The following is a 57,671-nucleotide window of genomic DNA, read 5'->3' as shown; positions in this document are numbered from 1 at the left end:
GAAGATCAATATTGCTGCGTCGCAGCGGGGTTTTCTTATAGCAATTCCATAATTGACACAACCGGCAATTTCCCGGCGGCAGGTTTGCAAGAGGTCAGGAGGCAAAGCCGACATGGTCGGGGAATGGCATTTTATTTGCCCAATCGGTCAGATCCAGCGGCGCTGTTTTGTTTTCGCTGCGGTAGTTCCGCGGAGCGGTACCAATAACCTGTTTGAATGCGGTGCTGAAGGCGCTTTCCGAGGTGTAACCCAAAGACAGGGCAATCGTCGCGATTGTTTCATTGGTGTCGCGTAAAGCTTGTTCAGCGAGGCGCATGCGCCAATTACGCAGATAGCCAAGTGGCGTGACGCCAACCGTTTTGCGAAAACGTTCTGCAAATCCGGTGCGGGACATGCCGACTTTATGAGCGAGTTCTTCGAGTTGCCATTGGTAAGCCGGATCGTCGTGCATCAAGTGCAAGGCAGGTGCGATGTGTTTATCGGCCAAACCCCGCAGCCAGCCCACCGGGATCATGTCACATTGTTCGATATAGGCACGCAAGGATTGTACGAAAACAAGCTGCGCCAGTTGCGTGCTGGCGATCTGGCTGCCGATCTTTTCGTTTGCCATTTCCCGTGCAAGATGCTGAAGCAACCAGGTGATCGTCCCCGCCGCACTGTTGCTCGCCGGGATCAGGAGTTGTTTTGGCAGGGCATTGACGAGGATATCTCGACCGATCTGATTAAAATCAATATGGCCACCGATTAAATAGAAATCGATGTCCTGGCCGATCGTCAAGATATTGTCAGCTTTTTCCCCTGATCGAAAAACGGAACTGATTTCAACAGGGGTCACATCAGGATCGCTGAAGATGGTGAATCCAGTCGCGCCATTTAACAGCAAGACATCACCGCATTCGAGCGTAATGAGACCCGGATCATCGAAGAACCGCAATTGAGCACAACCTTCGACAATGGCGATGAATTTCAACTTGGTTGGCGGTGGAAACGAGAACCCCCAGGCGCCACCAATCTTCAATCCGCCCGAAAGAATGGCAGTTGCATTGACAAGCTTCAGAGAGCTTGAGAGTGGATCACCTATCATTTTGTACGATCTCGAAAGTTTAATGTACCAATTATTATTAATAGTACAATTGAGATGCATTACAAAGGGGCTTGTTCACAAAGGAGATCCCTAGATGACAGAACAGGCACCACTTCAGAGCAAATTTGGCGCAGCTTCGACGGCTGCTGAAATTATCCAAGGTCACAATCTTTACGGAAAAGTCGCGGTGGTGACGGGCGGTTATTCCGGCATCGGTTTAGAAGTTGCCAGACTTATGGCCCAGGCCGGTGCGAAGGTTATTTTGCCCGCCCGCAATCCTGAAAAGGCACAAACTGCAATCGAGCCTTATGCGGATCTGAACATGGAAATTGTTCCGATGAACCTGATGGATCCAGAGTCAATCACGGCATTCAGCCAATGGTTTGCGCAGACGGGTCAGTCCTTGGATATTTTGATCAACAATGCGGCCATCATGGCTTGTCCGTTGATACGTGATGACCGGGGGTTTGAAGCACAGTTTTCAACCAATCATCTTGGACATTTTCAGCTGACTGTCGGTTTGTGGCCTGCGTTGCGAATGGCAGGTACGTCGCGCGTGGTGACGGTTTCTTCACGCGGCCATTTCCGTGGTCAGGTCGATTTTGACGACCCGAACTTCATGTCCCGGGCATATGACCAATGGGAAGCCTATGGACAGTCAAAATCTGCGAATGCGTTGTTTGCGATGGCAGTTGATCGGCGTGGGCAATCAGATGGTATCCGGGCGTTTTCGCTGCATCCGGGCGGAATTGTCAGTACCAATCTGGCACAGTTCATGACGGATGACCAAATCAAGGCAACAGGGTTTGTCGACGATAACGGAATACCCATCATCGATCCGGAAAACGGTAAAAAGAATATATACCAGGGAGCGGCAACCACAATGTGGTGCGCTATCAGCCCTGAGCTTGAAGACAAAGGCGGGGTTTATTGCGAAGATTGCAACATTGCGCCGATAACAATTACGGATCAGGGCGTACGTAAAGGTGTGCGGCCCTGGGCGTGTGACGCCGACATTGCCGAACGTCTTTGGAAGCTTAGTGAAGAATTGACCGGCTTTGGTCTTTCGTAACGCGCTTGTCGATGATGGAAAAGCCCGATGCGCAAGGGCCTGCCCTGTTCGGGGGCCTTTGTCGCATGCGGGACAAAGGCCTTGAATGGCGGGGCCCCTGTTGGGCTTGGTCAAACCGTCGGGACTGTGCCGCCATCAATAACATATTCTGTACCAGTGATCGCGCCTGCGCGATCAGAGGTGACAAAGGCGATCAGGTTGGCGACTTCTTCGGGGCTGGCCGGACGGCCAAGCGGGATCCCGCCCAGCGAGTCCATGATGATCTTTTTGCCGCCTGCATAGTCAGTCCCGGCTTGGGCTGCCAGTCGCTCGGTCAGACGCACGGCGGCTTCTGTTTCAATCCAGCCCGGTGAAACCCGCACGACCCGGACACCTTTGGGCGAGACTTCCTTTGAAAGCGCCTTGCTGTATGTCGACAAGGCGGCCTTTGCCGCCGCATAGGCGGTTGTCGATTCCGGTAGCGGCAGTTGTCGTTGAATGGAGGAGACGTGAACCACCACGCCATGCCCCTGTTTGATCATGTCGGGAACAAGCTGTCGGTCCAGACGCACCGCGGGAAACAGGTTCAAATCAAGTTCCTGATGCCAGTGCATATCTGAAAGGGCGCCAAACCCGCCAGCAGGAGAAGATGACCCGCCGAGCATGTGGACAATAATATCAACCCCGCCAAGCCGTTGCCGTGCCGCTTCGGCGACTGATATGCATCCTTGATCCGTTGTCAGATCGGCGGCGATAAACGCATCTTCGGGAAGGGTTTCGGGGCGGGAACGTGCGGCAGTGATCACGTTTGCGCCAAAGTCGCGGAACAGTTGGAAGGTTGCAGCGCCTGCACCTTTTGTGCCGCCGGTTAGCAGGACGCGTTTTCCGGTAAGTTTCAGAAAATCTGTCATTATTCTACACCCATTTCGGTGATCTTGCCGTCTTTGACGTGGAAGAAATAATCGAGTGTGACCGGACTGTTGGGGAAGGTGCCACTGACCTTGGCGCGGACGGTGACCCTGTCGCCATTTGTGTTTGCCTCGATCGGTTCGGCAACATGGTTGTACTTTGCCTTGGCCGCCAGCCACCAGGTGCGTATTGCGCCCGTGCCGGTATGGTTTTCACCTTCGTCATGAACAATTGCGTCTGATGAGAAAATGTCGGTCAGAAGATCGGCGTTTTGGCCTTGATCAGCACTGAAATAGGTTTTCACGGCATTAGGCATATCCATCATCTGTCTCCGTATTGGTGATTGATTGTTCGACAGATAGTCCTGAAATATTGTATCAACAATAAGGATAATTCTTCATGTAGTGATGAATGGATCGGGATAATGGATCGTGTCGTATTGAACGATCTGGATGCTGTAATGGCAATTTCCAGACGGGGAACGTTTCGGGCGGCGGCGGTTGACATGGGCGTGTCGACGACTGCACTCAGTCATGCCATCGGGAAGCTTGAGGCGGGTCTTGGTGTTAGATTGTTCAATCGTACAACACGCAGTGTTTCGCTTTCGGATGCAGGCAAACTGTTCGTTGAACAGGTGGGCCCGGTTCTTCAGAACATGCATGATGCACTTGAAGTTGTGCGTTCCCAGCGCGAAACGCCATCTGGCACCATTCGGATCAATGCAGCCCCGTTCGCAGCCCGCGAAGTGATTTCGCCACTTGTGTTTGAGTATCTACGGCGGTTTCCGGACATGCATGTTGATGTTGTGACGGAAGGGCGGCTGGTTGACATTGTTGCGGAAGGTTTTGACCTTGGCGTTCGCATCCGGGATCTCATTCCCAGTGATATGATTGCAGTACCGCTTGGCAATGCGCAAAAATACGCCATCGTTGCATCACCCGAATATTTCGCGCATCACGGCAAGCCAATGGTTCCGCCTGATCTTTTGAACCACAAATGTGTTCGTGTTCGCTTGCCGGACGGGTCGGTTTTCCGATGGCGGTTCGAAAAGAATGGGGAAGCCGTTCAGATTGATGTGAACGGACCCGTGACGCTCGATGAGGCAAGTCTGGCGCGGGCTGCAGTCTTGGAAGGTGTCGGGGTCGGATGCTTTATCGAGCGAGACGTATTGGCGGATATCGAATCAGGGAGACTTGTTCGCGTTCTGGAGGACTGGACATTCCCGCTATCCGAGCTGTGTCTTTATTATCCCGGGCGCCGCAACCTATCGGCAGGACACAAAGCTTTCATCGCGCTTGCGCGTGAACTTGGCCGTCGGGGTGCAGGGCAAAGAAACGGTGTGTCGCCAGTCGAACTGTAAGGGCCATCTTGTCCGTCGGGGATTTGTGCGTGTCCATTGAATAAGAAAAGCCCGCCGAAATCTCGGCGGGCTTTCTGTGTGGATCGATCTTGAGGGATCGGACCTTAGCGGTTCTGGCGGTTTTCGATCAGATCGTCGACCACGCCCGGATCGGCAAGGGTCGAGGTATCGCCAAGCTGATCATATTCGTTAGCGGCAATCTTGCGCAGGATACGGCGCATGATTTTGCCCGAACGGGTTTTCGGCAGACCCGGTGACCACTGTATGAAGTCCGGGCTTGCGATCGGGCCGATTTCCTTGCGGACCCATTTGACCAGCTCAAGACGGAGCTCCTCGGTCGGTTCTTCACCGGCATTAAGGGTGACATAGGCATAGATGCCCTGACCCTTGATGTCGTGCGGAACGCCAACCACGGCGGCCTCGGCAACCTTGGAATGGGCGACAAGCGCGCTTTCGACTTCGGCCGTGCCCATACGGTGACCAGATACGTTGATCACGTCATCGACGCGACCGGTGATCCAGTAGTAGCCGTCATCGTCACGACGGGCACCGTCGCCGGTGGTGTAGACATTGGCGAATGTGCTGAAATAGGTCTGGATGAAGCGTTCATGGTCGCCATAGACCGTACGCATCTGACCCGGCCAGCTGTCCTTGATCACAAGGTTGCCATCGGTCGCACCGGTCAGTTCCTTGCCCTCGTTATCAAGAAGGGCAGGCTGAACGCCAAAGAACGGAAGTGTTGCCGAACCCGGTTTAAGGTCGGTTGCGCCTGGAAGCGGGGTAATCAGGATGCCGCCGGTTTCGGTCTGCCACCAGGTATCAACAATCGGGCAATTCCGTTTGCCGACATGCTCGTGATACCATTCCCAGGCTTCGGGGTTGATCGGTTCACCAACCGAACCAAGGATGCGCAAGCTGGACAGATCGGCCTTGTTTACCCACTGTTCGCCTTCGCGCATCAGGGCACGAATGGCGGTTGGTGCGGTATAGAAGATATTGACCTTGTGCTTTTCGCAGACCTGCCAGAAGCGCGATGCGTCCGGATAGCTCGGCACACCTTCGAACATCAGGGTCGTGGCACCATTGGCCAGCGGGCCGTAAACGATATAGCTGTGACCGGTCACCCAGCCCACATCGGCCGTACACCAGTAAACATCGCCTTCGTGGTAATCAAAGACATACTGATGGGTCATGGACGCATAAACAAGGTAGCCACCCGAGGTGTGCAGAACACCTTTCGGCTTGCCGGTCGAGCCCGAGGTATAAAGAACAAACAGCGGGTCTTCGGCATTGACTTCGGTCGGCGGGCAGTCGGCGGATGCCGCTGCGCAGACTTCGTGATACCAGACATCGCGGGTGTCGTTCCAGGCAACGTCCTTGCCGGTGCGTTTGACGACGACCATTTTCTCGACCGATTTCACGCCCGGATGAGAAAGCGCTTCGTCCGCATTGCGCTTGAGCGGAACCGCACGACCGCCCCGCAGGCCTTCGTCAGAGGTAATGACAACCTTCGCACCGCAATCCTCGACGCGACCGGCAAGGGCTTCGGGCGAGAAGCCGCCAAAGACGATGGAATGGATCGCACCGATGCGCGCGCACGCCAGCATGGAGACAGCGGCCTCGGGGATCATCGGCAGATAAATGACAACGCGGTCACCCTTGCCAACACCCATCGATTTCAGCGCATTGGCGAAACGGCAGGTGCGCTCGTACAGATCGCGATAGGTGATATGTTCGGAAACGTTGGGATCATCGCCTTCGAAAATGATGGCGGTCTGATCGCCGCGCTTTTCCAGATGGCGGTCAAGGCAGTTGGCGGCAACGTTCAGCGTGCCGTCTTCATACCACTTGATATAGAGATCCTTGGCGTCATAGCTGACATTTTTGACTTTGCTGTATGGCTTGATCCAGTCAATGCGCTTGCCATGTTCGCCCCAGAAGCCATCCGGGTCCTCGACCGACTGTTTGTACATGGCGTCGTATTTTGTTTTGTCGATCAGGGCATTCTTTGCGATGTCGCCGGGGACGGGATAAACGTTCGCAGACATATGTGGCCTCTTGTTCGTTTCCTGTGGTCTCGTAATGCGCCGGGTGGGGGTTCCTATTTCCGGTGTGTCGGAAAGGAGTCTGTCCCGATGCGGTATTTCGGTGCGGTTCAGGGATCGGTTTTGCCGCGGTGCCTGTTTCGTTACGGAATACAGGGCGGACAAAATGATCCTGTCGCTTGCGCCCTATGCTAGTGCGCAGAAGATATTCAGGGAATACAACTTTAGGACTGCTCAATATGGCGGATTGCCTGCCGAAATTCGGGCGCAAATGACCCGCGTATCGGCGTAGATGAATGAGATCAAGACGTACAGGTTTGGTTGGTGGCGTCGATTGTTCCTGAATATCCCGTTGATATATAGTTGAAATTTCCATTCATGCCAGCAACGGTTTACAGAAATTCGGATCTGTTTTGATCGCATTCATTTTTGTTCGGTTCTGGATTTGATGGAACAAAACAGATACAAAGAGTCCAGGCGATAAACAAATGGTGGGACAATGGATCCGATTTCTTTGGCCGCAGGCGCGGTTGGCGCGGCTGTTCTGGCGCTGGTTTTCTGCATCTTGATGATCAAACGCAGCAAGGATGCCGCCAATGCCGAAACAGAGTCGCGCACCGCATTGCTGGCATCCCAGCTTGAACAGACCGAAGCAACCCGGCGTGATCTGGCAGCAGAACTGGCCGTGACGCGCGACAAGCTCGCGGAAAGTTCGGAAAAGCGGGCCATTGCCGAAACCACAGCCAACCGGGTGCCGATCCTTGAAGCCGAGATGAAGGAACTGCGTGTTGCCCTTGATCACTGGCGCGAAAAGGGATCGGAGCTTGAGACTGCACTTGAGAAAGAGCGCGAGGCGGCGGCTGAAAAACTGGCGATGCTTGAAGATGCCAAGACCAAGCTTCTTGATAGTTTCAAGGCGCTGTCATCCGATGCGCTCAAGATTAATAATGACGAGTTCCTGAAACTTGCACGTGAAAACTTTTCGCGCCTTCAGGAAGGGGCGAAGGGCGATCTGGAAAAACGTCAGCAGGCAATTGATGGCCTTGTGAAACCCATCAAGGAACGTCTTGAGGCCTTTGATACCAAGGTTAACGAACTTGAAAAAAACCGCAAGGAAGCCTATGGCGAGCTGCGCGAGCAGGTTGGAACCCTGGTGCAATCGCAGAACCGGCTTTCGAAGGAAACCCAGACGCTCAGCTCGGCCTTGCGGTCAAGCTCGTCGGTATCGGGCAAGTGGGGCGAGTTGCAGCTTAAGCGCATTGTCGAGCTGGCCGGGATGCTCAAGCATTGTGATTTTGACGAGCAGGTCCATTTCAACACCGACGAGGGCATCCAGAAACCCGATATGGTCATTCACCTGCCGGGTGGGAAAAACATTGTGGTTGATGCCAAGGCCCCGACATCGGCCTATCTCGAGGCGATTGACGAGAAATATGACGATGAACGCCGCGAAGCATTGATGGCGACCTATGTCACCAATGTGCGCAAGGTGATCACGGACCTTTCGAAGAAATCCTATTGGAAGTCGGTCGACAGTCCGGAATTCGTGGTGCTGTTCCTGCCCGGGGAAAGCTTCTTCTCGGCGGCCCTTGAACGCGATCCGCGTTTGATCGAGGACAGTTTCCGCGATGGCGTGATCCTTGCGACCCCGACCACCTTGCTGGGATTGCTCAAGGCGGTGGCATATGGCTGGCGTCAGGAAGCATTGGCTGAAAATGCGCGCGATATCAGCGAGATTGGCCAGCAGCTGTTTGATCGTCTTGGCACGCTTGCCAAGAATTTCAGCACCATGGGCAAGTCGCTTGAAAGCACGGTCAAGAATTACAACAAGACGCTTGGTTCGCTTGAAGGATCGGTTCTGGTGTCGGCCAGGAAGCTTAAGGAAAAGCATATCGTTGCCGATGACCGCATGATCGAGGAACCCGCCCCGTCCGAAACCCATGTACGTGACATTACAAAGATGGAACTTCTGGCCGGGCCGGACGACAATCCCGCCGAGGAATAAGGGTGGATCGGGGTATCAACCGGGTGTGACATGGCTGATACCCGCCATCGATTGGCCCAGCTTTCTTGACTTGGACGTCGGGAAACCTTATCTCGAAGCGCGAAATTCGCTATAATACAGACCAGAATTCAGTTCGAAATCGGATCAGAGACCCATGGCCCTGCGTGAAATCCTTATCGTTCCAGACCCGCGCCTGAAAAAGGAATGCGAACCGGTCACGGACGTGAATGATGAGATCAGAACCCTGCTTGATGACATGCTTGAAACCATGTATGCGGCACCGGGAATTGGTCTTGCGGCACCGCAGATCGGTGTGATGAAGCGCGTTGTCGTCATGGATGTATCCGATGACAAGGACAAGCCCGAGCCGATGAAACTGATCAACCCGGAGATCATCTGGGAGTCCGAAGACACGTCGGTCTATCAGGAAGGCTGTCTGTCGATCCCGGAACAATATGCCGATGTTGAACGCCCGGCCGAGGTCGGCGTGCGTTACCTTGACGAAAATGGCAAGGAACATGAGATCGAGGCAGAAGGCCTGCTTGCGACCTGCATCCAGCATGAGATTGATCATCTCGACGGTGTTTTGTTCACCGATTATCTGAGCGCGCTCAAGCGCAACATGATTCTGAAAAAGGTCCAGAAGCTTCAGAAGACGAAAAAGTCTGCCTGATGACGCTGATTACACTGTGATCTGATGCAAAGGGGCCGGTTATCCGGCCCTTTTTATTTGTCCGGATTTATTTACCCGGGCGTTTGAGTGTGTCGGGATCAAGACCGGCAATCCATCCTTCGCGCTTACGGATGCAGGGATCGTCTGGCAGAAATTCGGGACGCTTGCCATCGGCGATCCGGATCAGTCCCATAACACCAACCAGCGCATCAAACGCATCATCCTTCCCCTGTTCCGGGCCAAATCCCGATTGGATGTCGGCGAGGACGGCAGGGCTTATTTCAATCCCGTTTTCGGGGGCATAGGTGCGCAGATGTTTGATGGCATCTGCACGGCTTTTCTGATTTGATTTAGTTAACTCACTTATGCCCAGCCAGTCATAGATTTCACCGGGATAGGTTTCGATCAATGTGACGCCGGGTTGGGCAGAACAGGTTGCAAGATCACCATCAAACGGCCAGATATGAAAGCCGTTGCGATATCCGGGGATGACCAGATGTTCAAGACCATGGAGCATGCCCTTGCCGACCTGATTGGCCCCCAATGTCCAGAAGGACGGGCACGCGGCGTTGCGTTTGTCGGTCGGGAATTCGCATTGGCGATGCAGATCAGTGAAATCAGACAGCCCAAGCGCCGAAACAAGATGTTCGCGCTTTACACTGCCCTTGATGCCCGATGATTTAGGGTAGAAGGGACGCCGGTGGGAAATCTGGTCGGGGGTTTCACAGACGTCGGAGAATTCGCGCCAATCCTTGGTAAATAGCAGATCTGTGAGTGTCTTGAAGTCGGCTATATTTGCGCCATCATACCAGTAGCGGGCAAAGCCGATGGGCATATCAAGTCCCAGCCAGATGCGCTGGTCCCGGCCACGCTCGTACATGGAATGGCGAAACTGGTTCAGCATCCCGACCGGTTCGATGGCATGTATTTGCCAGCCGCTTGTTGTCCGGCGGGCTTTGGCCACCCAGCGGGCCTTGACCGATATGCTCCAATCGGCATGCCAGATATGATCAACCGGGTATTTGCGCGGCTTGAATAAGGCTTGGCTTGTCATTTCGACAAGATAGCGCCAAATTGCCGCCCTGGAATAGCAAAGACCGCCGGTCTTGCCCCGATTTTGTGATGAATGCCCAATCTTGTGATGAATGGACGTGACGATATGACCAAGCTGCGTATTGCCTTTATGGGAACCCCGGACTTTGCCCTTGTGGCGCTTAAGGATCTGGTTGCAGCCGGGCACGATGTTGTGTGCGTCTATTCCCAGCCGCCGCGTCCGGCCGGCCGTGGTCAAAAGGAAACGCCAAGCCCGGTTCATGGATGGGCCGCCGAGCAGGGCATAGAAGTCCGCCATCCCGTATCGCTTAAGTCCGACGAGGAAAAACAGGCCTTTGCCGATCTTGATCTCGATGTTGCGGTGGTGGCGGCCTATGGGCTTATTCTGCCCAAGGCGATCCTTGATGCGCCGAAATATGGCTGTCTGAACATTCACGCATCACTGTTGCCGCGCTGGCGCGGGGCGGCCCCGATCCAGCGGGCCATTCTGGCAGGCGACGCGGCGACGGGGGTTACCATCATGCAGATGGATGTCGGGCTTGATACCGGCGATATGCTTCTGATCCGCGACATTCCGATTACCCCGGAAACCTATGCCAATGCGCTCCATGATGATCTGGCAGCACTGGGCGGGGAGATGATTGTTGAAGCGCTGGATAAGCTTCCAAAGGGTGAACTGACGGCAACCAGACAGCCCGAGGAGGGCGTGACCTATGCCGCCAAGCTTGAGCGTGCCGAGGCCAAGCTTGATTTTGCCGATGATGCGGCGAGTCTGGAACGGAAAATCCGTGCCTTTACGCCATGGCCGGGAGCCTATTTCGAACTGGGCAAGGAACGGATCAAGGTGCAAGCCGCCGAAGTGATCGACCAGTCCGGTCCGGTCGGCGAGATTCTTGACGATGCCCTGACAATTGGTTGTGGCAGCGGGGCGCTTCGCCCGACCCGCATTCAGCGCCCGGGCAAGGCCGCGATGGATACCGATGCGGTGCTGCGCGGTTATGACAAACTGGCAAAGGGCGTGGTTCTGGGCTGATGGCGGGGGATATTGTACGCCCGGACCGCGCCAATCCGGCTGATCTTGTCATTCGTCCGGCCTTTAACAGCGATGGTGACGCGATCGCGGTCCTGATCGCGGGGGTTTTTGCCGAATATCCCGGCTGCGTCTTTGATCGCGGGCTCGAATTCCCCGAACTTGATGCGATTGCCGATGATTTCAAACAGGCCGACGGGCGGATCTGGGTTGTGGTTGATCCGGCGGCGCGGGTTCTGGGGTGTTTTGGTGTTAAATATGACGCGGCGACCAGGGAAGCAGAACTTCACAAGGTCTATCTGCATCGCGAGACCCGTGGGCAGGGCATGGCCCAGAAACTGATGGCCAAGGCGCTGGCATGGTTGGTGGAGAACCATCCGGATTGCGCAACCGTGATGCTCTGGACCGATACGCGGTTTGAAGCGGGTCATCGCTTCTATGAGAAATGCGGCTTTGCGCGCACAGGCGAAAGCCGCATCCTTGATGATCTTAGTGCCTCGTCGGAATATCAGTTCCGCTTTGACTTTGCGGCCTATCTGAAAGCCCTGTCGTTCTAGGTCCTTATTGATCCGCCGGTTCGGTCGGTCCGCCATCGGCGGGCGCGGCATCAGCGGGGCGACGCACAGAACGGGCATCGCGGAAGCCAAGCTCCCATGGCGGGACCGGGGTGAATTTTTCGGCCAAAAAGTCGACAAAGGCGCGGACCTTGGGCGACAGGTGGCGCTTATGCGGATACACCGCCGAAATCCATGCCTGATCATGGACATATTCGGTCAGAACCGGGGTGAGACGTCCGGTACGGATATCTTCATGAACCAGATATTCAGCCAGACGCGCCATGCCAAGACCGGCCAAAACTGCTTCGTGAAGCACGTCACCGTCATTGGCTGAGAACGACCCCTGTGCGCGGAAGGCCACGTGACCGTCCGGGGTTTCAAAGTGCCAGTCGTTAAAGCTTTCGCGCGATGACAGATGCAAACAGTTATGGTTTTCCAGATCCTGCGGCTTGCGCGGGATGCCGTTCTTTTCGAGATATTCCGGCGAGGCAACAATCATTCGGCGGTTGACCGCATATTTGCGCGCGATCAGTGACGAATCTTCAAGAGCGGACAGTCGAATGGCCAGATCATAACCATCGTTGACCAGATCGGTGAATTTATCATCAAGCGTCAATTCGATCCGGACATCGGGGTAGCGGGCCAGAAATTCCGGGATCAGGGGGACTACCTGCATCTTGGTGAAGGCAACCGATGCGTTGATGCGCAATGTACCGCGCGGAGCGGCATAAAGCTGGGTGACGACTTCTTCGGCTTCCTCGATCTCGTTTAAGATCGTGCGTGCGCGTTCATAAAAGGCACGGCCTTCCTCGGTCAGGCTGAGCTGACGGGTGGTGCGCATCAACAGGCGTGCGCCCAGCCGGTCTTCCAGTCGGGAAATGTATTTCGACACGGCTGACGGGGACAGACGCATAGTCCTTGCAGCGGCTGAGAAGCTTCCTTCCTCAACGGCATGGACAAAGATTTCCATTTCCGCGGCACGATCCATATTTCGGCATTCCTATTTATGACATTCTTTCACAAGTAATGTGCATATTGAGCTAATTCTCTTTCCCGGTAAAGAAAATTAGATTGAGTTCATCGAGAGCGACACGGCGTCGCAACGAACGAAATTTTTAGGAGGTCACCATGGCCACTTACGAAGAAATCACCACCCGTTACATCTCCGCCACCGAAATTGAAGCAGGTGTACGTAAAGGTCAGCAGCTGCGCGCTGAGTTCGTAGGTTCCTTCTTCCGCAACCTGTTCAAAGGTTCGGACAAGGCATCCGACATCAAGCATCCGGCCGGTACCGTTGGCGGTGCTGCCTGATCAGACGATTGCGCGCGGTCGAGCACCGATTGAGTTTCCTCCCCAAGAGGTGCTCCCGCACGCTGGACTACCGATTTCTATCTAGCGTCTTCCTCCCTATTTGACGCTGTTTTCCCGACTGGCCCGGTCACTTTTGTGATCCGGGCCATTTTTTTCGGCAATTGGCAGCACCGGCCTTTGCAAAGGGCAGCGTAAAACAGGCCCGGCAGCATGTGGGGCGGTATCGTATCGACTGCTAAGGGTTACCCCGGGATGTTGTTTGCTTGGCTGCCCGGATCCGCCTGTGTGTCGGGTGATCCTGCCTGTCTTGCGGTCTGCGGAGCGGCTGTTTTGCCAGCCGCCCGGCTATTGCGAATCCTGTGGGCTGATGCCCGGCGGGACGTAGAAGCCTGGACGTTCAGACAGCCAGGACAGGATGCTGATCACGGCCATGACAATCAGGGTGGCCATCAGCATGACCTCGATGGAAATGTCGGCGGCAAACATCCAGCCATAAATCGCCGGTCCCATGGCGGAGGCCAGCACCATCACAGCGGTCAGGGTGCTACGCACCGCCCCGATTTCATCAAGCGGCACCAGTTCGGGAATGATGGCGGTGCGCAGGGTGGTGGCGAAACCGACGGTAATACCGACCAGACCCATATAAATCAGAATGACAAAGGGTTGAGTGGTTGATGCAAGGACAACAATTCCCAGCATCATCGGGATCAGATGCCAGGGAAACAGTCGGCGCGCGGAATGTTTGTCAATCAGCGGACCGCTGCCAAAGGCCCCCATCACCGATGTCACGGCAAAAACGGTAAAGCCCGCCGCAAACCAGCCAAGATCAATATCCTTATGACTTGAAATCGTCCCCTGATGGAAAAACAGGGCGGTCATGATCAGGGGCGGTGCAGCCAGCATCGGCATACAGAACCAGACATAAAGCGATCTGAACAGGCGGGGATGTTCCGGACCGGATGGCGCAGCCTGATCATTGCTGTTATCGGCGTTAAGGGCGGTTTGCGACTCGCCATTGGTTGCGGATGCGGTTTTGGGGGCAGTTTTGTCCTTGCGAGCCGGGGCGGCACGGAATTTCTGATCACCGCGGATCAGCAGAATGGCAACCGGTATCAATACCCCCACGATAAAGGCCGCCGACCCGGCATAGGTATAGCGCCAGCCGACGGTGGCAATCAGTGCGAGAAGTGTCGCCGGAAGGATCGCCTCGGCCAGTGGAAAGCCGAAACTTGCGATCGCAAGGGCGCGCCCGCGATGCTTGCTGAAATAGCGTGCGATGCCGGTCATGCTGACATGGCTCATCAATCCCTGCCCGGCGAGGCGCAAGACAAACAGGGCGGCAATCAGCATCCAGACATTGCTGGCAACCGAAATCATCACACAACCAAGGGCAAGAAGCCCCAAGGTGGCAAGGCTGTAGGACAGGATATCGACCTTGTCGATCCAGCGCCCGACGACCGGCAGACACAGCGCGCTGCCAATCGTGATTCCGGCATAGATATTGGCAAACTCGGTCGCGTTCAGACCGAGGCTTGCGGAAATGAACGGAACAAAAAGCGCAACCAGAAAGGTCTGACCAAAGGAAGAGCCGAAACTGTGTAATACGCCAAAGGCAAGCTGCCTTGGGGCCTGACGCAGCAGAAGAATAAACTGCATGGAAGATGATGTTTCCGGAGTTAAAAGGGGCGCGTTCAGAAGCAGGATTTATTTGTATGAGTAATACTGTATCGATTCAATTCCGGTCGGTCTACTGCCCGGTCGGGTAGGGTGGAACGAATGTTGACCTGAAGGGAACCGCCCCAAAGAAAAAGCCCGCAGGGGTGAGGCTGCGGGCTTTGTTCAAAGGTCTGTCAGGTGGTGCCTAGCTGGTGACAGCGCTTGGCGTTGCGCCGTTCTTTTTGCTTTTCCACCAGTTAAAGCCAAGAACCACAAGCAGGACGACGGTGCCGGCAATTTCAGCTTTGACGTCGGGATAGAACACGCCAATCGTTGCCGGAACGATCACGATGCGCGAAATCACATCCATATGATCAAACAGATAGCCTTCAAGGGCAGCAGCAAAGGCGACCAGACACAGGATGGCGGTAAAGCCGGTCCACAGAACGATCTCGATTGCGCCGCCTTCGATGATTTCCGGATTGAAGACCATGAAGGCCGGGATCAGATACAGGCCCTTGGCGAATTTCCAGGCCTGAATACTGGTCTCCATGGGGCTTGCATTGGCGATTGCCGCCCCCGCGAATCCCGCCAGCGCAATGGGTGGTGTCACGTTACTGTCCTGCGAGTACCAGAAGACCACGAGATGGGCGATCAGTAGCGGGATACCGAACTCGTTCGACAGTGCCGGACCGACCAGAACGATCAGAACGATATAGGATGCCGTCACCGGCAGACCCATGCCGAGGATCAGGCTGGCCAGCAGAACCAGTACAAGGGCCAGAACGATGTTGCCGCCAGAAAACGCGATCATCATCGACGAGAATTTCAGGCCGAGGCCGGTCAGACCGACAACGCCAACGATGATCCCGGCAACCGCACAAGCCATCGAAACGGCAACGGCGTTTTTCGCACCGAGTTCAAGAGCGGCGATGGTAATCGCGATGCCCTTTTTGATGGCCTGTTTCAGCCCGTCATGGGTCGGCTTTTCACCATTTTGCGGGGCGACCACGAAATACCAAAGGGCATAACGCAGGGCTGCAACCGCCATAACCGAAATGATGGCCCAGAAGCCGACGCGCATCGGCGAGATATTGAGCACCAGCAGATAAATCAGAATGCCAAGCGGCAGGATGAACTGCCAGCCTTCCTTGAGAACTTCACGCCAGTCAGGCAGTTCTTCGACCGGCATGCCGCGCATGCCGTTCTTGAGTGCGACGATGTGGACGAACAGATAAACCGTTCCGAGATACAGGATCGCCGGGAAGATCGAGATCATGACGATGTCGAGATAGGGCACCTGGGTATATTCGGAAATCAGGAAGGCACCAGCACCCATCAGGGGCGGGGTGATCTGGCCGCCCGTAGATGCCGCAGCTTCAATACCACCGGCCTGTGCCGGGCGGTAACCGAGTTTCTTCATCAGCGGAATGGTGAAGGCGCCGGTTGTCACAACGTTGGCAATTGCCGATCCACTGATAGATCCCATCCCGGCCGATGCCAGAACCGCAGCCTTGGCCGGGCCGCCGGCCTTTTTACCCGTGGCGGCATAGGCCATGTCGATAAAGAATTTGCCCGCGCCGGTGACTTCAAGGAAGGCACCAAACAGCACGAACATGAAGATATAGGTCGCAGCAACCCCCATCGGCAGGCCATAGATGCCTTCCTGACCAAGGTAGAGCTGACCGACAAGGCGATCAATATCGGCACCGCGATGGGCCAGAATGCCCGGAAGCCATTCGCCAAGCCATGGAAGAGCGCCACGCGGACCCGAAAGGGCATAGATGATGGCGACAATGCCGATCACGGTCATGCCAAGGCCGACTGCACGGCGGCTTGCTTCGAGCACGGTTACGGTTGCAATCACACCGATGATCAGGTCGGTGTTGCTCCAGAAACCGGCGCGATTGATGATCGCATCCAGATAGAAGGATAGATAGAAGCCTGTCGTAAAGGCACCGGCGAGGAAGGCGATATCAATCATCCATCCGAGTGCGCCGCGCTTCTTGTTGCTGCCAAATACCGGGAACATCAGGAAGGCAAGGAACATGACGAAGGCAAGATGGATGCTGCGCTGATAAAACAGACCAAGCGGCTCGATCCCGGCGCCATACATCTGGAACAGGGAGAGTGCGACAGCAACAATCGAAATTGCCAACACAACCATCTTGGGTTGTGGCAGTTTGTCCGTCATGGACGGAAACGGTGCCGGTTCAGACATTAAACTTATTCCCCGGTATCAAGGCGGATGGTGACACGTGTGTGTTCAGCCATCTTTGAAAGATAGATTTCGTCACCATCGGTTGTGACGATACGGTGATTAACTGCAAGAGACCCGACGCGCAGCACATAGGCGTTGCCCGCTACAGGTTCATCAATATCTTCGATCCAGTATCCACCGCCTTCGGCGCTGGTCAGTATCCCACGACCGGGGAAATGTCCCAGTCCTGCCGCGAAGTCGGGTTGATAGGCGCGATGAAGAACCATCTTGCCGAGATCGTCTATGTAACAGTCGATCACGCCATCACCGGTAACAGAATGATTCCAGTAAAGGCACCAGCCGGTCTGTCGTGGAATGTCGGTCCTTGCGAGAACCGAACCATCCGGGCCGATAACTTCAAGATGATCGACGGTGGTGCCGGGTTTGACTTCCTGTTGGCTGGCAGGGCCAGCACAGGCTGTGATCGAGAGAAGAAGGGCGGCCAAAAGAGGCCGCCCAACCTTTTGCGAAATCATGGACGCAGTTTTTCCGGGATCGGGAAACCGGTTTCTTCATAGTAACGAAGGGCGCCCGGATGCATCGGGATCGGGGTCGAACCCAGTGCGAAGTCAATGGTGGTATCGTTGGCTGCCGGATGGATGGCGATCAGTTCGTCGACCTTTTCAAACAGGGTCTTGGTAATCTGATAAGCCAGTTCCTCGTCCATTTCGTCGCTTACGAACAGAACGTTCGGGGTCGAAATGGTGTTAACCGGTGCGGTTACGCCTTCGTAGATGCCTTTGCGCAGGGCATAGGGTGCGAAGGTCGGTTCTGCATCAAGTGCTGCGAGGATTTCATCATCGGTCAGCGCGATCAGCTTGATGTTACGCGTGGTTGCAAGGTTCAGGATCGAGCTTGTGGGCGGGCCGACGCTCCAGAAACCGGCATCGATGTCGCCATCGCGGATTGCATCAGCGGTTTCGTTGAAGTTCAGGCGCTGCTCTTCGATGTCATCATAGGTGATGCCATTGGCTTCGAGCAGGGTTTTGGCCGAAACTTCGGTCCCCGAACCCGGTGCGCCAACAGAAACGCGCTTGCCCTTAAGGTCGGCAAGGCTGTTGATGCCGCTATCGGCAAGGGTAACGAGCTGAACAGCGTTCGGATAGATCGAAGCCAGTGCGCGCACGTTATCAAGGGTGCGGCCTTCGAATTTGCCGGTTCCGGTGTAACCTGCATAAACGGTATCGGCCAGACCGATTGCGATGTCACTGTCGCCACGGGAAACAAGACCCATGTTTTCAACAGATGCACCGGTAACTTCGGCAACGGCACTTGAACCATCAATATATTTCGTGATCAGTTCCGCAAGGCCACCGCCATACGGATAATAAACGCCGCCGGTCCCGCCGGTTGCGATCGAAAGCTGCTGTGCTGAAGCAGAAGTAGCGGTCAGCATCATGGCTGCGGCTGCTGCGGAAAGCAGAGTACGTAGCTTCATGGTAGTCCTCCCTAGGGTTAACACTTCTAATGTCCAATTAATCAAAGATCGCTACAGAATACGGTTCTTCACGTTCTTTACCGGCCAATTGTCATGGCCTGTTATTCTTGGATTTCACGGATGTCCGGTGTGGCTGTCATGATGACATGAAGCCTGGTCGCTTCCGGTTCCGTTCGACGCCAGCTGCGCACAAAGCAATTCTGGCAGGTCGATGAAATCATGTCAGAGAGTTGATATACAAAACAGCCATCTGGAAAACCCGGATCGGGCTGGCTGTCTGAATCTCCTCCCTGTGTTTTTGTCATTTTATCATTTTGGTACTCGAATGTGCAATGAGTATGCCAAAACAGGAATAAAAAATATTATTTAAAATCAAATACTTATTTTGGGCTTAATTGAGAAATCGGCATAATATTGCCGATCTGAGGATTTTGATCGGCGGAATGTTGCCGATATGCCGATCTGATCAGAGTGGCTTGTCGCGCCGGATGTTCAGCTTTTTCATCTTTTCATTCAGGGTCCGGCGCGGGATGTCGAGTTCTTCCATCACCGATTTGACATTGCCGTCATGGCGATCAAGTGCATCACGAATGACGCGTTCCTCGAAGTCACGGACCTGATCGGCAAGCGCAAGGGTCGTTGATGGTTTGCCTGCCGGATCAAACCCGCCCTTGAACAGGCGTTTGAACCGTTCTTCAGCACTTCCGACCAGCAAGACATACCGTTCCGCCATGTTTTTAAGTTCGCGGACATTGCCGGGCCATTCATGGGCCTTGAGTTGCGCGATCAGTGCCGGTGTCAGTCGTTCATAGGGGCGCTCGAACCGTTCGGCCGCACGTTCGGCAAAGATATCAAACAGAAGGGCGATATCATCCTTGCGATCCCGCAAGGATGCGATGGCCAGTTCAAAGGTATTGATGCGAAACAGAAGGTCTTCACGGAAATTGCGCGCGCTGACCGCATCAACCAGATCTTCGTTGGTCGCACAGATCAGCCGGAAGTCAACTTTGACCGGTGCGTTTGAGCCAACACGCACGACTTCGCGCTGTTCGATCACGCGCAGCAATTTGGCCTGAAGGGCCAGCGGCATGCTTGAGATTTCGTCAAGAAACAGCGTACCGCCAATGGCGTGTTCGATCCAGCCGATCCGTTGGCTGGCCGCCCCGGTGAAAGAGCCTTTTTCATGACCGAACAGTTCGCTTTCAGCCGTACTTTCGGGAATGGCAGCACAGTTTACAGCGACGAATTTTTCATCATGCCGGTCACTGAGATCGTGGATGGCGCGTGCGACCAGTTCCTTACCGGTACCGGTTTCACCCGAAATCAGAACCGGGACTTCGGTCGGGGCAATATTGGCGATTTCGTCCTTAAGCGCACGCATCGGCAAAGAATTGCCGATCAGGCGGCTGTCCAAACTGCTGCGGTGGATGATCTGTTGACGAAGCTGGCGGTTTTCGAGAACCAGACGACGCTTTTCAATGGCGCGTTCGAGACTTTCGACAATGTCTTTGGGCTCGAACGGTTTTTCGACGAAATCATATGCGCCGCTTTTCATTGCCTCGACCGCCATCGGGACATCGCCATGGCCGGTCATCAGGATGACGGGAATATCGGAATCCGCCGAAAGGACGGATTTGGTAAATGTGATGCCATCAAGTTTGGGCATTTTCACATCCGTCAGGATGACACCAGCAAAATCGGGACGGATATCGCGCAGCGCCTCGCGCGCGTCCTCATAGACCGTGACATCGAAATCCGAAAGTTCCAGCCATTGCGACAGCGCCATGCGCATCGCGGCATCGTCATCAACAATGATGATGTGCGGTTTGGTGATCGGATCTTGCATCTGGCTGATTGACGTCACTGTTTACTGTTCCTGAGCAGCGGCAAACGAACTTCGAAGCAGGCACCGCCCATTGTGGTGTTATAGGCTTTGATGGTGCCGCCAAAGTCCCGCACAATGCCATAAGTTACTGAAAGTCCCAATCCCACACCTTGTCCCGGATCCTTGGTGGTAAAGAACGGGTCAAACAGAAGTGCCAGCGTTTCGTCATTCATGCCCGGTCCGGTATCGGTGATGTGCATGGTAACATCATCGGCATCGGTGGCCAGGTCGATGCGGATGCGTTTAACCCCGCTATCTTCCATTGCATCAAGCGCATTGCGGATGATGTTGACGCAAATCTGTTCGATCCGGACCAGATCGGCCCGGATGATCAGGGGGTAATCCGGTTCGTTGCGTTCCAGACTGCAATTTTCGGACTCAAGCTGCGGACGCAGAAGTTGCAAGGCGTTCCCGAGAGCAACTTTCAAATCAACCGGTTCAAGCACACCAGTCGATTTGCGTGAAAATGTCTTGAGCTGTCCGGTAATCGCGCCCATGCGTTCGGTCAGGGATGAAATCTGGCTGATATTCTGGTCAAGCTGGTCGGTTTTGCCGCGGTCAAGCATCAGTTTGGCACTGGCACAGAAAGTCCGGATTGCGGTGATCGGCTGATTGATTTCATGGGCGATGGCTGCGGACATCTGACCGAGGGCGGCCAGTTTTCCTGCCTGGACCAGTTCATTCTGGGTGCCGCGCAGCTCGTCTTCGGTCTTGCGGCGTTCGGCAATTTCTTCTTCGAGCCGGGTATTAAGCGCCTGGATGCGTTCAAGTTCGCGGGCTTCACGCTGGGATGCGAGTTTAAGCTCGCGCTCGCGCAAGAACAGGATCAGCAAAACGATCATGCCCCCGCCAATGATGGCGATCAGCATGACAGCGGCCTGACGGTCGGTAACCTGATCCATCGAGGTCAGATAGAAGATGCGCCAGTCACTGCCGCGGATCGGTTTGCTGTCAAACAGGTAACGGTGGGAACTGATGGTGACGATGCCCGAACCTTTTGCCAGTTGTTGCCCGACATTCAACGATGTCAGTTCGCGGCCGGGATATTGGCGGTTCAGGTTGATACGGGTGCGATCAGTATCGGAAAGCGGGGACAGGGTCCGGTATTTCCAGTCGCCGCGACTGGTCAGGGTGATCACACCGTCGGCATCGGCAACGAAAACGGTTTCGCCGCCTTCCTGCCAGTTCATTTCAACTTCATCGAGTTCGAGTTTGACGACGACGACACCGATGATCTCGCCATTCTGGAAAATCGGATTGGAGATGAAAACACCAGCGCGTCCGGTGGTGACGCCGATCCCGAAAAAGAATCCCTCGTTCCCGGCAAGGGCCAGACTGTAATAGGGGCGGAACGAATAGTCTTCGCCAACAAAACTGTCCGGTGTGTTCCAGTTGCTGGATGCGACGGTGACACCGGTTCTATCAAGAACATAAAGGGCTGCTGCACCGGACCGGTTGTTGACCCGTTCCAGATAAAGATTGGCGATCTGGGCTGTTTGCGGGTCAGAGATGGCCTGGATCACCTGATGATGGCGGGCAACCACATAGGGAAGGTAGCGATACCGGTCAATCGCCGCACGCAGGGAGCTGTCATAAAGGGCCAGACGGGCCTGACCGGTTGATTGCAGTTCGCGGATGGTCAGATTGCCGGTCGAACTGACGGCAAGCCAGACCACCAAAGCCGATATCAGCGTGCCGACAAAGGTCAGGCTTGCGCGACTGAAATTGCGTAACCAGTAAAAAATTGCGGCCTCCGATCCCGTTTGGGACCCTTTTTGTGTTTTGCGCGTTTGTACCGGGTCCGCGCTTTTATCCTGATGGGGTGATTGTTATTGGGCAGAATGGCGCAAAGTCAACAAATACAGGCAAGACGTGCCAGAGATGATGCGTGTATTCGATGAGCCTTAATTATGCCGCAAGTGGTTATTTTTTCGCCACATTGGAATGTAAATTGTATAGTCACAAAACTAACGAACGAATTGTATCTGTCCAGATGACGAGGTCCAGGTGAGTAAGATCGCACTTGTTGATGACGACCGTAATATCCTGACGTCTGTTTCCATGGCTTTGGAAGAAGAGGGTTATGAGGTCCTGACATATTCCGATGGTTCGGAGGCATTGCATGCCCTGACCAAGGAAGAGCCGGATCTTGCCGTGCTTGATATCAAGATGCCGCGTATGGATGGACTGGAACTTCTGACCCATCTGCGCAAGAAAACCGAAATGCCGGTGATCTTCCTGACGTCCAAGGATGACGAGGTTGATGAACTGACCGGTCTGCGTCTTGGCGCGGATGACTACATCAAAAAGCCGTTCTCGCAGCGTTTGCTGATTGAACGTATCCGCACATTGCTGCGCCGTTCGGAAATCATGCGGGCCGGTGGTATTCGCCCGAACGGGTCCGATGATGTGTTGCAGCGCGGGGATCTGGTTCTTGATCCGTCACGCCACATGTGCAGCTGGAAAGGGCAGCATGTGAACCTGACCGTGACCGAGTTTCTGTTGATTCAGGCACTGGCAAAACATCCGGGTCATGTGAAGAACCGTGACCAGCTGATTGATGCGGCCTATGGCGAACATATCTATGTCGATGACCGCACCATCGACAGCCACATCAAGCGCCTGCGCAAGAAATTCCGCGAGACTGACAAGGAATTCAAGGAAATCGAAACCCTGTATGGCGTTGGCTACCGCTATCGCGACTCTGCCACGGTGGCAGGATAATCAGATGAATTCTGGTGCCGGAGCATGTCTGTTCCGGCACCTATCGTTTTGCAGGCCCGATCCAAGCGGGCCAGTTACGCAGGTTTGAATGAGCGATCAAAGCGCTGGCGATCATGACCAGACGACAGGCCAGTCCGAAACACGGGCGGCACGCATAGAGGAACGCCACGGGCTGTTTTCCCCTTTGACCTGGCGCATTCTTGCCGTGAATGCGCTGGCTTTGTTTGTGCTGGTTGCAGGTATTCTGTATCTGGGCCGCTACAAGCAGGAACTTATTCATTCCGAACTTGAAGCCATGGCCGTGCAGGCGGAAATGTATGCCGCCGCCCTTTCGACGTCTGCGGTCAGTGCCGAAGATGATGCGACCAACCGGGTGAAGCTTGAAGTCGCGCGCGAGATGGTGCGTCGGCTTGTTGGCATTACCGGCGCACGCACACGGCTTTTTGCCACCAATGGCAAGCTGATGGCTGACAGCCGTAATATCCAGTCCTTTGGCGCGGGCACCATTCAGGCCGAAGAACTTCCGGCACCGGGCGAAGAAGATGCCTTTGCCGATATCATGCGCAAACTGACCGACGGGCTTCTGACCCTGTTTGAAGGCGAGCAGCCCTTGCCGCTTTATGTCGATCCGCCCGTGGCAAGTGCAGCCGATTACCCCGAAGTTCGTGCGGCATTGGCGGGGTATTCGCGCGGTGTTGTGCGTGTGGATAGCCAGGGACGCCGGGTCTTGTCGGTGTCGGTTCCCGTGGCGCGTTTCAAGCAGGTTCTGGCATCGGTGATGCTGACCAAAAGTGGCGACACAATTGAAAGCGCGCTGCATGCGGTGCGGCTTGATATCCTTAAAATCTTTGTTTTTGCCTTTGGCATTACGGTGTTGCTGTCGATCTATCTGGCTGGCGTGATTACCCGGCCGTTAAACCGGCTGGCGCGTGCAGCCGAACGGGTCCGGCGCAGCAAGAACCGCCAGTTCACCATTCCCGATCTGTCGGATCGCCGCGACGAGATCGGTGATCTGTCGACCACGCTGCGCGATATGACCGAGACCCTTTGGGACCGCATGGATGCGATTGAACGGTTTGCCGCCGATGTGGCGCATGAAATCAAAAACCCGCTGACATCGCTGCGCAGTGCGGTGGAAACGGCAACGCGTCTCAAGGACCCGGAACGCCAGCGTCGCCTGATGGAAATCATTGCCGAGGATGTGCAGCGTCTGGATCGTCTGATCAGTGATATTTCCGACTATTCGCGGATGGATGCCGAATTGTCGCGCGCGGAATCCGAAGAAGTTGATCTTCGGGTTCTGCTGCAAACACTGGGCGAACTTTATAATGCCGATCCTTCCGGGCCGCGTATCCGGGTGTCTGTCCCCGAAAACCTGAATGTTCCGGCCCTTGAAAGCCGGTTGACCCAGGTGTTCAGAAACCTGATTTCAAACGCGATTACCTTTAGCCCCGAGGGCGGTGAAGTCCGGGTTCGGGCATGGCGTGACAAGGAACGTGCGATCATCACGATCGAGGATGACGGTCCGGGTATCCCGCCGGGCAAGGAAGAGGCGATCTTTAACCGCTTCTATACCGAGCGCCCCGCAACCGAGAAATTCGGCCAGCATTCGGGACTTGGTCTTTCGATCTCCAAGCGGATCATTTCGGCCCATAATGGTGAACTGAGCGCACAGAATCGCGTGGTCGGGGACGAGGTAAAGGGTGCTATCTTTACCATTCGTCTGCCGCTCGAATAGGGAATCGGCACCAAAAAACCGCGAAACGCTTATGCGGAAGGTCAGGTTTACGCGTTTGGTGTTTGACAACAAACGCGCCGCCCCGCATCGTTTTGCCATTATGTCCCAGCTTCATGCCAATTGTGTCCAGATCGGTGACTATGCGCTTTTGCTGCGCGGTCCGTCCGGTTCCGGGAAATCCAGTATATCTCTGCGTTTGATCGATGCGGGGGGCTTTCTGATCGCAGATGACCGGACAGACCTTGTCGCACGCGACGGGCGCCTGATTGCAACATCGCCCGCAACGATTGCCGGATTGTGTGAAGTACGCGGGCTTGGCATTGTGCGCGGATTGCCACAACGTCCTGAAGGCGATGTCAGGGTGGTGATTGATCTGGTTGATGATCCTGAACTTGTGGAACGAATGCCTCATGGCACATCAGAAGAGATTTGTGGCATATCTGTTGCGCGTTGGACATTATGTGCAACCGATCTGGCACTTGAGGCCAAGATCAGGGTAGCTTTGGCGCTTGCGACCGGTGAATTGCGCTTAGAGTCTTAAGGAAGCTGTTTTGCAGAAAACTCCCGTCAAACCCCGTGCTGACCAGAATGCCGCACCTGACAGCTTTGATGGCAGAAGCGGTCTTGTCCTTGTAACCGGTGTTTCGGGGGCAGGACGGACAACTACCCTTAAAATCCTTGAAGATTTCGGTTTTGATGCGGTTGACAACTTGCCGCTTCGGTTGCTTTCGGCCCTGGTGCCAAGCGATTGCCGCCCGGATCGTCCGATTGCCATCGGGCTTGATATCCGCACACGTGATTTTGGCGTTGACCAGTTTGTCGAGATTGTTGGACGCCTGCGCAAGCAGACCGGCATGGAACCCTTGATGATCTATGTCGATGCCGACACAACGGTGCTACAGCGTCGCTTTACCGAAACGCGCCGTCCCCATCCACTCAGCCATGACCGGCCACTGGTTGACGCGATCGAGCATGAAAAACGTCTGATGGCGCCGATTGCGGCGACGGCGGACATGCGGATCGATACATCGCGGATGAAATCAACCGAGCTCCGCAAGATTCTTCAGGACCAGTTTGATATTGGCGAAAATGAAGGCCTTGCGATCTTTGTCAAAAGCTTTTCATTCCGTCAGGGTGTGCCTGCAGAAGCCGATCTGGTTTTTGACGTTCGCTTTCTGCGCAACCCGCATTATGATCCCGAGCTTCGCCTGCTGACAGGCATGAATGATCGGGTAGGCCAATATATTGAAGAAGACCCGGACTTCTCCGGGTTTGTGACCCGTCTGAAAGCAATGCTGGAGCCGATCCTGCCGCGTTATGCGCAAGAAGGGAAAAGCTATCTGACCATTGCGATCGGGTGTACGGGCGGACAACATCGTTCGGTTTATATCGCACGGATACTCAATGACTGGATTGCCGATCTGGGATATGACACACATCTCGGACATCGAGACAAGCCAGATGAACCGGCATCGGGGGAGTGAATAAAATGGAGAAAACTGCATGATCGGGATGGTGCTGGTCACCCATGGCGATCTCGCGAAAGAGTTCGTATCTGCCTTGCAGCACGTTGTTGGCGAGCAGGAAAATGTCGAATCGGTCTGTATTGGACCCGATGACGACATGGAACAACGCCGCGCGGATATCCTTGCAAGCGTCGAGAAAGTCGACAGCGGCAAGGGTGTTGTCCTGTTGACGGACATGTTTGGCGGGACGCCGTCCAATCTGGCGATTTCCATCATGGAACAGGCAAATGTCGAAGTCATCGCAGGGGTTAATTTACCTTTGTTGATCAAACTGGCATCTGTTCGCATTGACGGGACGCTGGCCGAGACGGTCAATGCGGCTCAGGATGCCGGGCGTAAATATATCAACGTTGCGTCGCGTCTGCTGAGTGGCGAAGAATAAGACGGCAACAAAAATAAGAAGGCCGGATGTATCGCAATCGGACATCCGGCTGGCGGGGACATAGATGGCGCAGAAGGAAAAACGTATCCTTACGATTAGCAACCAGCGTGGTTTGCACGCGCGGGCGGCGGCGAAATTTGTTAAACTGGCTGGTGAATTTGAATCCAGCATCATGGTCCGCAATCGCGGCACCGAAGTTTCGGGTGTATCAATCATGGGGCTTATGATGCTTGCCGCATCCATTGGCACCGAGATCGAGGTTGAAGCAACCGGACCCGATGCGGTCAAGGCGATTGAGGCCCTTAACGAACTTGTCGATGCAAAGTTCGACGAAGAATAAAACGCATAACGACCAAAAGACTTCTGACTTTCGGGAAAACAACAAAAACAGGTTCTGACCCCAGGTTTGCAAGTTCCGCCAAAAGATCAAACCCCATCAGACGACCATGCCACCGGTGCCCGCCGGGTCATTACCGGATTGGGCGCATCAGGCGGGATCGTGATTGGCCGGGCTTTTGTTGTGGACCGCCAATATATCCAGGTCAGCCGCAAACCGATTGCCGATGATGCTGTTCATGCCGAATGCAAACGCCTGCATGACGGTGTTGCGGAAAGCATCGATCAGCTCAAACGTCTGAAATCCCAATCTTCATCAGCCGACAGTGCAGCATCCGAGGAACTTGGCTTCCTGCTTGATGCCTATATCCACATGCTGACCCAGTCGCGGCTGGTGCGCGGTGCGGAAGAACTGATTGTTTCGCGCAAGCTGAATGCCGTCCATGCGGTCAGCGAAGTGATTGATGTGATCGCTACCCAGTTTTCGGGCATGGATGATCGCTATATCGCGGCGCGTGCAAGCGATATCCGTGAAGTCGGCTTGCGCCTGATGCGTTGTCTGATGGGCGAAACCGACCGTGCCGTTGAAAAGGCCCCCAAGGGGGCGATCCTGATTGCCGAGGATGTCAGCCCGGCCGATATGGCCCGGTTTGAACCGGGGCAGCTGACTGCCTTTGTTACCGCCCTTGGCGGGGCCGAGGGCCATACGGCGATTATGGCAAGATCACTCGGTATTCCGGCCGTTCTGGGGGCGACCGACATCATCCGGGGTGTATCGGGTGGTGATCAGATCATTGTCGATGGCGGGCGCGGCGAGGTTATCCTGTCGCCCTCTGATGCCGATATCGAACATTACAGCCAGCGCCGGGCAGACTGGCTGGCCGCACGTGACAAGCTTGCGACATTGCGCGACGTACCATCGGCAACGCGCGACGGGGTCGATATTGATCTTCATGCCAATATCGAATTGCCGATCGAACTTTCCGCAGCCCTTGAAAACGGGGCGACGGGCATCGGGCTTTTGCGCAGTGAATTCATGTTCATGAACAAGGATTACCTGCCAGATGAAGACGAACAATATGCAGAACTTTCTGACATCGTAAAACGGATGGGCGGCAAGCCGGTCACGATTCGCACCCTTGATATCGGTGGTGAAAAGCTCGCGGTGGCGCTTCAGGCCGATATGGGGTCGGGACCAAATCCGGCTTTGGGATTGCGCGGTGTTCGCTTGTCGCTGCGCAAACCCGAACTGCTTGAAGCCCAGTTTGCCGCCATCTTGCGCGCGTCCCTGCATGGGCCGGTCCGGGTGCTGATCCCGATGGTGGTCGGGGTGCATGAAATGACACGTGCGCGCCAGATATACGAGGCAGTCGCCAAGCGCCTGCGCAAGGAAGGGCACGCGATCCCCGAAATATTGCCGCCATTGGGTGCAATGATCGAAATTCCGGCCGCGGCAATTGCCATCGATACATTGTCGCGTGAATGCGATTTCTTTGCCATCGGCACCAATGACCTGACGCAATATACGCTGGCGATTGACCGGACCGATGATCAGGTGGCGGGGCTTTATGATCCGCTTCATCCGGCGGTCTTGCGCCTGATCCGTGATGTGATCCGGGTTGCCGGTGAACGGGGTATCCCGGTCAGTGTTTGCGGCGAAATGGCGGGTGATCCGCGTTATGTGCCGCTGTTTATCGGGTTTGGTTTACGCAATCTGTCGATGTCGCCGGTTAACCTGTTGCTGGTCAAACAGCGCCTGCGCCGGCTTGATACCCGTAATTCCGAACATCAGGCCAACCGGGTCATGGAACAGTGGGATTCGGCACGCATCGCCATGATGCTTGATGATTTCAACGATCTTGCCTGATTGATCGGGCCTTGGCGCAATCTTGGCCGGATCAGTCATCGGCCTTGTCCATTGCAACCATCATCACGACATAGGGAACAGTCCGAAATTTTCCGCCGAAATCAGCAGGATTTCGGGGTGAGAATGGTCGTGGATTGATCCGTCTTTTGCGATTGGGCAAAAAAAGACTTGAAAACGATATAAAGAAATCTTTATATGTGTTCCATCGCGGTCAGGGAAATGACCGCAACAGAATTTCTCGGCGTATCGGCAGGACAGAAGTCCGTGGCGGATGCGCCATTCCTGTTTGATTGGAGACGACATGTCGAACTTTACCGATTACAAGGTCGCAGACATCTCGCTGGCCGCTTGGGGCCGCAAGGAAATCGCGATTGCCGAAACCGAAATGCCGGGCCTGATGGCGCTGCGCGAAGAATATGGCGCAGCACAGCCGCTGGCTGGCGCACGTATCGTCGGTTGCCTGCACATGACCATCCAGACCGCAGTTCTGATCGAAACGCTGACGGCACTTGGTGCGGAAGTTCGCTGGTCTTCGTGCAACATCTTCTCGACCCAGGATCAGGCTGCGGCGGCGATTGCTGCTGCTGAAATCCCGGTATTTGCCTGGAAAGGCGAGACCGAGGAAGAATTCTGGTGGTGCATCGAGCAGACCATTTCCGGCCCGAACGGCTGGAAACCGAACCTGATCCTTGACGATGGCGGCGACGTTACCCAGTTGATCCACGACAAGTATCCGGAACTTCTTGAAGACATCAAAGGTCTGTCGGAAGAAACCACCACCGGTGTTCACCGCCTGTATGAAATGGCGAAAAAAGGCACCCTTAAGGTTCCGGCGATCAACGTCAATGACTCGGTCACCAAGTCGAAATTCGACAACCTGTATGGCTGCCGTGAAAGCCTGGTCGATGGCATCAAGCGCGCAACCGACGTAATGGTTGCCGGTAAAGTTGCCGTTGTTGCCGGCTTTGGTGACGTGGGTAAAGGTTCTGCTGCTTCGATGCGCAGCCAGGGTGCCCGCGTTCTTGTGACCGAAATCGATCCGATCTGTGCTCTGCAGGCCGCGATGGAAGGTTACGAAGTCACCACCATGGAAGATGCTGCACCGGTTGGCGATATCTTTGTCACCACCACGGGTAACATCGACATCATCACGCTTGACCATATGCGTGCGATGAAAGACCGCGCAATTGTTTGCAACATCGGTCACTTCGATTCCGAAATCCAGATCGGTTCGCTGCGTAACTACAAGTGGGACAACGTCAAGCCGCAGGTCGACGAAGTCGAATTCCCGGATGGCAAACGTCTGATCGTTCTGGCCGAAGGCCGTCTGGTCAACCTTGGTTGTGCAACCGGCCACCCGAGCTTTGTCATGTCCGCCTCCTTCACCAACCAGGTGCTGGCACAGATCGAGCTGTGGAAGAACTTTGCCAACTACGAAAACAAGGTTTATGTCCTGCCCAAACACCTTGATGAGAAAGTTGCAGCCCTGCATCTTGACCGTCTGGGCGTAAAACTGACCAAGCTTTCGAGCGAACAGGCCGAATATATCGGTGTTCCGCAGGCTGGTCCGTTCAAGCCGGATCATTACCGTTACTAATCGGTCTTTGCCGATTTGCATCAAAGCCGGTCTGTTCAGTCAGACCGGCTTTTTTGTGTTCAGGGCGGGACTTGCTTGGTAAAAGCAATCAGCCCCACCAAAGAGTTTGGAAACATGCCCCAGCTTGAAATCGAATATTCTGCAAAGCTTCCGATTGCCGACGAATTGCCGAAACTGGCTGTTGATCTGCATTATGTGATTGCCCGCGAAGCCGATGCGGATCTCTCTTCCTTCAAGACGCGGATTTCAGCGCTGCAGAATGTCGTGATTGCCGATGGTGATGACAGTCATGCGATGGTCCATCTTGATATTCGTCTGCTGTCGGGGCGGACCGATCAGATGAAGTTCGCCACGGGCGAGGCAGCCCTTGCGGTGCTGCGTGATCGGCTGGAATGGCTGGTGGGGGATTATGCGGTGCAATTTACGGTCGAGGTCCATGACCTTGATCGGGCGCATTACCACAAGCATGTGACCCTTGCGCCGTAAGGCGGTTTCGATCCTACATCAAAAGCGCTTCGTGGATCGGATGGTCAGGACCATAGCGATCATTAAGCAGTTTGATCAGCTCGCGCGAGAAGTCCTTGCCGGCGTCAAGAAGCGACCGCAATTGCACATTATTGCGATCATGCGGTCCGACCCCGTCAAGACGGGCGCGCACATCGGGATTGGATAGTTCGCGCAGGAAGCGGTCATAAAGATCAAGTGCAGGCAGGCTTTTCTCGCCAAACACGGTTTGCAGTCGAGTGATTGGTGGAAGCTGTAAAAGTTCCGACAGTTTTTCGCGTTTCCCCGCATAATCACGTCCTGCTGTTTCCGCAGCCGCAATAATACCGCCAAAATAAAGCATCTTTCGGGAAAATACGAGTTTGAGGCGGCGGGGTGCCCATGCCTTGCTGGCGTCGCCTTCGCGGGTCTTGATTTCGAAATCTACGCTGATGGTCCGGTAGTAGCGGATCACATCATTGACCAGAAAGCGGGCGATGGAGTCCCGCGTGACCGATGTGGTGACGTAGTTGGCAATCAGATCGTCAAAGAATTTGCGTTTGCCTGCCTCGTTATAAAGCCATTCACATTCGAGCAGGAACAAAAGCCGCCTTGTGGTGATCGAGTTGGTATCACCATCCAGACCGATGCGATTTACCAGCTCCTCGGCCGTGACATAGGATGAAAACGGGCCGTTTACCGCCGGTTTCTTGGTGACCATCTTGCCAAGGATGTCGGCAACTTCCTGATGCGGGGCCTGATCACGTTCGGCTTCGCGGCCGATGATAAAGTAATCAAGGTCGGACTGGTCGGATGCCTCGTGGCGTCCATAAGACCCTGTTACGACAACGCAAAATGTATCGCCCTGCAGGCGTGTTGCCAATGCAGCACGCATTTCCGCCAGACGCCGGGCGGAATAGTCCTGATTGGTTGCGATGGTTGCGGGTAACAAGATCGGGACAGCCTCTTGGTGCGACTCGTTGATTACCAACTATCTGCCTAAAGGTTAAAGATTAATACCGCGTTTATCTGATATGGGGTTTGCCAGATTAAGATTGCGAAGGTGATTGACGGTTTGTTCGCAAAAACCATAGTTAACCGGCGATCTCCGACGACGGAGGATACGCGTCCCACACCTGTCGCCCCACATCTGTTGCGAAAGAACGCCCCTTCATGAATATCACTGATCTGCCCTTTGGCACGACCGACTGGTCTTCTATCGAGCCGACCGAACATCGCGGTGAAACCGGCATGGCGACATGGCGAACACGGCAATTTGGCCCGATCCGGGTCCGCATGGTGCAATATTCACCGGGCTATCTGGCCGATCACTGGTGTTCGAAGGGGCATATTCTGCTGTGTCTGGAAGGCGAACTTGCGACCGAGCTTGAAGATGGCCGGACCTTTGTTCTGAAACCGGGGATGAGCTATCAGGTGGCCGATAACGCAGAGGCACATCGTTCTTCAACCGAGACAGGCGCGACCCTTTTTGTGGTCGATTGATATTATATCAGTTCGTGCCGCCTGGTGTTGGGGAGGCATAAGGCGAGCCAACGTAACAGAGCCGGACTGCTTTTCCGCGTCGTCGTATTTGACGGACCGGTAAAGCAGTCCGGGTTTCCGACATTCTTGATGATGTAATGTCGTGCGGGCTGAATGTCTGGGACCTGTGATACCTACATCACAGCCCCGATTTGCCAGGGGACAAACTCGGCGCTGCCAAAACCAAGGGCCTCGCTTTTGCTTTTGGTGCCCGATGCAATTTCAAGGAACAGGTCGAATATTTCGCGGCCTTTATCCTCAATTGTGATTGCACCATCGACAATTGTTCCGCAATTGACGTCCATATCTTCGGACATGTTTTCATACATCGTGCTGTTTGTGGCGAGCTTGATGCAGGGGCTTGGCACATAGCCCGAAACCGATCCGCGACCTGTGGTAAAGGCAATCAGGGTTGCCCCGCTTGCGATTTGACCGGTGACAGAGCATGGGTCGTAGCCGGGGCTGTCCATGAAGACAAAGCCCTTGTTGGTGATGATCTGACCAAATTCATAGACATCGGTCAGGGGGGCTGTGCCGCCCTTGGCGACAGCACCAAGGGACTTTTCCAGAATGGTGGTCAAGCCGCCCCGTTTGTTGCCCGGCGACGGATTGTTGTTCATTTCGCCGCCGCGCACCGATGTGTAGTTTTCCCACCATAAAATCCGGTCGACCAGTTTCTGGCCGATTTCATCATTGATGGCGCGCCGGGTCAGGAGATGTTCCGCACCATAGATTTCAGGTGTCTCCGAGAGAATTGTGGTGCCGCCGTGACGAACCAGCAAATCGGATGCATATCCCAAGGCCGGATTGGCGGTAATTCCGGAATATCCGTCTGATCCGCCACATTGCAGCCCAACAACCAGTTCGGATGCCGGGACACGCACCCGCTTTGCCTGATTGGCCCGCAATGCAAGATCACGCACAATATCAACGCCGCGTTCAACGGTTTGACGTGTTCCACCGCTATTCTGGATGGTCATATAGTGGAAGTTGCCGTCATGACGCAATTTTTCCTCCCCGACGAGATCTTCGACCTGCATGGCTTCACATCCCAGACCGACAAGCAGGATTCCACCAAAATTCGGGTGTTTGGCATAACCTGCGAGAGTCCTGAACAGGGTGTCATATCCCTCGTCGTGTCGGCCCATGCCACATCCACTTCCGTGAACAATCGGCACGATGCCATCGACATTTTCAAGATCGGCAAACCAGCCGGTTTTTTCCGCCTGTTCGGCAATGAAGCGGGCGACACTGCCCGAGCAATTTACCGATGTCAGAACACCGATATAGTTGCGCGTACCGAACCGCCCGTCACTGCGTGGATAGCCCATAAAGAACCGGGCGTCCGAAATGGGCGGCAAAGGTTTGGCATCTTTGCTGAAATCATAGTTCTGGCGATGGTCGCTCATACCCAGATTGTGGGTGTGAACGTGATCGCCAGGTGCGATGTCTGCAGTGGCGACACCTATGATCTGGCCGTAGCGCAGAACAGGTTCACCCGCGGCAATCGAACGTATCGCGATTTTATGGCCACGTGCGACCGGTGCATTCAGGGTGACAGGGCTTTGTGAAAGTTCCGTCCCTGTTTTCAGGTCAGCCAGCGCAATTTCAACATTGTCGCCGGGATGCAACAGGATGCTGATGGGAGAAGATTGGGTCATTTGCATTTATCTTCGTGCTTTATTGCCGATAGAGAAGTTCGGGCAAGAACAGGGTGATCGAAGGCACATAGGTCAACAGTAGCAGCACAGCGATCAGTGGAACGAGGAACGGCATGGTGGCCTTGGCACAGCGTTCAAATGGAATTGCCGACACCTTAGAGAGCACATAAAGCACCATCCCGATGGGGGGCGTTAAAAGACCGATCATCAGATTGAGGATGACGATGATGCCCAGATGGATCGGATCAATACCAAGCTGCAATGAAACGGGCAGCAAGACAGGGACCAGAATGGAAATTGCCGCGATGGTTTCCATGAACAGACCAATCACAAGCACGATCAGGGTAATGATCAGAAGGATCAGGGCCTTGTTCTGTGTCAGGCCAAGCAGTGTTTCAGAGAACACAACAGCTGCCTGATTGGCGGCAAGGATCCAGGCAAAGACGCTTGCGGTTCCAACAATCAGCAAAATCGATGCGGTGGTTTCGATGGTTTCAATCGAGACCCGGATCAGCTTTTTCCAGCTTAGGGTTCGATAAATCACCATGCCAAGAAGGATGGCATAGCTTGCCGCGCAAACGGCGGCTTCGGTCGGGGTGAACATGCCCGATGCGATGCCGCCAACAATTATGACCGGGGTCAGAAGCGGCAGAAACGCGGTTTTGAACGTTGATCCGACAAGCTTCGGGCTAAAAGCGACATCACGCGGATAGTTGCGTTTGCGTGCCATCCACCAGACCATCACCATCAGGGACGCGGCCATAAGAAGACCCGGGATGATGCCCGCAACAAACAGTTCCCCGATTGAGACCGAGGCCATGACGCCAAAAATAACAAGCGGCAGCGAAGGCGGAATGATCGGGCCGATGGTCGAAGATGCGGCCGTGATGCCGACCGAAAAATCATCATCATATCCCGCATCACGCATCGCCTTGATTTCAATAGATCCAAGGCCACCGGCATCGGCGACGGCGGCACCCGACATACCGGCGAAAACGATGCTGGCGCCGATATTCACATGCCCCAGACCCCCGTGGGCCCAGCCGACAAGTGCCCGCGCAAAGGCAAAAATCCGGCTGGTGATCCCGGCCGAATTCATCAATCCACCGGCAAGAATGAAAAACGGGATGGCCAGAAGTGGAAAACTGTTCATGCCATTGATCATATTGTGCAGCAGAACGACAGGCGGCATGCCTTCGAGCAGGATATAAAGAAGAGAGGAAAGGCCCAGCGCAACTGCAATCGGCAAGCGCAGGGCGATCAGGACGACCAGCGATACCAGAAGAAGAATAAAGCTCATCAGCGCGTTCTCCGCAGCAATAGATAAATCTGGTAAAGATGGACCGCCAAAAGGATGCCAAGAGCAATCAGGACCAATCCATAGAAGTAGTATTTGGGAAGCGGCAGAGAGACCATCTTCTGGTACGAGGTCTTCGTCATAAGTTCATTGAGGGAATAGATGGCAAAGCCGAAGAAGCCCGATGACAGTACCAGCGCGACGAGTTTGAGCTTGGTCAGTCCCCGCCCGGCAAGTTTGTCGATAAATTCAAGGCGGATATGACTATCGACAAGCTGGCATTTTATCGCACCGACAAAGGCCAGAAGAATAAGCAGGTAACGCGCGACTTCCTCGGTCCAGGCCAGCGAGTCATTCAGGACGTAGCGGGTGAAGAATTGCAGGAACACCGTAACGAACAAGGCACAGAAAACCAGCAAAGCCGGAAAGTCGGCCCAGGTGATGTTCAGTCGGAAGTTCGTTTCGGCTTCTTGTCGTTCCTGTTCCTTGAAAAGATCCCCGTTGATGTCAGACATTTTGTCTCTTCCTTGGGCACGGAACATGACGTAACCGGGGGAAATGGCTTCCCCCGGCCGGATTTGGGATGGAAAGGTTAGACAGGATTAACCCTTGATCGCCTGCAGGCGTTCATAAATTTCCGGATCCCAAGGCATGTCGTCGCTTTTCAGGCGCGGGGCAATGACATCAATGAACGGACCACGATCAACCTTGTTGACCGTAACGCCCTGTGTGGTGAACCATTCAGACAGCTCATTTTCACTTTTCACGATTTCATCGGATGCATGAATGCCGGCTTCCTGAAGGGTGTCGAGCAGCAATTTCCCGTCTTCTTCACCCAGTTTCGACATGGTCGATGGCGACACCAGCATGATCAGGGAGTTGATGATATGGCCCGTCAGATTGATGTTTGACTGTACTTCATAGAACTTCTTGAATTTGATGGTCGGAAGCGGGTTTTCCTGTGCATCAACCACACCTTGTTGCAAGGCCAGATACACTTCTGAGAAAGCCATTGGTGTCGGATTGGCCCCTGTTTCCTTGGGGAACATCTGATAGGCAGGGGCATTGGGCGTGCGAATTTTCAAGCCCTTCATATCCGCCGGTGTCAGGATCGGTTTGTTGGACGTTACATGGCGTGCGCCATAGTAAACGAGACCGGCGATCTGGTTACCGGTGACATCTGTATATTCCTTGGATAATTCGGCAAACAAATCCGATTTGACGTAGTTTGACCAATGATCATAGCCGCGAAGGGCAAAGGGATAGTCCGAGATTGAGATCGGCGGATAAGTCTGCCCAAGGTAGGCGACGCCGGTATAGATGATATCAATCGAACCGAGGGTCAGGGCTTCGTTGATGGCGGCTTCCTTGCCAAGCTGGGATGCCGGATATACCTTGATTTCATAACGCCCGTTTGTGCGTTCCGAGAACAGCGAAGCGGCTTCAAGGGCAGCGCGGTGATACGGGGTGTCTACTTCGTAGACATGGCCGAATTTCAAAACTTCTTGCGCATTGGAAGCCTGTGAGATTCCAGCAAGGGTTGCAAAGGCCGTCAATCCCATCAGAAGCGTACGGGACAATTTCCGAGTGAACATTATTTCCTCCGTGAATGTGCATTATTTTAGTTTTTGTTTTTCTCTGTGATCTTAGGGAAGAGTTGCTATTCACCTCAACTGTCTTTAATGCTTAAAAAACATCCAAAAAGACAGGAGCTTTGGTGGCTCGTTCGGATCAGAAATTCAAGACCAGCTTCAATACCTGGCTTGATAGTGTTGCAGTTGGAAATTGCCCGGAAACCATTTCGGGACTGGCAAGGTTGCTGGGAGTGAGCAGGACGCTGGCGCGCAGCATCCTGCAACGTGCGCGCGAAATCGGTCTGATTTCAGAAGACAGTTTTCCGATCACGTTTTTGCGCAGCACCAGAAAATCCGACTATTTTCCAAACTCGGACATCAGAAGTCTTGAAGAACAGCTTGAAACTGATTTCATGATGTGGCTGAGAACGATGCAACCCCCACCGGGTAGTCGTCTTCGTGAAGCGGTTCTGGCCCGACAGTTCGGGGTTTCAAATACAACTGTTCGAGAATTTCTGATCGGGCTAAGCCGGTTTGGATTTATCCGCAAAGAACCACAGCGAAGCTGGATTCTGGAAGGCTTTACCGAGAAATATGCCCTTGAACTTCATGAAGTGCGCCAGATGTTTGAAACGCGCGCAATCAGGGCAGTTTTCACGATTCCCAAGGAAGACCCGTTCTGGGGGAAAATGCTGCGTATTCGTCAAGAGCATATTCAGCTGCGCAGGGAAATCGAAACACGATTTATCGAGTTCTCTGAACTTGATAGTCGCTTTCACAGAATGCTGAATGCGGCCACCGGGAACCGGTTCATGGATGGCTTTCAGGATTCAATATCGTTGATCTTCCATTTTCATTATCGCTGGTCCAACAAGAATCAGGTCGAACGCATCGTTCTTGCCATACAAGAACATCTTGAAATTATTGATGCGATTCTTGAACGGGATCAGGACGCGGCCGTGAAAGCCCTTGAGCGCCATCTTGCAACCGCGAACCAGACGTTCCTCGCCTCGATTAACCGTGACTAGGATGTCCCTGGCCTCAAGTCACCATCACAAGCCACCTGCAAGAACCGTCAAGTTCCCTAATCAAACAGGCTTGCGGCGGCGGCCTGTTGGGCCGGGTCGGTCAGGCTGCCGACGCGGCGCAGGAACGAGTTCTTTTCCTCGTAATAGCGTTTTGACAGATCGGCAAAGCATCTGACTTCGACATCCTTGTTGATGTGGAATTCACGACGCGGCACCTTGGCCTCGTTAAGGTCAAGGGTGCTGGCCGATGCGCTGATCTGATGATCAACCGCATCGGCAACGCCATCAAGCTCGATCCGGTTTTTCAGGCTGTGCAGGAACTTCTTGAAGGCCGGATGGCTGTTTAAAAACGCCTTTTCAGTCAAAAGGAAATCATCGGCTGCAAAGTCGGGTGCGTTTTTGACAACAAATTCACGGCACAGATGGTCTGTGGCAAAGCACATCGGACCAAAGATGAAGTTGCGATAGATGTCTTCCTTGAGCTGCCAGAACTTGTCCAGACGCTTGAGCGAGTCCGCATCAAGTTTGACGGCGGCCTCAAGCAGCAGGCGCGGATGGCAATGCACATGGTTGGGATGCACATAGGTCTTGGTACGGCTGATACCTTCGAGTGTGTCGATATTGACCGGGCCGGAAAACAGGCTGGCATGGGGGTGATCCGATTTCTTTGACAGAAGTGCGATGACTTCGTTCGGATCAACATTGTGTTTGACCAGCAGATGATTGACCGACAGATCAAGCTGCACCTCGCCGGTGATGATCTGATTGGTCAGTTGATGATGGTTGCGGTTAAACCGCCGGGCAAATTCCGGTTCCAGCGTATGGGAAAACGGCCCATGCCCGATATCATGCAAAAGGGCCGCAGCACCGAGCAAATCACAATCGGCATCCGAAAGACCCATCAGGCGGCAATAACGCTGTGACAGCAGGGCAACGCCAATGGTGTGGTCATAGCGCGAATGACGGATATTTGCCGGTTTGCCATTGGGATGGAACAGATAGTCGATGGCACCCAGAAACGAAATTTCACGCAACCGTTCAAAGGCATGTGATGCAATCAGCTTTTTATGAAGCGGACGGTCAAAGGCCGATGCGATCTGGGCACGCTTGAAATGGTAGTTATATTGCGGAACATCGCGAAACAGCAGTTCCCATTCGGCAATGTCGGCAGCATTGAAATTGGTATCAAACAGATCACCGATTTCCGGTCCCGGATCCTTGGTCACCTTGAGCGCGGCAGATTCCTTTTGGGACGCGGCCGGTTTGGCCGCCGCGCGCGGTGCAAAAAGATCTAGCTGCGGTTTGGGACTCATCTTTGGAATGACGGGTACGTTGTGTCTGTTGTTAAAGCCAATACCGCAGACATAAACGGATTCATTGCCCATGTCATCGCGGTTTTTCCACAGGCGAACCCCGTGAAACACGGCCTCAGACAAGGCTGTTGCCGAGATGATGCGAAACGGTGGTAAAAGCACACCGTTTTCACCATAATAATAGCTCATAAACACAAACGGTTAACAACACGTGACACGGAACGCATCCGAGCAAGCTTCCAAACGGATTGGGGGAACGAATAAGCCAAGGGCATTTTTGCGCAAATTGCCCAAATGTCGGCTTTCTGCCCTTGTTGGCGGCAGTGTGTCGGCATTGACCACGCTTATTCTTGGCGCCGGTCTGCATGCCCAGGAGAAGTTTCGACTTAATCAGGCCTCGGAAACACCGGCACCCGAGGGAATCGGGGCGACGATTTTTGGCAACCTTGCGGGGCTCAGTGATCGTGACTGGCTGGTGGTCGGGCTGGCAGCTGTAGGCGGAGCGGCGATTGCCGGCTGGATCGGGTGGCGGATGTCGCTTCGGATGCGCCGTCATATTGAAGAAGTCGAAGATCACGAACATGAGCTTGCCGGTGAGAGCGAGCTTTTCACCCATCTTCTGTTTGCCGGTCCGGACCCGGTCTATTACTGGAGCCAGCAGGGCTTTGCCGAAGGGGCAAGCCCGTCTTTGCGGCGGGCCTTTCAGTTGGGCAATGATGGCCGGTTTCCCGATTTGCTCGAACTTTTGCGCGATGAGGATGCCAAGGCACTTAAGGAACGCGTGCGGAGCCTTAAATCCGGACATGACCGGTTCGAGCTTTGGATTACCACCCTTGATGAACGCAAATTCCACGTCACCGGCATGGCGGCGCGCAAGGACCGGTCGGCAACGGTTCTGGCCCATGGATTATGGTTCCGCGATGAAACCCGTCATACCCGCGAACGCGAAAACCAGTTCGGTGATTTTCAGGCCCTGAAACATGAAGTATCGGGGCTTCGGGCGTTGCTTGATAGCCTGCCCTTCCCGGTGTGGCGGCGCGATAGCGAGCTGCGTCTGATTGATTGCAATGCGGCCTATGCCGATGCGGTCGAACAACCGACTATCGAAGATGCATTGGCCAATCAGTCTGAAATCGGCGCGGGGATCATTCCCGATCATGGTCGGTCGCTTGCGGCATCGGTGCAGCGCAATGGCGAAAGCCTGACGCGCGATTATCATGTGGTCATTCGCGGCGACCGAAAATTGCTGCGCATTACCGAATCCCCGTCACAGGATACCAGCGAATCAGACGGGTTGGTCGGGTTTGCGATTGATTGCACCCCGGTCGAGGAATTGCAGTCCGATCTGTCGCGCCATATTCGCGCCCATGCCGAGGTGCTTGAAAATCTCGGTACGGCGATTGCGGTTTATGGCGGGGACAAGGGGCTTATTTTCTTTAATACCGCCTTTACCAAGCTTTGGGACCTTGATGACGAATGGCTGTGGTCGGAACCAACACATGATGATGTTCTCAGACGGTTGCGCGATGAACGCAAACTGCCCGAAGTTACCGACTTTACCCAGTTCCGCAATACCGAGAATCAGCGTTTCACCGATCTTCTCAAACCCGAAGAAGATCTGATGCATCTGCCCAATGGCATGACGCTGAGGCGGTTTATCTCGCCCCATCCGTTTGGCGGACTGATGTTTGTCTATGAGGATGTCACTGACAAGCTGGTGCTTGAAAGTTCCTATAACACCCTGATTGCGGTTCAGCGCGAGACGCTTGAAAGCCTGCATGAAGCGGTCGGGGTGATCAGTGGTGACGGGCGCTTGCGGCTTTATAACCATGGTTTTTCCGATGTCTGGGGTCTTGATCCGGCCTTCCTTGATGCTGCCCCGCATCTGGCCGAGGTCGTGGAAAAGTCCAAGGATTTCTGGCGCGAACGTGAAGACTGGGACAAGTTCAAAAGCCGGATGGTTGCGCGCATCACCAATCACGAGCCAATGAATGGCCGCCTTGAGCGGTCCGATAACACGATCATTGATTTTGCCATTGTGCCGCTGCCTGACGGGGCGGTGATGATGTCCTATATTGATGTGACCGATACCATCCGGGTTGAGCGTGCCCTTCGGGAACGCAACGAGGCTTTGCGCACCGCCGATCAGATGAAGTCGGACTTCATTTCGACCGTATCGCGCGAACTGACCAAGCCGCTTGATCATATCAATGGCGAATCTGATCGTTTGATCCCGCATCTGACCGGCAACGTTGCGCGTTCGGTCGAAACGATCCGGGCCGAAGCCCAAAGCATGCTGGCCCTTGTCGACGATATGCGCGACCTGGCGACGCTTGGTTCGGGGCAGGTAGCACTTGAATTGGATACGGTTGATCCAAGGCGGTTGTTACGCTCTCTTGAGGCTCTGACACGGGCCCGTCTGGCCGAGCTGAATGTATCGCTGCGCCTGTATTGTTCGCGCAATATCGGCTGGATGGTGGCAGATGAACGGCGTTTGAAACAGGCATTGTTCATTCTGGTGACCAATGTGCTGCGCACCGCCCCTGAGGGCAGTGAGGTTTCTGTGGTCGCACGCCGTCGTGGCGAGGATATCGAAATTTCAATCTCGCTTTCTGACGAGGCACCGCAACCGATGCTGTTTGAAGGGCTGCGCGATGGTGAGTCTCCGTCGGCCCGCCGTGCCCTTGGCATGGCGATGGTGCGCGCGGTGGTCGAAATTCATGGTGGTCGGGTCAAGATCAGCCGCGATGGCCGCGAGATCGCCTGCATCCTGCCTGCAGGCGAGGAAAGCGACCTTGGCTAAGTCGGCCATCGGCATCAAATTACAGAAATGAAAAAGGCGCTGGTGACAGCGCCTTTTGTTTGTTCAGGGTTCGGACAGTCGGCGTCACACCGAATAGGGAACCTCTTTGCCAGCAATAAAGGCATCGATGTTATCAAGCGCGCGGAAGCCCATGGCATTGCGGGTTTCAACGGTGGCTGATCCCAGATGCGGCAAAAGGAACGTATTTTTAAGATCGCGATAGGCCGGTTCGATGTTTGGTTCGCCTGCAAAAACATCAAGACCAGCCGCCGTCAGTTTGCCCGATTTCAGGGCGGCAATCAGGTCCTGATCATTGACGACATCGCCGCGCGCGGTGTTCACGATGATCGCGCCATCAGGCAGTTTGGCGATGAAGTCGGAATTGACCATGCCACGGGTTTCCGGGGTCGACGGGCAATGCAGCGACAGGAAATCGCAATGGGGCAAAAGGCCTTCGATGCTGTCGTGATAGGTCGCACCCATTTCCTGATCGGCGGGCAATTGGCGGCGGTTGTAGTAATGGATATCCATATCAAAACCGCGTGCACGTTTGGCAACCGCCTGACCAATACGGCCCATGCCGACAATGCCAAGACGCTTGCCGGTAACCTGGGTGCCCATGAGATGGGTCGGACGCCAGCTTGACCAGGTGGCGTTGCGAACTTCGGCCTCGCCCTCGCTCGCGCGGCGCGCCGCACCAAGGATCAGAAGCCAGGCGATATCGGCCGTCGCATCGGTCAGAACGCCCGGTGTGTTGCCGATAATAACGCCTTTTTTCCTAGCCGCCGCCAGATCGATATGGTCGGTCCCGACCGAGAAGGTCGCAACGATTTTGACGCTGTCATGCAGTTCTTCAAAGAAGGTCGCATCAATCGGATCGCCAACCGACACAAGGGCGGCATCCGCCCCATGGCACAGGGCAAGAATTTCGTTGCGTGACAGCGGATCGTCACCTTCCTGCGTGCGGATGTCATAACTTTGTGCAGCACGTTTCGCGACGGCATCTGGCAGTCGGCGGGTCACGGCAAGGACGGGTTTCATTTTGTGTTTCTCCCTGATGACGGATAATTTTTTAAAGCGTTATAAAATCAGAATAACTGCCCGACGGCCAAACGGATACCGATTGATTGAATGATGATTGATAACAGGAAATCGGCAATGACAATGGCGCTTGCCGTCAGCACCGGGATGGCAAGGGTCAGGTGCGTGATATAGACGCTGTATACCAGCGTCGCGACAATCGCGATCATCACAAAGCCGCCCACACCGAGCATCGGGAACAGTGCGGCCAGGGCAAGGGCAACCAGATAAACACCCATCTGAATGACACAGGCCCAGTTATAGACGGTGATAAATCCGATATAGCGTTCTGCCCGGTCCAACATCGGGGCAATGTGAAACATCACCAGCGGAAAGGCGACCCACCGGATGACATATGAAATCACCTCGGTCGTCATATAGCGCATCACCGGGAAATCGTCGGGTGCCGCCATAAGGTCATGGCCGCGCAACAGCACAAATGCCGGGAAAATGATCACAGCGGCAAGGAAGGATCGCCAGAATCCCTGAAGCGAATAATTGAAAAACGCCAGTCCACCCGCATCGCCGCGGGCGATCCGCCAGGTGCCATACAAGGCGCGCAGGGTTTCAGTTTGTAAGCTCATTTGGGGCTGAATTCCAGGCAGTGGGGCAAGCAAAAGCACAAACACTTTATCCGACCCTAGCAGGCTGCCCAAGACAGTGAAACAGCTTATCGCGGATTTGGGGCCCACCCCTGACATCTTTCACAAGATACCGGTCATGAACGTCTTTTGCCGGGGGCAATCACATCGAATGCACCCTGTATGGATAACGAGGTGGCGGGATCAGGATGGCGGACAAATCGGACGAATATGCGTTGCGTTTGTCCTATCTTGAACAGGCAGATGCCAATTCACTGGCGGTTGCGCGCCTTTATCTCGAAATGGCAAGTGGCGAGCATTACAGCAACCGGGATTACGCACTAAGCCTGTTTGACAAGGCCGATGCGATTTTTGCCCTGCATCTTCCCACGTCACGTGATGCGGCGATTGCCGGTCTTGCGCTTAGTCTTAATAACCGTGCCGCCCTTGAGCTTGAGGCAGAAGAATGGGACTGGGCGGTGGATGCTGCCAGTCAGGCCGTATCGCTCAGGCGGGACCGGCTGCGCAATTGCATCGGGCGCAAGGATGATACCGAACGGCTTGATCTTGGCTATTCACTCGCCGCCTTGGTTCTTGCCCTGCGCGGGGCCGGGCGTAATGACCTTGCATGTGATGCCGCGCGTGATGCGATCCGGGTTCTGGGCAAGTTTGCCGGGCTTGATAATCAGGAAGCCTTTGTATTGTTGACCAAACTGATCTGCATTTACGCCGATCTGTGCAGAATGATCGATCAGCTACCCGATGCTGGCCTGTTGATGCCGCTGGCAAAATCATTCTACACGACGCGAAAGGGCCGCGTGAAATAGGCTGGGTCAAATAGCTCGGGCATATAAAAACTGCTGCAAAACACCCTGTCTTGCAGCAGTTCAATGTCGGGTCGGATTTGGTTCCTAGCGGCTGCTTTCAACCGACCAGCTCAGCTTGATATCCGAGTTGGCGGGAACCTTTATCTCCCACGTGATCAGGCCCGGTTCCGGGCGGTCATGTTTGTGGCTTTCAGACGTGACTTTCCAGTCAGACGGGACATTTTCGCGGATGGTGATGACTTCATCACGTGTGCTGGTATTGCGAACGGTCCAGTTCAGATCGGCATGGACCTCGTCGGGCAGGTTCGGGCGTGCCTTGCGTGAAAATGACGTGACTTCGCGGGTGCCGGACAGTTCGCTGGCCTGACCAACCGGAATGATGGCATCGCGTCCGACCGGGGTCAGGGAAACATAGTTTTCGCCAAGGAAACCGGTATCACCGGACGGGGTTTTGGCGAAAATACGCATGATGCCAGCTGGCCATGGGCTTTTTTCATCAGCCCCGCCGTCATTGGTGATCTTGAGTTCAAGCTCCGGACGGATGAAATCGGTCTGGCTGCTTTGTCCCATGCCATAGGGATTGCTTGATGACTGGAAAATCGAACGGCGTTCGACCGGCAGAACCTGTGCATCGATCAAGGGCAGGATGACAGTATCGCCGTCTTTCATCGAAAGATCGTTGAACGGGCCATAGACATGCAGGTTTTCAAAAGTCTCGCGATCCGGTGCACCGGCGGCAGGTGCACTATCGGCCATGGCCGACATCATCATTTCCGTACGCGCACCCTTGGCCATCGGGGCTGAGCCGACCTGATTAAGGTCGCCCGCCACCAGACGAAGCTGCGCGTCCTTGATACCGGTGCCGGAATTGTTGGTCACACGGGCAATCGCCGAGAGTTTGAGCTGATTGGTCTGGCTGTCATAGGCCGCGATATAGGATGTGTTCCAGCCAATGCCGCCCAGCAGATAGGCCATCGACACATGGTCAAGCGGGGCGGTGGTTGCGATATCGGCCTCAATCGCCGGGTCAAGCGTAAAGCCTTCTGGCAGGTCGGATAGGATGACCTGATCAACCGGGACCTGCTCGATCCCGGCATCGGTCTGCACCAGTGCAAGATGGGTCAGCGCGACAAGCTTGCCCTCGATCAGGTCATCGTCGCCACGGCGGATGGTAACCGTCTTGCCGATATGATCGCGAAGCAGGCTGTCAAAGGCGTTATAGCCGTTGCCGCGATTGCGCAGGGACGTCCAGACAAGATCACTGTCCTTGGCTGTCCCCAGCAGGAAGGAATCATCAATCAATGTTGATGGCAGGCCGCTGATATGCAGGCTGCTTTGGCCTTCGGGGATGGCGGCCTTGCGTTGTTCTGCCACCAGCGACAGGTTGCCCGGATAAACGGTCAGCTGCAATTTGGTGCGGGCATCGGTCGAAAGCGGGATCGCCGGTCCAAGATTGTCGCGTTCCTCGACCGTGTCTTGCGCTTTGGCCGCTTCGAGGTCCTGTCCGAAAAATACCGCTGTGCCCAGCATCGCCGCCAATGCAAAACGGTTACGCAATGTTCCTGCCATTTCCGGTCCCTTGATTGATTTTAAATGAGTTAGCGATGCTACCATTGCGTGAAAAGATGGCAGGATCAAGGAAAGTCCGGGACAATTTCGGGTGTTTTGTCCCGTGGCGGATTTCACCGCGACAGGCATGAATTCGCACATAAAAGAAACCGGACAAGACGGCGGATGCGTCTTGTCCGGCATGAAACAGATCGGCGTTTGGCCCGTGGCCCGAAAACGTCAATTCAGAACATGATGGAATGAATAGCCACCGGCTTCGGGCAGGTGATGCTGATAGGCTGCCTGACGTGAGGTATCGATAATGATCGGTGCACGCAGATTAAGTGACATGACGACGTCACCGTCTTCGGGCTTGTGCAGGGTCACGATCAAAAGAACCGCACCGTCATTTTTCTTGATGCCATGAATGTTGAAGGCCTGTTCAAGATGCTCGGGACGGATCGTGCCGCTTTCAAGATTGTAAGGTGCAACGATAAAGGCCAGTTCCGGTTCGGTCAGGCATTGCATCAGGATAAAGGGTGTTGCGCCATCGCCCGGGAAGCTTGCCAGTGCAAACACGTTATGGTCGGGAAAACCTTTGAGACCGGCCGGGAAATAGATCGCCTTGTCCCAGGCAAATTCGCGTTCCCCAAACAGGGTTGTCAGCTTTACGGCAGTCGGAACTGTATCCGTAGCCGGTGTGTTCGCGTCAGACGTCGTTACCATCGCTTCCTCCTGCGGGGATCATATGTCCTGTTGGGCGATCTTTATGCAAAGCACTTTGGGCGCGGATGCCCGTATTTCAAGGGGTTGGCAGACAAGTCACGGTTTTGCGATCAGCTTTGGTCTGACGGACGGTACAGAACAGCGACCGGCTCGCTAAGACCTTTGACGTGAATGCTATCCATCTGGCTATATTGCGCCATAAGTGCCGGCGCGCAAACAGGAATTTCCTGATGCAGCTTTTGGGCGAAGTCGATGCTGATCACCATATCACTGCCAAGCTCGCGGGTTGCCTGTTCAAGGCGGGCGGCAAGGTTGACGCTGGCACCAATAACGGCCGGTGTCATGGCTTCGCGTTGTCCGATATCGCCGACAACAGCCGCGCCGAAATTAAGTCCGACCCCGATTTTAAGGGGCGCGTCCCCATCGGCGGGATCGCGGGCCTGCCATTCGGCGACCTGACTGAGGATGGCCTGGGCGGCACAAAGCGCGTTGGCCGCCGGACGCTCAAGATTGTCAAAGGCGGCGAAACTCGCCATTACCGCATCGCCGATATATTTTTCGACAATCCCGCCATAGGCTCCGATCTGGCTGGTGGTAATCTGGTGGAACTGATTGAGGAACCGCATGACTTCCTGCGGGTCACGTTTTTCGGCAAACCTTGAAAAGCCCATAATGTCGGCAAACAGAATGACGCATTCGCGGCGTTCGCCAACCCGGACAGGTTCATCACGATCTGCAAGCTGGTCGGCAAGGGCCGTGGGGAAATAGCGCGCGAGATTGCCATGCGCCCGTTCGGCTGCGGCAAACTGGTTGATCAGAACCCGCAATCGCGAAACCATCACCGCACAGGCCAGTGTGAAGACAATGACGATAATCACCTGTTCGGCCAGTGACGAGATATCGACAAATTCCGGCAGGTTATAGGTATCAATCAGTTCCTGCTGCGTCGGGTTCCATTCATCGCCGAAATGCTGGGACACAATGACGCCCGGTCGTGTTGCCAGCCACCATATCGCTCCACACCAGGATATAAACAGCCAGAAGCCGAACCACAGGATCAGACGCGGCGAGAATGTCATGATGACCAGCGCCATCATGATCATCGAAAAGACGACGCCACGGTCACGGACAATGAACCCGTATAGCCAGGCCGGATGATCAATCAGGGGATTGAGCGGGTCGGGAACGATCGAGACATAAACGATCAGAACGGCATCAACGACCGCGAGCAGATAGATCATCCAGTATGTTTTACCACCGCGAAAGGCAACAAACAGCTGGATCAGAACGCCAGGGATGAACCAGCCCAGAACTTCAAGCAGGGTATAAAGTTTGCCGGTTGGCGAATCCGGTTTGCTAAACAGCAACAGGATGAAGGCCAGCATGCAGATGCGCAGAAACGCAACAAGGATCAGTCCGCGCTTTTCCTCGCGTGCGACAAGGCGGTCAAATAATGAATCCGAGGGTTCAGTTTTTGATGGCATCAGCAAGAAGTTGTTTAAGACCGTCGCTGTCCTTGATGATCAGGCGACCATCGCGCCGGGTAATCATCCCTTGCTTTTCGAGTTCGCGCAGCTTCTTGTTCACGGCTTCACGGGTCACGCCAAGCATCAGACCAAGTTCCTGCTGTGACAGGGGAAGTGCGATACGAATGCCTTCGGGGTCCGGGCCGCCATGACGTTCGGCAAGCCACAGAATGCGTTTGATCAGGCGTGCGGTAAGATCAAGGAAATTGGCATCTTCAAGAAGATCGCTGACCCAGCGCAACCGACGGCACAGAAGAGCCGTGATGTGTCTGCGCAGCGGGGCTTCGCGGTCAAAGATTTCAAAGAAGTCATCGCGTGAGATGAACAGGGTCCGGGTCGGGCCGACGGCACGCGCACTGGCCGTGCGGGGTTCACCATCAAGCAGGGCGATTTCGCCAAATACTGCACCGGGTGCCAACACGTTCAGAACGATTTCCTTGCCGGTTTCCGAGACCGAGGAAATACGAACCTTACCGGCCTCCACGGCATAAAGACCATCGGCAGGCGAGCCTTTTTCAAACAGCAGCTGACCATCTTCGAACCGGCGGACGGTCGCCTGGCTGGAGAGTTGTTCAAGCAGTTCGGGATCAAGATCCTCGAACAGGAAGCTTCCCGCCAGAATACGCGAAGCGATCTTTGCAAGCTGCGGTGATGTTGGGCCGTTGACACTGTTCACGGGATTCACTTTGGAAATAGCGTTACTTCAAGGGGCGAATCGTCAAATTTCTCAGCCAAAGTAGCACAAATAACCGGATTTGCAGCAAGCTGTTTTCGAATCCGCCATTGTTGGCCTCAATGGCAAATGATCCTTTATGAAACAGCAAGATGCAGTGTTAAGCCAGCCTGGAATGCCTTGGCGATTTTGTTCTGAGGGCCAATGTGGAGGCAAGCGACACTGGTGGAGACACCTTTGTCTGGTCCCGGGAAAATGGCTTGATGTGACAATCAAAAGCCGGAAAGGCAGGGAAACAGCCGATTTTTTAAAAATATAGAATGTTTGACAAAATCTCCTATATTTTTTAAATTATCCTAATTCCGAAACCGGACTGCGCAAGAACAAGATTGTTACAAGCAACCACAGTCTGCGGGATGTCGTTCAATAGGGAGGATGTAATGAAGATGATTTCCAAAGGTGCCCTGTTTGGTGCCGTTTCCATGGTTGCTGCGTCATTTGGCTATTCCGCGCAAGCAGCTGACGTGACCTTGAACTTTGCCCATGTTGACCCGGCAGAGTGGACCACCTCAAAAAAAGGTGCAGCATCCCAGGTCTTTAAAAATATTGTCGAAGCAGAGTCGGGTGGCCGTATTGAGGTCGCACTGTTCCCGGCCGGTGCGCTGGGTGGTGAAACCGATCTTCTGCAGAACACCCAGGACGGCACGCTTGCCATGTCGATGGTATCGGGTCCGTTCTCCAAGGTTTGCCCTGAGGCAGCCGTTCTTGATATTCCGTATGTATTCCCGAATGCAAACGTTGCCTGGAACGTTCTGGACGGCGGTTTCGGCGACGAACTTGCTGCACATTGCCTTGAAAAAACCGGTCTTCGTACCCTGGCCTATGGTGAAACCGGTTTCCGTAACTTCACCAACTCAAAGCGTACAGTTGCCGAACCAAAAGACATGGATGGCTTGAAAATTCGCGTCATGACCGTTCCGCTGTTCGTTGAGATGGTCAAGGCTCTTGGTGGTGAACCGACCCCGATTCCCTGGCCGGAAGTTCCGACTGCACTGACAACCGGTACGGTTGATGGTCAGGAAAATCCGATCAGCGTGATCTATGCCAACAAGTTCTATGAAATGCAGAAATACCTGACGCTTGATCGTCACGTATATGGCACCGATTTCATCGTGATCAACGAAGCTGTCTATCAGGGTCTTTCCGAGGCCGATCAGGCGCTTCTGCGTCGCGCCGCCGGTGTTGCATCGAATGTTGGCCGTGCCATTCAGCAGTTCAACTCTGCCGAAGGTGTTGCGAAACTTGCCGCAGAAGGCATGGAAGTCACCACGCCGACCGCCGAGCAGCTCAAGGCGTTCCGTGATGCCGCCCAGCCGGCAGTGATCAGCTGGCTTTCGGGTCAGATCGACGCCGAGTGGATCGAAAAGCTCCAGAAAGCGGTTTCCGAAGCAGAAGCTTCCATGTAACCGGTTTTGGCAGACCGGGGGCTCCTCCTTTGCGCCTGGTCTGCCCTTTTTCCTGCCGCCGTGCCCCAGAGGCACAAGAATTTTCCGCGATGATCCGGGGGAACCCATGCAACGCGTAGAGAAAGCGTTCAAGCATTTGCTCGCCGGACTTTCGGGGTTCAGTATCCTCGTCGTCTTTGGTGTTGTCTTTGCTGGCAGTGTCAGCCGCTATTTATTTTCTTCCCCGCTGCAATGGAGCGAAGAAGTCGCGAAATACGCGATGATCTATGGCTGCATGTTTGGTGTGGCATTCGCCTATCTGCAGGGTTCCCAGATCACGTTCAGCATCGTGATTGATACGATGCCTGCGGCCTTGCGCCGCAAGCTTGCGATTGTGGTCGATGCCGCGACCCTTATCCTTGGCGGTGTGCTTGCCTATGCTGGCTGGATTTTTGCTGCCAAGCGCGGGGGTATTGTTGCCTCGGGCATCGGCATTCAGATGTACTGGGCGCAAATAGCCATCACCATTGGCGGTATCTGCCTTGTGATTGCTGCGATCTTGCGTCTGGCATCGGCTATCAACAAGAATTCGACCGGGGGTGAGGCATGATTACCGGCGTTACCCTGTTTGCGCTGCTTGCGATTGGCGCGCCGGTTGCCTTTGCAATCGCGCTTTGCCTTGTGGCCTATATCAGCACCGGCACCTTTGGCATTGATTTGCTGCCCCAGCGCATTTTTGCGGGCATGGACAGCTTTACCATTCTGGCGATCCCGCTTTTTGTTCTGGCGGGCGAACTGATGAATGCCAGTGGCATTACCTCGCGTGTGATTAATCTGGCCAATGCCCTTGTCGGGCATGCCAAGGCTGGTCTCGCACAGGTCAATATATGGTCATCTGTGATCTTTGCCGGACTTTCGGGATCGGCGGTGGCAGATACATCGGCCATCGGGCGTATCTTTATTCCGTCGATGGAAAAGGAAGGCTATCCGCGTGACTTTGCCGCCGCACTGACCGCAGCGTCATCTGTGATCGGACCGATCATTCCGCCAAGCATTCCGGTCATTATTTATGCCCTGATCACTACAAATGTGTCGGTACCGGCATTGTTCCTTGCCGGGATTGTCCCGGGTGTTTTGCTGGCGATTGCGCTTTCGATTTATGTGCGGTTCTTCGTAAAGAATTACGCGAAACCGCGTGAGCGCATGAAGATGGGCGAACAGCTCAAAGCAGTGTGGAATGGTCTGATTCCGCTTTTCATGCCGATATTTGTGATCGGTTCGATCCTGGCGGGGATTGTGACACCGACCGAGGCCGCAAGTTTTGCTGTGTTCTATGCGCTGGTGGTCGGATTATTTGTGTTCCGCGAGCTTAAACCGGGGGATCTTCCGGGCATCTTTGCCGGTGCAATGCGCGATTCTTCAAGCATTCTGATCATTATGGCAACGGTTGCCGCAGCGAACTGGTTCATGACCTTTGCCGGTATTCCGCAATCGATCAGCAAATTTGTCCTGGGTTATGTCGACAGCCCGGTGACCTTCCTCATCCTGATCAACCTGATGCTTTTGGCGGTTGGTCTTGTGCTTGAAGGCATTGCCGCGATGCTTGTTCTTGTGCCGATCCTGCATCCGATTGCGATCAGTCTTGGCATCGATCCGACGCATTTCGGCATCATCGTCATCTTTAACCTGATGATCGGTCTGATCACGCCGCCAATGGGTTTGTGTCTGTTTGTTGCCGATGCCGTTGCCGGGGTCGGGATGGCACGCATGATCCGGGCGATCATGCCGTTCTTTGTGGTCGAGCTTTTGGTGCTGATCATCATCACCTTTGTCCCCGACATCGTTACCTTCTTGCCTAACCTGTTTGGATTTTAGGATACCCTTCCATGTTGAAGCTCGGTCTTATCGGTAAAGGCATTTCACGGAGCCAGTCAGCGCGACTGCACGTTTTGCTGGGCCGTATGTGCGGGATGGATGTTACATACGATTATCTCGACAGCGATCAGATTGCTGATTTCGATCTGATCAGACAGTTGACCATATGTGCGGAAACCGGCTATGCCGGGGTCAATGTGACGCACCCTTACAAAACCAGTGCGCGCAAGCTTATTACGCCGCGTAAACGCCTGCCCGAGGCGCTTGGTGCGGTTAATACAGTTGTCTTCCGTGAAGATGGCTGGCGCGGGGATAACACCGACTTTGTCGGTTTCATGCGCGGCTATCGCCAGCAATTTGGCGATGCGAAGCCGGGCACGGTCTTGCAACTCGGCGCGGGGGGCGTCGGGCTTGCAACCGCATTCGGACTACGCGGGCTGGGTGCGGATAAAATCCTGATCCATGACAAGGAAGCAGCACGTGGCGAAGAACTGGTGGCAACCATGCGCGCTGCCAGTGCCAATGCCGTCTTTATCGGTCAAGATGATCTTGCCGATGCGGTGCGATCGGCTGATGGCCTGATCAACTGCACCCCGATTGGCATGAACCAGTATCCCGGCTGTCCGTTTGATACCAACCTGTTTGGCGGGCAGAAATGGGCCTTTGATGCTGTTTATACCCCGGTTGAAACCGCGTTCCTGCGATCAGCGGCGAAATCGGGGATTGAGGTTATGACCGGCTTTGAACTCTTCTTCTTTCAGGGTATTGAAGCATTCGAGGTTTTCAGCGGGGCAGAAATTGATGCCGATGCTGCAAGAACAGAATATTTCAATGCCTATCCCGAGGCATTGACAGGGTAGGGGAAAACGATGAGCAGCAGCAGTAGTACCGTTGCCGAGACGGTCTATAACGAAATTCGCGACGACATCCTGTATGGCGAATTGCAGCCGGGCGTGAAGCTTAAGCTTGAAGCGCTCCGCGAACGTTATAGCGTTGGCGTTAATACACTGCGCGAGGTGCTCAATCGTCTGGTGGCGTCCGGATTTGTCTTTGTCGAAGGCCAGAAGGGTTTTCGGGTTGTTGAAACATCGCCGTCCAATTTCAAGGAATTGACGGCGATGCGGCTTTTGCTTGAACGCGACGGCCTCACAGCTTCGATGAAGAACGGCGATGTCGAATGGGAAGCGCGTGTTGCCGCAGCACATCACAAGCTGTCGGCCATCGAGAAAAAGATGATGGTCGAAGACAGCCGCGAAATGACCGTTCGCTGGAGCCAGTATGACCGCGAATTCCATCAGGCCCTGATTTCGGCCTGCGGGTCGGACCTTCATCTTCGTCTTCACCGCGAGATATTCGATCAGTTCCGGCGTTATGTCGTGATCGAACTGAAAACCCACGGTTTCCGTGGGCAGGAAATTATCGATGAACATCGCGCACTTTGCGAACTGGCCCTTGCACGTGAAGCAGAGGCCGCGATTGCAAGGCTGACCGATCATATTGAAACCTACCGGCATCGTTCACAGGACTGACCTGCTGCATGGGGACACCACATTGCGGTTTTCCCCGAACAAATGACCAGATTCTGGTTATAAACAGCACATGTCCTGACGGGGCCGGACCACTATTTGCGTAGCCCGGAGGGATAAAATGCTGACCTCGATTGCCACAGTTTCACTGTCTGGCGACCTTCAGGAAAAACTCGATGCCATCGCCGCTGCCGGCTTTGACGGGGTCGAGATTTTTGAAAATGATCTTCTGTCCTTTGACGGGTCGCCCGCCGATGTTGGCAAGACCATTCGTGATCTTGGCCTTAAGCTTGTGACTTTTCAGCCGTTCCGCGATTTCGAAGGCATGCCCGAACCCCAGCGCACCCGTGCGTTCGAGCGGGCCGAACGCAAATTCGACCTGATGGAAGAACTTGGCACCGATCTTTTGATGGTCTGTTCGAACGTATCGCCCCATTCACTCGGCGGGCTTGATCGGGCGGCCAAGGATTTGGCGGAGCTTGGTGATCGTGCGGCCAAGCGCGGTCTTCGCATCGCGTTTGAGGCCCTGTCATGGGGCAAGCATATCAGCGATTATCGCGACAGCTGGGAAGTGGTGCGCCGTGCCAATCACCCGAATGTCGGTCTGGTGCTCGATACCTTCCACATCATGGCGCGCAAGGTGCCGCTTGATGCGATTTCATCAATTCCGGGCGACAAGATTTTTCTGGTACAGGTGGCCGATGCCCCGATCCTTGAAATGGATGCCCTGTCCTGGAGCCGCCATTTCCGCTGCTTCCCCGGACAGGGGGATTTCCCGTTGGCCGAGTTCATGCGCAATCTGGCGATGACCGGCTATGACGGGCCGCTGTCGCTTGAGATTTTCAACGATCAGTTTCGCTCAAGCTCGACCAAGAACGTTGCCAAGGATGGCTTGCGATCCCTGATCTATCTTGGTGACGGGATCGAAGGCGTCAAGGTCGGTGAAAAGGCCAAAACCCTGCCCCCCAAGGCCCATGCACAGGAAGTCGCCTTTGTCGAATTTGCGGTCGAGGAAGAAACCGCCGACAAACTGGCAAAATTGTTTGCCGGGCTTGGCTTTGAAAAGCGCGGCAGTCATAAAACCAAGGCCGTGACATGGTGGAAACAGGGTGACATCAACCTTGTGATCAATTGCGACAAGGATGGCTTTGCGCATTCCTATAACATCGTTCACGGCCCGTCGGTTTGTGCAGTCGGCCTTAAGGTTGATGATGCCAAGGCGACCCTTGATCGTGCGCAATCATTGCTTGCCGCACCGTTCAGTCAGGCGGTGGGCGAAGGCGAGATCGAAATGCCTGCGATCCGCGGTGTCGGCGGCAGTCTGGTTTATTTCCTGGATGATCACAGCGAATTGTCGCGCATCTGGGACGTCGAATTTGAACCGGCCAGGACTGAACAAAGCGCAAAGGCAAAGCTGCGTGCTGTCGATCACGTTTCATACTCGATGCAGTATGAGGAAATGCTGACCTGGCTTCTGTACTTCACCTCGATCTTTGATCTTGGCAAGATGCCGACCCTTGATATCCCTGATCCGGGCGGGCTTGTGCAAAGTCAGGTGGTGCAAAGTGATGCGGTGCGCTTGATCCTTAATGGTTCACAAAGCCCCCATACCCAGCATTCCCAGTTCCTCAACGAGTTTTTCGGAAGCGGTGTGCAGCATCTGGCCTTTTCAAGCGAGGATATCTTTGCCTCGGTCGACTATTGTGCGGAAAACGGGGTCGAGATTTTACCGATCCCGGAAAACTATTATGATGATATCGAAGCGCGGTTTGGTCTGGAACCGGAACTACTTGATCGTTTGCGTGCGCGTAATATTCTCTATGATCGTGATGACGAAGGCGAATATTATCAGGCCTATACGCGGACCTTTGCCAATCGTTTCTTCTTTGAACTGGTGGAGCGTCGGGCGTATCGTGGGTTCGGGGCGGCCAATGCGCCAATCCGTTTGGCATCACAAACACGCATGAACCGGCGCAGCGACGCGGCGAAATAAACAGGGCCCCCAAAGATCACAGGATTGGGGGCTGTGACAGGGCATAAAGGTGGGAATAGAGAAATGAGCGTGCAGGAAATTCTTGTCATCAATGGACCGAACCTGAACCTGCTTGGGCAGCGTCAGCCGGAAATCTATGGCTATGACACCTTGCAGACGATCGAGGAAAAATGCGTTGAACTGGCAAGGGAGTTGAATGTTTCTGTGCGTTTCGGCCAGTCCAACCACGAAGGCGCGATCATTGATCTGATCCATGAGGCGCGCCTGAAATCAGCCGCGATCATCATCAATGCCGGTGCCTATACCCATACATCTGCCGCCATTCATGATGCGCTAAAAACCTTTGATGGCTATATCATCGAACTGCATATTTCCAATCCGCACGCCCGCGAGGAATTCCGCCATAAAAGCTGGATCAGTCCGGTGGCCGATGCGGTGATGGCCGGTGCAGGGGCTTATGGCTATGAACTGGCGACACGCTTGGCCGCCGAGAAAATCAAGGCCAAGTAAACAGCGCCTGAATAAGTCAGTTAGATATTCAATTTTGATTGAAACAGCTGATTTATTCGATTTGAAAAATCACGACACATGTCAGGATCAAGGGCAGCGAAAGCTGCCCTTTTCTTTTGCGATACAGAAACCGGGATAAGGTCAGGCTGCGTCAGACCGCACTGCGCGAGCGCAGGGCAGCGGCAAGGGTGCCGTCATCAAGATAATCAAGCTCGCCGCCGACCGGCACGCCATGGGCAAGGCGCGTGACCTTGACCCCGGTTTCAATCAGTCGTTCGGTGATGTAATGGGCGGTGGTCTGGCCATCGACCGTGGCATTGGTTGCAAGGATAACCTCACTCACCCCGCCATTGCGCACCCGATTGACCAGCTGATCGATTTTAAGATCATCCGGGCCGACCCCATCAAGCGGCGAAAGCGTACCGCCAAGAACATGATATTGCCCCTTAAACGCCGCACCGCGTTCAAGCGCCCAAAGGTCCTGGACTTCCTCGACCACGCAAATCATATCGGTTCCACGATTGTGATCGGCACAGATATGGCAAGGATCGGTGACATCGATATTGCCGCAATTGGCACAGTTCGTCATGGCCGCTGCTGTTTCGTGCAGGGCATCGGCCAGCGGGATCATCAGGGTTTCGGGTTTTTTGAGCATCTGCAACACCGCGCGCCGTGCCGAACGCGGGCCAAGGCCGGGCAAACGCGACAGAAGCTTGATCAGATTTTCGATTTCCCGTCCGGTCATGGTGATCCCGTATGTGGTGTTAGGTTTCTGATCTTGTATCAAAAACAAAGGGCGGCGCAATGCCACCCTTTGTCGCGCACTTCAAAAGTGCCTATCAATCCGGCCCTGTCGGTCGATCAGAATGGCAGTTTGAAGCCTTCCGGCAGGTTCATGCCGCCGGTGACGTCTTTCATCTTTTCCTGAACGGCGGCCTCCACCTTGACCTTGGCGTCGTTATAGGCCGCCACGATCAGGTCTTCGAGAACTTCGGTGTCGTTGGGGTCAACGATGCCTTTATCAAGCGAAAGGCCGCGCATTTCGCCTTTGCCATTAAGCATGACCTTGACCATGCCCGCACCGGACTGGCCTTCGACCTGGAGTTCAACCAGACTTTCCTGCATTTCCTGCATTTTCGTCTGCATTTGCTGGGCCTGTTTCAGCATCCCTGC

The 57,671-nt window shown here is 54.6% G+C and carries 53 protein-coding genes (1 of these 53 running past the window's edge); 27 read left to right on the top strand and 26 right to left on the bottom strand.

Annotated elements, in window-relative coordinates:
* Nucleotides 1-94: 94 nt before the first annotated feature.
* Nucleotides 95-1,084, bottom strand: coding sequence for an AraC family transcriptional regulator (locus tag WA318_RS00545; RefSeq protein WP_336079469.1), 990 nt, complete (start codon nucleotides 1,082-1,084; stop codon nucleotides 95-97).
* A gap of 94 nt (nucleotides 1,085-1,178) precedes the next feature.
* On the opposite strand from WA318_RS00545, the gene WA318_RS00540 reads away from it, so the two are divergent.
* Nucleotides 1,179-2,156 carry an SDR family NAD(P)-dependent oxidoreductase gene (locus WA318_RS00540; protein WP_114096163.1) on the top strand — a complete coding sequence of 326 codons (978 nt, stop codon included), beginning with the start codon at nucleotides 1,179-1,181 and terminating at the stop codon, nucleotides 2,154-2,156.
* A 110-nt stretch (nucleotides 2,157-2,266) separates the two neighbouring features.
* Here WA318_RS00540 and WA318_RS00535 read toward each other — a convergent pair whose 3' ends face one another.
* A complete protein-coding gene (locus tag WA318_RS00535; protein ID WP_336079467.1) occupies nucleotides 2,267-3,046 on the bottom strand; it encodes an SDR family oxidoreductase in 780 nt (259 codons plus the stop codon).
* Nucleotides 3,046-3,369 (bottom strand): nuclear transport factor 2 family protein, encoded by a 324-nt coding sequence (locus tag WA318_RS00530; RefSeq protein ID WP_336079466.1) that lies wholly within the window; start codon nucleotides 3,367-3,369, stop codon nucleotides 3,046-3,048. Before WA318_RS00530 ends, WA318_RS00535 begins: the two co-directional genes overlap by 1 nt.
* A gap of 99 nt (nucleotides 3,370-3,468) precedes the next feature.
* On the opposite strand from WA318_RS00530, the gene WA318_RS00525 reads away from it, so the two are divergent.
* A complete protein-coding gene (locus tag WA318_RS00525; RefSeq protein WP_114096161.1) occupies nucleotides 3,469-4,404 on the top strand; it encodes a LysR family transcriptional regulator in 936 nt (311 codons plus the stop codon).
* Between the two features lie 104 nt (nucleotides 4,405-4,508).
* Here WA318_RS00525 and acs read toward each other — a convergent pair whose 3' ends face one another.
* Complete coding sequence (gene acs, locus WA318_RS00520) at nucleotides 4,509-6,452, bottom strand: acetate--CoA ligase (protein WP_336079463.1); 1,944 nt, start codon at nucleotides 6,450-6,452, stop codon at nucleotides 4,509-4,511.
* A 496-nt stretch (nucleotides 6,453-6,948) separates the two neighbouring features.
* Between acs and rmuC the strand changes: the two genes are divergently transcribed.
* Nucleotides 6,949-8,454, top strand: a complete 1,506-nt coding sequence (gene rmuC / locus WA318_RS00515) for a DNA recombination protein RmuC (protein WP_336079461.1) — start codon at nucleotides 6,949-6,951, stop codon at nucleotides 8,452-8,454.
* A 154-nt stretch (nucleotides 8,455-8,608) separates the two neighbouring features.
* Nucleotides 8,609-9,127 (top strand): peptide deformylase, encoded by a 519-nt coding sequence (gene def, locus WA318_RS00510; protein WP_114096158.1) that lies wholly within the window; start codon nucleotides 8,609-8,611, stop codon nucleotides 9,125-9,127.
* A 67-nt stretch (nucleotides 9,128-9,194) separates the two neighbouring features.
* On the opposite strand, the gene WA318_RS00505 is transcribed toward def, so the two are convergent.
* Nucleotides 9,195-10,181, bottom strand: coding sequence for a methyltransferase type 12 (locus WA318_RS00505; protein ID WP_336079459.1), 987 nt, complete (start codon nucleotides 10,179-10,181; stop codon nucleotides 9,195-9,197).
* 105 nt (nucleotides 10,182-10,286) lie between these two features.
* On the opposite strand from WA318_RS00505, the gene fmt reads away from it, so the two are divergent.
* Both fmt and WA318_RS00495 read left to right on the top strand, forming a co-directional pair.
* Complete coding sequence (gene fmt / locus WA318_RS00500; protein ID WP_336080431.1) at nucleotides 10,287-11,213, top strand: methionyl-tRNA formyltransferase; 927 nt, start codon at nucleotides 10,287-10,289, stop codon at nucleotides 11,211-11,213.
* A complete protein-coding gene (locus WA318_RS00495) occupies nucleotides 11,213-11,767 on the top strand; it encodes a GNAT family N-acetyltransferase (protein ID WP_336079457.1) in 555 nt (184 codons plus the stop codon). The genes fmt and WA318_RS00495 overlap by 1 nt, the downstream gene beginning before the upstream one ends.
* Before the next feature lie 4 nt (nucleotides 11,768-11,771).
* Here WA318_RS00495 and WA318_RS00490 read toward each other — a convergent pair whose 3' ends face one another.
* Nucleotides 11,772-12,755, bottom strand: a complete 984-nt coding sequence (locus WA318_RS00490) for a LysR family transcriptional regulator (protein ID WP_336079455.1) — start codon at nucleotides 12,753-12,755, stop codon at nucleotides 11,772-11,774.
* 140 nt (nucleotides 12,756-12,895) lie between these two features.
* Here WA318_RS00490 and WA318_RS00485 point away from each other — a divergent pair, with 140 nt between their 5' ends.
* Nucleotides 12,896-13,078, top strand: coding sequence for a hypothetical protein (locus tag WA318_RS00485; RefSeq protein ID WP_114096153.1), 183 nt, complete (start codon nucleotides 12,896-12,898; stop codon nucleotides 13,076-13,078).
* Between the two features lie 345 nt (nucleotides 13,079-13,423).
* Here WA318_RS00485 and WA318_RS00480 read toward each other — a convergent pair whose 3' ends face one another.
* The 6 genes from WA318_RS00480 to WA318_RS00455 all read right to left on the bottom strand — a co-directional run bounded on the left by WA318_RS00480 (nucleotide 13,424) and on the right by WA318_RS00455 (nucleotide 21,993).
* The gene (locus tag WA318_RS00480; RefSeq protein WP_336079453.1) at nucleotides 13,424-14,734 is read right to left on the bottom strand and encodes an MFS transporter; all 1,311 of its coding nucleotides are present in this window, start codon (nucleotides 14,732-14,734) and stop codon (nucleotides 13,424-13,426) included.
* A gap of 205 nt (nucleotides 14,735-14,939) precedes the next feature.
* Nucleotides 14,940-16,955 (bottom strand): TRAP transporter permease, encoded by a 2,016-nt coding sequence (locus WA318_RS00475; protein ID WP_336079452.1) that lies wholly within the window; start codon nucleotides 16,953-16,955, stop codon nucleotides 14,940-14,942.
* 5 nt (nucleotides 16,956-16,960) lie between these two features.
* On the bottom strand, nucleotides 16,961-17,470 hold the full coding sequence (locus WA318_RS00470; protein WP_336079451.1) for a DUF1850 domain-containing protein: 510 nt from the start codon (nucleotides 17,468-17,470) through the stop codon (nucleotides 16,961-16,963).
* Nucleotides 17,467-18,432: a TAXI family TRAP transporter solute-binding subunit gene (locus WA318_RS00465; protein ID WP_114096149.1), complete on the bottom strand. Its 966-nt coding sequence runs from the start codon at nucleotides 18,430-18,432 to the stop codon at nucleotides 17,467-17,469. The genes WA318_RS00470 and WA318_RS00465 overlap by 4 nt, the downstream gene beginning before the upstream one ends.
* A 466-nt stretch (nucleotides 18,433-18,898) precedes the next feature.
* Nucleotides 18,899-20,296, bottom strand: coding sequence for a sigma-54-dependent transcriptional regulator (locus WA318_RS00460; RefSeq protein ID WP_336079448.1), 1,398 nt, complete (start codon nucleotides 20,294-20,296; stop codon nucleotides 18,899-18,901).
* On the bottom strand, nucleotides 20,293-21,993 hold the full coding sequence (locus WA318_RS00455) for a sensor histidine kinase (RefSeq protein ID WP_258548565.1): 1,701 nt from the start codon (nucleotides 21,991-21,993) through the stop codon (nucleotides 20,293-20,295). Before WA318_RS00455 ends, WA318_RS00460 begins: the two co-directional genes overlap by 4 nt.
* A gap of 331 nt (nucleotides 21,994-22,324) precedes the next feature.
* On the opposite strand from WA318_RS00455, the gene WA318_RS00450 reads away from it, so the two are divergent.
* The 9 genes from WA318_RS00450 to WA318_RS00410 all read left to right on the top strand — a co-directional run bounded on the left by WA318_RS00450 (nucleotide 22,325) and on the right by WA318_RS00410 (nucleotide 30,973).
* Nucleotides 22,325-23,041: a response regulator transcription factor gene (locus WA318_RS00450; RefSeq protein ID WP_114096147.1), complete on the top strand. Its 717-nt coding sequence runs from the start codon at nucleotides 22,325-22,327 to the stop codon at nucleotides 23,039-23,041.
* An 88-nt stretch (nucleotides 23,042-23,129) separates the two neighbouring features.
* Entirely contained in the window at nucleotides 23,130-24,779 is a 1,650-nt protein-coding gene (locus WA318_RS00445; RefSeq protein WP_258548564.1) for a sensor histidine kinase, read from the top strand.
* A 58-nt stretch (nucleotides 24,780-24,837) separates the two neighbouring features.
* Nucleotides 24,838-25,320 (top strand): HPr kinase/phosphorylase, encoded by a 483-nt coding sequence (locus WA318_RS00440; RefSeq protein WP_336079445.1) that lies wholly within the window; start codon nucleotides 24,838-24,840, stop codon nucleotides 25,318-25,320.
* A 10-nt stretch (nucleotides 25,321-25,330) separates the two neighbouring features.
* Nucleotides 25,331-26,263, top strand: a complete 933-nt coding sequence (gene rapZ, locus WA318_RS00435) for an RNase adapter RapZ (protein ID WP_336079444.1) — start codon at nucleotides 25,331-25,333, stop codon at nucleotides 26,261-26,263.
* A 19-nt stretch (nucleotides 26,264-26,282) separates the two neighbouring features.
* Nucleotides 26,283-26,687 carry a PTS sugar transporter subunit IIA gene (locus WA318_RS00430; protein WP_114096145.1) on the top strand — a complete coding sequence of 135 codons (405 nt, stop codon included), beginning with the start codon at nucleotides 26,283-26,285 and terminating at the stop codon, nucleotides 26,685-26,687.
* A 64-nt stretch (nucleotides 26,688-26,751) separates the two neighbouring features.
* Complete coding sequence (locus tag WA318_RS00425) at nucleotides 26,752-27,027, top strand: HPr family phosphocarrier protein (protein ID WP_114096144.1); 276 nt, start codon at nucleotides 26,752-26,754, stop codon at nucleotides 27,025-27,027.
* 66 nt (nucleotides 27,028-27,093) lie between these two features.
* Complete coding sequence (gene ptsP, locus WA318_RS00420; protein WP_336079439.1) at nucleotides 27,094-28,890, top strand: phosphoenolpyruvate--protein phosphotransferase; 1,797 nt, start codon at nucleotides 27,094-27,096, stop codon at nucleotides 28,888-28,890.
* A 301-nt stretch (nucleotides 28,891-29,191) separates the two neighbouring features.
* Entirely contained in the window at nucleotides 29,192-30,487 is a 1,296-nt protein-coding gene (gene ahcY, locus WA318_RS00415; RefSeq protein WP_114096819.1) for an adenosylhomocysteinase, read from the top strand.
* Nucleotides 30,488-30,601: 114 nt separating this feature from the next.
* Nucleotides 30,602-30,973 carry a 5-carboxymethyl-2-hydroxymuconate Delta-isomerase gene (locus WA318_RS00410; protein ID WP_114096143.1) on the top strand — a complete coding sequence of 124 codons (372 nt, stop codon included), beginning with the start codon at nucleotides 30,602-30,604 and terminating at the stop codon, nucleotides 30,971-30,973.
* Between the two features lie 13 nt (nucleotides 30,974-30,986).
* Here WA318_RS00410 and WA318_RS00405 read toward each other — a convergent pair whose 3' ends face one another.
* Entirely contained in the window at nucleotides 30,987-31,922 is a 936-nt protein-coding gene (locus WA318_RS00405; protein WP_336079435.1) for a DUF294 nucleotidyltransferase-like domain-containing protein, read from the bottom strand.
* A 221-nt stretch (nucleotides 31,923-32,143) separates the two neighbouring features.
* Between WA318_RS00405 and WA318_RS00400 the strand changes: the two genes are divergently transcribed.
* On the top strand, nucleotides 32,144-32,473 hold the full coding sequence (locus tag WA318_RS00400) for a DHCW motif cupin fold protein (protein ID WP_336079433.1): 330 nt from the start codon (nucleotides 32,144-32,146) through the stop codon (nucleotides 32,471-32,473).
* A gap of 173 nt (nucleotides 32,474-32,646) precedes the next feature.
* On the opposite strand, the gene WA318_RS00395 is transcribed toward WA318_RS00400, so the two are convergent.
* The 4 genes from WA318_RS00395 to WA318_RS00380 form a co-directional block, all read right to left on the bottom strand.
* On the bottom strand, nucleotides 32,647-34,173 hold the full coding sequence (locus WA318_RS00395; protein WP_336079431.1) for a UxaA family hydrolase: 1,527 nt from the start codon (nucleotides 34,171-34,173) through the stop codon (nucleotides 32,647-32,649).
* 19 nt (nucleotides 34,174-34,192) lie between these two features.
* Nucleotides 34,193-35,473, bottom strand: a complete 1,281-nt coding sequence (locus WA318_RS00390; RefSeq protein ID WP_114096141.1) for a TRAP transporter large permease — start codon at nucleotides 35,471-35,473, stop codon at nucleotides 34,193-34,195.
* Entirely contained in the window at nucleotides 35,473-35,985 is a 513-nt protein-coding gene (locus WA318_RS00385) for a TRAP transporter small permease (protein WP_181850124.1), read from the bottom strand. The genes WA318_RS00390 and WA318_RS00385 overlap by 1 nt, the downstream gene beginning before the upstream one ends.
* Nucleotides 35,986-36,072: 87 nt before the next feature.
* The gene (locus tag WA318_RS00380; protein ID WP_114096139.1) at nucleotides 36,073-37,065 is read right to left on the bottom strand and encodes a sialic acid TRAP transporter substrate-binding protein SiaP; all 993 of its coding nucleotides are present in this window, start codon (nucleotides 37,063-37,065) and stop codon (nucleotides 36,073-36,075) included.
* 122 nt (nucleotides 37,066-37,187) lie between these two features.
* Between WA318_RS00380 and WA318_RS00375 the strand changes: the two genes are divergently transcribed.
* The gene (locus WA318_RS00375; protein WP_114096138.1) at nucleotides 37,188-38,072 is read left to right on the top strand and encodes a GntR family transcriptional regulator; all 885 of its coding nucleotides are present in this window, start codon (nucleotides 37,188-37,190) and stop codon (nucleotides 38,070-38,072) included.
* 56 nt (nucleotides 38,073-38,128) lie between these two features.
* On the opposite strand, the gene WA318_RS00370 is transcribed toward WA318_RS00375, so the two are convergent.
* Nucleotides 38,129-39,574, bottom strand: coding sequence for an HD domain-containing protein (locus tag WA318_RS00370; protein ID WP_336079424.1), 1,446 nt, complete (start codon nucleotides 39,572-39,574; stop codon nucleotides 38,129-38,131).
* A gap of 97 nt (nucleotides 39,575-39,671) precedes the next feature.
* Between WA318_RS00370 and WA318_RS00365 the strand changes: the two genes are divergently transcribed.
* Nucleotides 39,672-42,188 (top strand): sensor histidine kinase, encoded by a 2,517-nt coding sequence (locus WA318_RS00365; RefSeq protein WP_336079422.1) that lies wholly within the window; start codon nucleotides 39,672-39,674, stop codon nucleotides 42,186-42,188.
* Nucleotides 42,189-42,272: 84 nt separating this feature from the next.
* On the opposite strand, the gene WA318_RS00360 is transcribed toward WA318_RS00365, so the two are convergent.
* Nucleotides 42,273-43,229, bottom strand: coding sequence for a 2-hydroxyacid dehydrogenase (locus WA318_RS00360; RefSeq protein WP_336079420.1), 957 nt, complete (start codon nucleotides 43,227-43,229; stop codon nucleotides 42,273-42,275).
* 47 nt (nucleotides 43,230-43,276) lie between these two features.
* Nucleotides 43,277-43,852, bottom strand: coding sequence for a hypothetical protein (locus WA318_RS00355; protein WP_336079418.1), 576 nt, complete (start codon nucleotides 43,850-43,852; stop codon nucleotides 43,277-43,279).
* Between the two features lie 206 nt (nucleotides 43,853-44,058).
* Here WA318_RS00355 and WA318_RS00350 point away from each other — a divergent pair, with 206 nt between their 5' ends.
* Complete coding sequence (locus WA318_RS00350; RefSeq protein WP_336079416.1) at nucleotides 44,059-44,676, top strand: hypothetical protein; 618 nt, start codon at nucleotides 44,059-44,061, stop codon at nucleotides 44,674-44,676.
* Nucleotides 44,677-44,760: 84 nt separating this feature from the next.
* Here the strand turns inward: WA318_RS00350 and WA318_RS00345 are convergent, their stop codons facing one another.
* The 4 genes from WA318_RS00345 to WA318_RS00330 form a co-directional block, all read right to left on the bottom strand.
* Nucleotides 44,761-46,245, bottom strand: a complete 1,485-nt coding sequence (locus tag WA318_RS00345) for a DUF4139 domain-containing protein (protein WP_336079414.1) — start codon at nucleotides 46,243-46,245, stop codon at nucleotides 44,761-44,763.
* Between the two features lie 219 nt (nucleotides 46,246-46,464).
* Nucleotides 46,465-46,950: a flagellar assembly protein FliW gene (gene fliW / locus WA318_RS00340; RefSeq protein ID WP_336079412.1), complete on the bottom strand. Its 486-nt coding sequence runs from the start codon at nucleotides 46,948-46,950 to the stop codon at nucleotides 46,465-46,467.
* Between the two features lie 110 nt (nucleotides 46,951-47,060).
* Nucleotides 47,061-48,434 (bottom strand): adenylate/guanylate cyclase domain-containing protein, encoded by a 1,374-nt coding sequence (locus WA318_RS00335; RefSeq protein WP_336079410.1) that lies wholly within the window; start codon nucleotides 48,432-48,434, stop codon nucleotides 47,061-47,063.
* Nucleotides 48,418-49,152, bottom strand: coding sequence for a Crp/Fnr family transcriptional regulator (locus tag WA318_RS00330; protein ID WP_114096131.1), 735 nt, complete (start codon nucleotides 49,150-49,152; stop codon nucleotides 48,418-48,420). The genes WA318_RS00335 and WA318_RS00330 overlap by 17 nt, the downstream gene beginning before the upstream one ends.
* A 437-nt stretch (nucleotides 49,153-49,589) precedes the next feature.
* On the opposite strand from WA318_RS00330, the gene WA318_RS00325 reads away from it, so the two are divergent.
* The 7 genes from WA318_RS00325 (at nucleotide 49,590) to aroQ (ending at nucleotide 56,498) form a co-directional block, all read left to right on the top strand.
* A complete protein-coding gene (locus WA318_RS00325; protein ID WP_114096130.1) occupies nucleotides 49,590-50,615 on the top strand; it encodes a DctP family TRAP transporter solute-binding subunit in 1,026 nt (341 codons plus the stop codon).
* A gap of 106 nt (nucleotides 50,616-50,721) precedes the next feature.
* Nucleotides 50,722-51,204 carry a TRAP transporter small permease gene (locus WA318_RS00320; protein ID WP_336079407.1) on the top strand — a complete coding sequence of 161 codons (483 nt, stop codon included), beginning with the start codon at nucleotides 50,722-50,724 and terminating at the stop codon, nucleotides 51,202-51,204.
* Entirely contained in the window at nucleotides 51,201-52,469 is a 1,269-nt protein-coding gene (locus WA318_RS00315) for a TRAP transporter large permease (protein ID WP_336079405.1), read from the top strand. The genes WA318_RS00320 and WA318_RS00315 overlap by 4 nt, the downstream gene beginning before the upstream one ends.
* A gap of 11 nt (nucleotides 52,470-52,480) precedes the next feature.
* Nucleotides 52,481-53,329, top strand: a complete 849-nt coding sequence (locus WA318_RS00310) for a shikimate dehydrogenase family protein (RefSeq protein WP_114096127.1) — start codon at nucleotides 52,481-52,483, stop codon at nucleotides 53,327-53,329.
* A gap of 9 nt (nucleotides 53,330-53,338) precedes the next feature.
* Complete coding sequence (locus WA318_RS00305; protein WP_336079403.1) at nucleotides 53,339-53,998, top strand: GntR family transcriptional regulator; 660 nt, start codon at nucleotides 53,339-53,341, stop codon at nucleotides 53,996-53,998.
* Nucleotides 53,999-54,116: 118 nt separating this feature from the next.
* Nucleotides 54,117-55,988: a bifunctional sugar phosphate isomerase/epimerase/4-hydroxyphenylpyruvate dioxygenase family protein gene (locus WA318_RS00300; RefSeq protein WP_114096125.1), complete on the top strand. Its 1,872-nt coding sequence runs from the start codon at nucleotides 54,117-54,119 to the stop codon at nucleotides 55,986-55,988.
* Nucleotides 55,989-56,051: 63 nt separating this feature from the next.
* A complete protein-coding gene (gene aroQ / locus WA318_RS00295; protein WP_114096124.1) occupies nucleotides 56,052-56,498 on the top strand; it encodes a type II 3-dehydroquinate dehydratase in 447 nt (148 codons plus the stop codon).
* Between the two features lie 151 nt (nucleotides 56,499-56,649).
* Here aroQ and recR read toward each other — a convergent pair whose 3' ends face one another.
* Together recR and WA318_RS00285 are read right to left on the bottom strand one after the other, a co-directional pair.
* Entirely contained in the window at nucleotides 56,650-57,243 is a 594-nt protein-coding gene (recR, locus tag WA318_RS00290; protein ID WP_336079400.1) for a recombination mediator RecR, read from the bottom strand.
* 116 nt (nucleotides 57,244-57,359) lie between these two features.
* On the bottom strand, nucleotides 57,360-57,671 hold the 3' portion of the coding sequence (locus tag WA318_RS00285) for a YbaB/EbfC family nucleoid-associated protein (protein ID WP_114096122.1). Its footprint extends 12 nt past the window's final position; 312 of the gene's 324 nt are visible here — the last part of the coding sequence; its start codon lies off the right edge, out of view; it ends in the stop codon at nucleotides 57,360-57,362.

This window comes from Thalassospira sp. CH_XMU1448-2, from assembly GCF_037027285.1.
In the GTDB taxonomy this organism is placed as follows: domain Bacteria; phylum Pseudomonadota; class Alphaproteobacteria; order Rhodospirillales; family Thalassospiraceae; genus Thalassospira; species Thalassospira profundimaris_C.
The sequence above is the reverse complement of the archived record's forward strand: the minus strand, read 5'-3'. Positions and strand labels throughout refer to the sequence as shown.

Coding starts and splice junctions, on each gene's coding strand:
- WA318_RS00400 (WP_336079433.1), top strand. CDS start 32,144: ATGAATATCACTGATCTGCCCTTTGGCACGACCGACTGGTCTTCTATC.
- WA318_RS00360 (WP_336079420.1), bottom strand. CDS start 43,229: ATGAAACCCGTCCTTGCCGTGACCCGCCGACTGCCAGATGCCGTCGCG.
- WA318_RS00300 (WP_114096125.1), top strand. CDS start 54,117: ATGCTGACCTCGATTGCCACAGTTTCACTGTCTGGCGACCTTCAGGAA.
- WA318_RS00540 (WP_114096163.1), top strand. CDS start 1,179: ATGACAGAACAGGCACCACTTCAGAGCAAATTTGGCGCAGCTTCGACG.
- WA318_RS00475 (WP_336079452.1), bottom strand. CDS start 16,955: ATGTCTGAACCGGCACCGTTTCCGTCCATGACGGACAAACTGCCACAA.
- WA318_RS00335 (WP_336079410.1), bottom strand. CDS start 48,434: ATGCCATCAAAAACTGAACCCTCGGATTCATTATTTGACCGCCTTGTC.
- fmt (WP_336080431.1), top strand. CDS start 10,287: ATGACCAAGCTGCGTATTGCCTTTATGGGAACCCCGGACTTTGCCCTT.
- WA318_RS00495 (WP_336079457.1), top strand. CDS start 11,213: ATGGCGGGGGATATTGTACGCCCGGACCGCGCCAATCCGGCTGATCTT.
- WA318_RS00465 (WP_114096149.1), bottom strand. CDS start 18,432: ATGAAGCTACGTACTCTGCTTTCCGCAGCAGCCGCAGCCATGATGCTG.
- WA318_RS00480 (WP_336079453.1), bottom strand. CDS start 14,734: ATGCAGTTTATTCTTCTGCTGCGTCAGGCCCCAAGGCAGCTTGCCTTT.
- WA318_RS00530 (WP_336079466.1), bottom strand. CDS start 3,369: ATGATGGATATGCCTAATGCCGTGAAAACCTATTTCAGTGCTGATCAA.
- WA318_RS00485 (WP_114096153.1), top strand. CDS start 12,896: ATGGCCACTTACGAAGAAATCACCACCCGTTACATCTCCGCCACCGAA.
- WA318_RS00370 (WP_336079424.1), bottom strand. CDS start 39,574: ATGAGCTATTATTATGGTGAAAACGGTGTGCTTTTACCACCGTTTCGC.
- acs (WP_336079463.1), bottom strand. CDS start 6,452: ATGTCTGCGAACGTTTATCCCGTCCCCGGCGACATCGCAAAGAATGCC.
- WA318_RS00305 (WP_336079403.1), top strand. CDS start 53,339: ATGAGCAGCAGCAGTAGTACCGTTGCCGAGACGGTCTATAACGAAATT.
- WA318_RS00395 (WP_336079431.1), bottom strand. CDS start 34,173: ATGACCCAATCTTCTCCCATCAGCATCCTGTTGCATCCCGGCGACAAT.
- WA318_RS00315 (WP_336079405.1), top strand. CDS start 51,201: ATGATTACCGGCGTTACCCTGTTTGCGCTGCTTGCGATTGGCGCGCCG.
- WA318_RS00380 (WP_114096139.1), bottom strand. CDS start 37,065: ATGTTCACTCGGAAATTGTCCCGTACGCTTCTGATGGGATTGACGGCC.
- WA318_RS00410 (WP_114096143.1), top strand. CDS start 30,602: ATGCCCCAGCTTGAAATCGAATATTCTGCAAAGCTTCCGATTGCCGAC.
- WA318_RS00310 (WP_114096127.1), top strand. CDS start 52,481: ATGTTGAAGCTCGGTCTTATCGGTAAAGGCATTTCACGGAGCCAGTCA.
- WA318_RS00445 (WP_258548564.1), top strand. CDS start 23,130: ATGAGCGATCAAAGCGCTGGCGATCATGACCAGACGACAGGCCAGTCC.
- WA318_RS00490 (WP_336079455.1), bottom strand. CDS start 12,755: ATGGATCGTGCCGCGGAAATGGAAATCTTTGTCCATGCCGTTGAGGAA.
- WA318_RS00535 (WP_336079467.1), bottom strand. CDS start 3,046: ATGACAGATTTTCTGAAACTTACCGGAAAACGCGTCCTGCTAACCGGC.
- WA318_RS00325 (WP_114096130.1), top strand. CDS start 49,590: ATGAAGATGATTTCCAAAGGTGCCCTGTTTGGTGCCGTTTCCATGGTT.
- recR (WP_336079400.1), bottom strand. CDS start 57,243: ATGACCGGACGGGAAATCGAAAATCTGATCAAGCTTCTGTCGCGTTTG.
- WA318_RS00345 (WP_336079414.1), bottom strand. CDS start 46,245: ATGGCAGGAACATTGCGTAACCGTTTTGCATTGGCGGCGATGCTGGGC.
- def (WP_114096158.1), top strand. CDS start 8,609: ATGGCCCTGCGTGAAATCCTTATCGTTCCAGACCCGCGCCTGAAAAAG.
- WA318_RS00355 (WP_336079418.1), bottom strand. CDS start 43,852: ATGAGCTTACAAACTGAAACCCTGCGCGCCTTGTATGGCACCTGGCGG.
- fliW (WP_336079412.1), bottom strand. CDS start 46,950: ATGGTAACGACGTCTGACGCGAACACACCGGCTACGGATACAGTTCCG.
- WA318_RS00320 (WP_336079407.1), top strand. CDS start 50,722: ATGCAACGCGTAGAGAAAGCGTTCAAGCATTTGCTCGCCGGACTTTCG.
- WA318_RS00545 (WP_336079469.1), bottom strand. CDS start 1,084: ATGATAGGTGATCCACTCTCAAGCTCTCTGAAGCTTGTCAATGCAACT.
- WA318_RS00425 (WP_114096144.1), top strand. CDS start 26,752: ATGGCGCAGAAGGAAAAACGTATCCTTACGATTAGCAACCAGCGTGGT.
- ahcY (WP_114096819.1), top strand. CDS start 29,192: ATGTCGAACTTTACCGATTACAAGGTCGCAGACATCTCGCTGGCCGCT.
- WA318_RS00505 (WP_336079459.1), bottom strand. CDS start 10,181: ATGACAAGCCAAGCCTTATTCAAGCCGCGCAAATACCCGGTTGATCAT.
- WA318_RS00525 (WP_114096161.1), top strand. CDS start 3,469: ATGGATCGTGTCGTATTGAACGATCTGGATGCTGTAATGGCAATTTCC.
- WA318_RS00430 (WP_114096145.1), top strand. CDS start 26,283: ATGATCGGGATGGTGCTGGTCACCCATGGCGATCTCGCGAAAGAGTTC.
- rmuC (WP_336079461.1), top strand. CDS start 6,949: ATGGATCCGATTTCTTTGGCCGCAGGCGCGGTTGGCGCGGCTGTTCTG.
- WA318_RS00390 (WP_114096141.1), bottom strand. CDS start 35,473: ATGAGCTTTATTCTTCTTCTGGTATCGCTGGTCGTCCTGATCGCCCTG.
- WA318_RS00350 (WP_336079416.1), top strand. CDS start 44,059: ATGGCGGACAAATCGGACGAATATGCGTTGCGTTTGTCCTATCTTGAA.
- WA318_RS00470 (WP_336079451.1), bottom strand. CDS start 17,470: ATGATTTCGCAAAAGGTTGGGCGGCCTCTTTTGGCCGCCCTTCTTCTC.
- aroQ (WP_114096124.1), top strand. CDS start 56,052: ATGAGCGTGCAGGAAATTCTTGTCATCAATGGACCGAACCTGAACCTG.
- WA318_RS00385 (WP_181850124.1), bottom strand. CDS start 35,985: ATGTCTGACATCAACGGGGATCTTTTCAAGGAACAGGAACGACAAGAA.